The organism is Streptomyces aurantiogriseus (genome assembly GCF_014649375.1).
GTDB classification, from domain to species: Bacteria; Actinomycetota; Actinomycetes; order Streptomycetales; family Streptomycetaceae; genus Streptomyces; species Streptomyces aurantiogriseus.
Genome location: NZ_BMSX01000002.1, coordinates 1 through 55,910, shown reverse-complemented (window position 1 = coordinate 55,910; position 55,910 = coordinate 1). Strand labels below are relative to the sequence as shown.

Below are 55,910 nucleotides of genomic sequence, written 5' to 3'. Positions count from 1 at the left end.
CGGGCCGGGATGGTGCTGCACACCGGCGACTTCAAGATGGACCAGTTCCCCCTCGACGATCGCATCACCGATCTGCGCGCCTTCGCCCGCCTCGGCGAGGAGGGCGTGGACCTGTTCCTCACCGACTCCACGAACGCCGAAGTACCCGGCTTCACCACCTCCGAGCGTGAGCTGAACCCGGCGATCGAGCAGGTGATGCGCACCGCGCCGCGCCGGGTCATCGTCTCCAGCTTCGCCAGCCATGTGCACCGCATCCAGCAGGTCCTGGACGCCGCCCACCAGCACGGCCGCAAGGTCGCCTTCGTCGGCCGGTCGATGGTCCGCAACATGGGCATCGCGCGCGACCTGGGCTATCTGAAGGTCCCCTCCGGTCTGGTCGTGAGCACCAAGGAGCTGGAGAAGCTCCCGGACCACAAGATCACTCTGGTGTGCACCGGCTCCCAGGGCGAACCGATGGCCGCGCTGTCACGGATGGCCAACCGTGACCACGTGATCCGCATCGGCAAGGGCGACACCGTCCTGCTCGCCAGCTCCCTCATCCCCGGCAACGAGAACGCCATCTACCGGGTGATCAACGGACTCACCCGGTGGGGCGCCCACGTGGTCCACAAGGGCAACGCCAAGGTGCACGTTTCCGGGCACGCCAGCGCCGGCGAACTCGTCTACTGTTACAACATCGTCAAGCCCCGCAACGTCATGCCCGTGCACGGCGAATGGCGCCACCTGCGGGCCAACGGCGACCTCGCCATCCGTACCGGCGTCGACCCCGAGCGGGTCGTCATCGCCGAGGACGGCGTCGTCGTCGACCTCGTCGACGGGCGCGTGTCCATCACCGGCAAGGTCCCCGCCGGCAACGTCTACGTGGACGGCATGGAGGTCGGCGGCGCCACCGAAGCGTCCCTCAAGGACCGCCTCACCCTCGCCGCTGAAGGCGTGGTCACGGTGGTGGCGATCGTCGACGCGGACACCGGCGCCCTCGCCGAGGCCCCCGACTTCCTGGCCCGCGGCTTCGTCCACGACGACACCACCTTCGAGCCGGTCGTCCCCGTCATCGAGAAGACCCTGGCCACCGCGGCCGAGGAAGGCGTCGGGGACGCGCGCCAACTCGAACAACTCGTCGCCCGCGCCGTGGCGAACTGGGCGTTCCGCACCCACCGCCGAAAGCCCCTCATCATCCCCGTCATCATCGACGCCTGAGCCACAGCCCGGCAGCACGGCCCCCGGTTCCGCTCGCGGCCCGAAACGGGGTGCTCTGCGCCGGGTGACCCGCGTCACCAGGGCAGGCGCCCGCGACGGCGGCCCAGGTGCAGGCCGAGGAGGACGAAGTCGGCGACCAGAACCACCACACCGATGACCAACAGGTAGAACAGGCCCTTCGCCACCACTCCGATGATGCCGAGCACGATGGCCACACTGACCAGCAGGAGGAGAAGAGCTATCCGTGTCACCTCATGGTGAGGGAAGTTGGCGGGGCAACGTTCGCCGCCCGCACCCGTTCGGTAGGCCAGCTCGTAGTGCGCGAAGCCCCTCTCGTCCTCCGCGAGCAGTTCGCCGTCCGTGCCGCTCATGATCGACCACGTCGTGGCCTCGCCATCCCCCTGATGTCTTCCGCCTCGACTTTCACGCGCGGGGCGATGCCTCGGCGACCGCCCGGTCCGCCGCGGTCCAGCACGCGGCGACGTGGGCGATGAGCGGCGGAGCGGAACACTGTCGCGGGGTCAGTAGGTGGCGAGGGAGATGGCGGTGTAGTGCGCTGTGAAGGCCGCCACGGTCAGCGCGTGGAAGACCTCGTGGAAGCCGAACCAGCGGGGTGCGGGGTCGGGGCGCTGGAGGGCGTAGACCACCGCGCCCGCGCTGTAGAGGAGACCGCCGACAACGATCAGGACGACTACGGCCGCTCCGCCGGTGTGCAGGAAGTCGGGCAGGTAGCTCACCGGTGCCCACCCCAGCGCCAGGTAGCACGGGGTGTACAGCCAGCGCGGAGCTCCGACCCACAGGACCCGGAACGCGATGCCGGCGAACGCTCCCGTCCAGACGATCCACAGCAGCACGGACCGCTGGTCCGGCGGGAGGAGGAGCACGGCCAGGGGGGTGCAGGTGCCGGCGATGATCAGGAAGATGTTGGCGTGGTCGAGACGTCGTAGAAGAGCCTCGCCGAGCGGCCCCCAGGTGCCGCGGTGGTAGATGGCGCTCGTCGCGAACAGCAGCCAGGCGGTGACCGAGTACACGGTGCAGGCCAGGACCGCCTGCGGAGTACGGGCCAGGCAGATGAGCACGAAGCCTGCGATCAGTGCGGCAGGGACCATTCCGGCATGGAGCCAGCCACGCAACCTCGGCTTGATCGGTTCGGCCAGGTCGGCCACCCGCTCCACCAGAGCAGCAACCGAGTGAGCTCCCTCCCCCGCATGGTCGCCCGGTGATTGGTCGGGTAGCCCCGCTGTACGGCGCTCTCCACCCGCTGACACGACGTGACCACATTCGACTTCAGCGGCGTCGCGGGACACAGCTTCTCGTCCTCCCCTGGGCTCTTGGGCGTCACTGGCAACCATGCGGTCATGCTAGAAAAAACCTCACCCGGACACATGACGGGAGGTCGGTCCAGAACCCCAGAGCCACGTCGCCGGGCCCGGGACGGTTCGCCACCGTGTGAACTCCAGTCCGTTGCCGCTACGGCCAATTGGGCCTGCCGAAGCCGAGGAGAACGGCTGGTCATGGGAACGATCAGGGCTTCCGAAGGGGCATCTCCGCTCGCCTACGCGCAAGGATCGCCGATGTTTCCTGAGGTCCACCCCCACGTAGCGGAGCCAGGTCCAGTTGGTGTTCCAACTGGTCTGCGAGGGCGGTGGAGCTCGACGTGGAGGGCGTCGCCGGCATCGCAGTGGTCGCAGCCGCCCACTCCGATGGCTATGCGGCCACCGGCCATCTCCTCGGACTGCTGGCCGCGCTGCCTGCCCCCACCAAAGCAGGAGAACGCTTTTGGTCGGACCTGTGGAGGTCTTCGGGCACCGCGTACTTGCTGCCCGTCAACGTCAAGGCTCTGGTGCTGCGTTCGCTGGCAGGAGAGGGAACCGCCCTGGCCCGACAGGTCCTCTCGGCCGTCGATGAGATGACCCCGCCCCAGTGCTTCGCGGCCGGGGAGGTGATCGGTCAGGCCCTCGTCGAGTCCGACCATCTACCCGACCTCGAGACACAGCCGGGCCCTCCACAGATCAGGGGCCGCGCAGCCATTGCTGCGCGGCCCCTGATCCTTTGCCTGCCCGGCACGAGAGCAGGCGCCCTCGTCCAGGTGGGCGGCAGGGCCCGCACGGGCGGCGGCCACCGGACGCGGCGTGCGCGATCTCTCGGGCAAATCTGGGAGGTCAGGCCAGGTTGATGTTCTCGGCCTGCGGACCCTTCTGGCCCTGGGTGACGTCGAACGTCACGGCCTGGCCCTCCTGGAGCTCACGAAAGCCTGTGGAGTTGATCGCGGAGTAGTGCGCGAAGACATCCGGGCCGCCGCCGTCCTGGGCGATGAAGCCGAAGCCCTTCTCCGCGTTGAACCACTTCACAGTTCCCGTTGCCATGTCTCATGCCTTCCAGTCGATGAACGCCTCCCACTCCATGTGGCAGACGGAGGTGATCGCCCTGGTCCCTGCGGCACAGCACAGCAAAACGCCCACACCAGGGGCGTGGGCAAGAGGGAATTCCGAACCACGACAGCTGACGCAAACGCTACACGCCCACACACCGCGTCACCATAGGAAATGATCACACCGCACACCGAGCCCGTGCGTGCGGTGCCCGTCGATGCTGACGGGCACGCTCATCTCATGCTGCTGCCGTTGGGTTCGCTGATTCGGCGGCACGGCGATATTCGGCGTTGAGGCGCTGGGCTTCCTCGAGCTGGTCTTCGAGGATGACAATCCGGCAGGCGGCCTCGATGGGGGTCCCGTGGTCGACGAGTTCCCGAGCGCGGGCGGCGATGCGCAGCTGGTAGCGGGAGTAGCGGCGGTGGCCGCCTGCGGAGCGGAGTGGGGTGATGAGGCGGTGTTCGCCGATGGCGCGGAGGAAGCCCTGGGTGGTGCCGAGCAGTTCGGCGGCCCGGCCCATGGTGTAGGCGGGGTAGTCGTCGTCATCGAGACGGCCGAAGGTGTCGTCTGCTGTCATTGCACCTCTCTGTGGAACGCGTGGAGGGGCCCTGGCGCCGTACTGGCACCAGGGCCCCGAAGGAACTACTACACCATCTGCCGGCCCTGATACTGCACCGGCCCTCTGTTTCCGCAGACCCGACCGAGATGCTGTCGGGGGCGCGGGGATCGCGGTTGCTTGACCGGAGACCACCTCACTATCGATGTCCCGCGGTACCCGGGTCCAAGACTTCCGCCCGGGCGATCCTGATGGCGCTCGGCTCCTCCGTTCTTCCCTCTTGATCAACTACTCACTGACGGAAACGGCGAACTACTGGTGGCCTCGAACAGCGCCACTCTTCGGCAGCCAGCCCCGTCGCCCGTCCTGCCTCTGCTCTGGCTCAGAACCCCACTGCCGAACCTCCCGGTGCGCGCGCCCGCAGCCGACGCCTTCACCGAGGTACCGCTCACTGACTTCACTGCTGGGTACTGCGAACCTTCACTTACTGGTACTGCCACTGCGGTACTGCTCATGGCGGCCCCTGATCACTGCGGGCCACCCGGCCCGGTCGTCAGTCCCGTCACCGTCCTGCAACCGCTCCGGCTTCGGAACTCCACCACCGCACCGCCCTGCGAACTGCAACTGCGTACTGCTGCCCGGCAGTTCATCTCTGCCGGGCCTTGCTCGATCTCGGCTACGAGAGAAAACATAACCACACCGCCACCGAATGTCTACTCCGGCTGGCATAGATTTCCGCGTGCTCGAAGATGAGGTAATCCGCCCTCGACCAGTCTGCCTCGAGCGGTCCATGGATGGTTTCAAGGGCTCCGAGGCTCAGTCCGGCGCTCGCAGTGACCCACCGCCGCGCAGCACGTCGGGCGGAGCGTGACGTCGCCGACTGCGCCGCGGCTACCGTCGGCGCGCACCGGCCAACACTGCGTCTCGTGAAGAACACCACCGGTTGACGCTCCTGCTGCCGCCTCAGTGCCTTGACGAGGATCTGCTTCCTCGTCCCGCGGTCACTCTCGCCGTGGCCCCTGACGCAGCGGACACGGTGGTCTTGGTCGCGTCCGAGCTCGTCACCAATGCCCTGCGCCACGGCGGGGGCCGCTGCACACTGGAACTGACCGCGCACCCCCGGACGCCATCGAGGTCGTTGTTCACGACCGCAGCCGGCATGTGCCGCGCATGCGCACCCCTGACCTGAACGGCGGCACCGAGGGCTTCGGCTGGCCCATGGTCACCCGCCTCGCCCACGCCACGGCGGTCACCCGCCGGGCCTCCGGCGGCAAGACCGTGAGTGCCCTACTTACCCGGTAGCGCCACCGCTCGAGCAGCCGGATGGCCGGTCAATACAATCTGCCTCATGTCAAAGCCTGACGAGCTCCTGGTTCACGTCGCCGCCTTGGTGGAGTCCGAGCAGAGCAATCAGATGTCCCTGACCGTGGTCACCGGTGGCGCTGTCATCACCGGCCGCCTGGCTCCCGAAGCGGTGTGGAGGCAGAGGGTGTCGGAGGTACTGACGGATTCGGACCGCTTGAGCGAGTTCGCCACCGTCTTCGACGCCCCCGTGAAGGAGGACCGGCAGCCCACGCATCTGCACTTCCATGTCGCCCGGATCCTGCAGGGCACGGTGGGGATCCCGGAGACGGGCGGGATGTACCGGGTTGCGATCGAGGACGTCAACGCCTGGACCGTGGGCGACTTCAGCTATTCCGACCACTGAGCGACGGCGACGGGACCCGGCTGGACGCAGTGTGGGCCCGACCGGCGTACCGGTAGGGCCCACACTGCTGTTCAGGTGTCGGCTCGTGCCTGTTCCCCCAGTCAGACGGATACGGGGGTGCCGAGCATCGCGGAGGCGTGCTGCATCGGGCTGAGAATGCCCAGGGGCGCAGCCTTGGGGACGGCGCGGCAGGTGAAGCCGAGCTGAGTCATGGCCCGCAGGACCTCGGCGGCGCTGAAGTCACGGCGGTCCTGGCGGGTGATGATCTGGCCGACCTGCTTGACGGGGTAGTGACGGCGGCCGATGATCACCGATTCGCCGGTGACCGGTTCGGGCTTGATGCCCTTCATCGATTCCATCACGCCGCTCTTGCTGAGCTCGAAGGGGAAGCGGGCGATGACGCAGCGCATGTGGCCTCACAGAGAGAAAGGGGAGAACGGTCCGACCAGGGATGAGGCGGTTCAGCGGGAGAGGGCGAGGATGCCCGGGTCGCTGCCTTGCTCGTCGACGACCCGCAGGGCACCGAGCCGACGGGAGCGCATCACCTGGTCGGCTTCGGCCATCGTGGTCACGGGTGAGGTGAACGAGCCGTGGTCGCCGAGGATGTCGCGCAGGCGGACGCGGTCCGTGTAGTCGGAGCTGTCGCGGACGGCGGTGAGGTCGGTTCGGGTCACCAGTCCGATGCGCTGGTCGTCCTGGTCGCAGACGACCAGTCGGCCCGTGCGTGCGGCGGCCATGACCGCCAGCGCCACCTCGACGGTCATGTCGTCACAGACCTGCGGTCCGGCCGCGTCCATGACCTCAACCGCCGCCCTGTGCACGGGGTTGGCGTCCGCCGGGCGGGACGGCAACTGAATCCGCGTCAAAAGGTGCCTCCTGCAGAGATGGGTCAGCTTCCTGATCACGGAGGTTCTAGGCCGCCGGGTGGACGACGGGCTGGCGTACGGGGGTGCGCCGGGTCGCCGAGGAGGGGCGGCGTCGGCCTCGCGAGGTGCCGCTGCGCTTGGGGCGTTCGACCACCGGTGCGGTGATGACGACCGGGATTCCGGACGGGGCCTGGGCTCCGGTGATCCGGCTCAGGGCCTCGTCACCCGAGCGGACCTGGGTGGTCTGCGGCCGGATTCCGGCGTCCGACATGAGGCGGACCATGCCGCGGCGCTGGTTCGGTGTGACGAGCGTGACGACGCTGCCGGACTCGCCGGCGCGGGCGGTACGTCCGCCGCGGTGGAGGTAGTCCTTGTGGTCAGTCGGCGGATCGACGTTGACGACGAGGTCGAGGTTGTCGACGTGGATGCCGCGCGCCGCGACGTTGGTCGCCACCAGCACGGTGACGTGCCCCGTCTTGAACTGCGCCAGCGTGCGGGTGCGCTGCGGCTGCGACTTGCCGCCGTGCAGCGCGGCGGCCCGTACCCCGCTGTTGAGCAGGTCCTGGGTCAGCCGGTCGACGGCGTGCTTGGTGTCCAGGAACATGATCACGCGGCCGTCGCGGGCGGCGATCTCGGTCGTGGTGGCGTGCTTGTCGGCGCCGTGGACGTGCAGGACGTGGTGCTGCATCGTCGTGACCGCACCGGCCGAGGGGTCGACCGAATGCACGACGGGGTCGGTCAGATAGCGGCGCACCAGCAGGTCGACGTTACGGTCCAAGGTGGCGGAGAACAGCATCCGCTGCCCCTCCGGACGCACCTGGTCGAGCAGCGCGGTGACCTGCGGCATGAAACCCATGTCGGCCATCTGGTCGGCCTCGTCCAGCACCGTGATGCCCACGTGGTTGAGTCGGCAGTCACCACGGTCGATGAGGTCCTTGAGCCGGCCGGGCGTCGCGACGACGACCTCGGCCCCGCCGCGCAGCGCGCCGGCCTGCCTGCCGATCGACATCCCGCCCACCACCGTGACCAGCCGCAGCTTGACGGAACGGGCGTACGGCGTGAGCGCGTCGGTCACCTGCTGAGCCAGCTCACGCGTCGGTACGAGGATCAGTCCCAGCGGCTGGCGGGGTTCGGCACGCTGTCCAGCGGTGCGGGCGAGCAGAGCGAGGCCGAAGGCGAGGGTCTTGCCGGAACCGGTACGCCCGCGGCCCAAAACGTCACGGTCCGCCAGGGAGTTGGGCAGCGTCGCGCCCTGGATCGGGAACGGTGCGGTCACCCCCTGCTTGCCGAGTTCGGCCAGCAGCTGCTCGGGCATGTCGAGATCGGCGAACGCCTCAACGGCGGGCAACGCGGGAGTGATCGTCCTGGGCAGTGCGAACTCACCCTGCGCCGCAGCGGGCCGGCGGCCGTAACCACCGGACCGGGCAGGCCCGCCCGAACGGGGCTGTGCCTGCGAGCCGAAGTGGCTGCCGCCCCTTCCTGCGTCGGCACTGCCATTACGTGCGCGGGCGGAGCGATCGTTCGTACGTGTGCGGTTCATGCGGAACCTTCCTCGATGTGGCACATACCAAGGAATTCCCGAAGCAATGAGCGACATGGAGAATCACAAGTATGGACCGGCAGCAAAAGAAAACAGCTCTTTGCCGGCGGAAATATCCGGGGGCACAGGTGCTGCAATGAGTGACGCGATGGGGACGTAAGATCCGAGCGTCGGCTGTGGCGCAGCTCTTCAGGACGCTCGTGCATCACCGAAGGAGGAGCCGCGCGTGGTGGGACTACGGATTCCTCCGAGTCGTCCCGCAGGTGAAAGCGCTGCGGGAGATGCCTGCAGCTGGGGCCCGCACCCCGAAGGATGCGGGCCCCAGCTGCAGTCTGTGCGTGAGCGTCAGGCCGGAACGATGTTCTCGGCCGTCGGGCCCTTCTGGCCCTGCGCGATGTCGAAGGTTACCTTCTGGCCTTCGAGCAGCTCACGGAAGCCCTGCGCGGCAATGTTCGAGTAGTGGGCGAACACGTCAGCGCCGCCACCGTCCTGCTCGATGAAACCGAAGCCCTTTTCCGCGTTGAACCACTTCACGGTACCAGCAGCCATGTCATATCTCCTTCGGGGCAGTACATCGGAATCCGCACTGCGCGGACGCCGTGTCGCCGCAATGATTACCCCGCCCGGAAATGACCGGAAATACAGAAGTGCTCCCAACCGACAGAACCGGGTGAGGCACTTGAAGTTTCGGGAACCACAACTGCAACTGAGATCGACAGTAGCACACTGGAACGCCCCGTGCGCATTACGCAATTCCGCTCTGCTCATTGCGGCAAACACTCTCACTACGCGGTCCGTCAAAACCTCACTTCGCGAGCACAGATATTGCTCCACTCGGAGTGCTACGTTTGTGACCGCCAGGGGGCAACGACGTACGCGGCTGTCCGTAAGACGTCTTCGAAAGGCGTCCAGCAGCACTCTCGCCTCGCTCCTGATGCGGGCGTGACCTACGTGTTCACAGCGACCGACCTCGATCGTGTGTGGAGCCAGCTGAGGTGTGCGCGATGCAGATGTCTCTGGAGTGCCGGAGGTGAGGGAGTCCGCCGGGAATGGCCGCCGACGCAGGCGATCCCCCCGCCAGGGCAGAGACGACGGCACACACGGAGCGCGCGGCGTCCAGCGGCTCCTGCATGCCGGCCGCCATGCAGGCGAAGCCGGTGCCCTGCGGACCGGCACACCGCGTCATTCCGAAGGAATGCGAAACTCGAACTTGGGACGGTCCCACGGCACGGCGGGCGGGTTCGCGAGCGCGGTCCCGGTCCGCACTGCACCGACGCGGTGGTAGAAGTCCTCGGCGGGAAGATGCGACACGACGTTGACACGGTCGAGCCCGGCGGCACGGGCCTCGGACTGCATGTGCGCGACGAGCAGTCGTCCAATACCCCGTCCTTGCGCTTCGTCGGCGACGAACAGCAGGTCGAGCTCCGGTGGAGCGAGGACGAGCGAGTAGAACCCGAGGACCCGGCCTCCATGCTCGTCGGCGCCGACGGCCACGAAGGCGCGGTGGGCCTCGATGTAATCAGGACCGACCCGGTAGCCCGCCACTGCGGCTGCGTACTTACCCTCGTAGGCGCCTGAGCCACGCACGAGCCGCGTGAGCCGTTTGGCATCCCGCGCGACTGCCCTCCGTATCGTGATCGGCTGACTGATCGGGGAAGTGCGTGAACTCATCGGGAGAGTATTTCGCACCGGGGGGTGCCTTCGTGCGGCGGGTCGGCTGCTCGGGCAGGCGTTCCTGTACCGCTCCCGGGAACCACTCGGGTGGTCGACGGCTGCTTCCCCTTGCAGGACTACTTCGGGCTGGCCTCGCGAGGCCGATCATCCTCGACCTGTTCGCCGTCCCCGGCGGCTGGAGCCACGCCCTCACCGTCCTCGGAGCCCGGGAAATCGGCCTGGAGCCGCGCACGGGCTGGGTGCGGCCGGTTCCGTCGGCCGCAGCGCGTGCTCGTCCATGACCTTGTCGGTCCACAGGGAGCGGCGGCGTCGGCCTTTGCGCGGGCTGCAGTCCCTTGCGGTTCAGACGGTGGTCGCCGGGCTCCGGTCGTGGCGGGCTCGTATCGCCTCGCCACGGCGGCGCAGTACCTGCGGCCGGCCGGCCCAGAGAAGGTCCTCACCCGCTTCCTGAAGCGCACCGCGGCCCTGCTGTCCGGAGCACACGGCGCTGGTCGCGTCCGCGAAGTCCTGCTGCGCGCCGGCTCCGGAGGTCCTCGTCGGACAGATCCCGCAGGGGACGGCCCGGCACGGGGCCCGCCGTGCGGCGTTCCCACACGTCGTCACGTGGCAGGGCGCGAGCGTCGAGGACGCTGACGAGGCCACGTGCGGCCACATGGGGCCGTAGTCGGGGCCCGCCTCCACCAGGCAGGCCGTGCGGGCGGGGTCTTCGCTGAGGCCTCGGCCGGCACACAGCCGGCGACTTCTCCGCCCAGGACCACGACGTCGTCACCGGATGTTCGCGTGGCGGCGCTCATGCGCGCCGTGCCGCCTCTTCGACGCGGTGCTCGGCGGGTGCCGCACCACCAGGCAACTCCGAGAGACGGGAATGGAGTTCGTCGCGCGTGATGCTGTCGGTGCGCATCGACGGCACGGTGCAGGCGTGAGCTCCGGCCACCGCCCCGTACAGGCCGCAGCGCTCGGCGGGCTCGCCGTTCAGCCAGCCGTAGAGGAAGGCGGACGCGAATGCGTCGCCTGCGCCGTTGGAGTCCACGACCGGTGCCGGGGGTGTGACGGCGGGGATGTGTGACAGCTCGTCATCGACCAGGAGATACGCCCCGTCCGCCCCGGCCGTGGCGATGACTGCCCGGGCCCGGCCCCGCTCGGCGATCCGGCGCATGGTCCGCTCGGGGTCGGCCAGGGCGGTGGTGGACAGGAAGACGAGGTCTGCCTCGTAGGCGAACACCTCGTGATAGGGGTTCGTGCCGTCCCAGTTGTGCAGGTCGGTGGAGATGGTCACGCCGGCTTCGCGCAGCGTGGGCAGTGCGAACGCGCACGGGTGGGTGATGACGACGTGCGCGTGACGACTCGCGGCGGCCAGTTCCCGGACCGTTGCTTCGGGGAGCCGGTCCGTCTCCTGCGAGCGGGTGTCGTCGTACAGGGACAGCCTTCGGCCGTCGGGGCCGACGAGGTTGACCGCTCGTTTGGTGCCCTGGGGCTGGAGGCCCGCAGTGAAGGCGATGCCCTGGTCCTGGTGGAAAGCGCGGACGAGGTCGCCCTCGTGGTCGTCGCCGATCAGGTCGACGTGGTGCGTACGCAGTCCCAGGCTGCTCACCCCCAGGGCGACGAAGTCGCCGCTCTGTCCCGCGCGTGTCCGGATGCCCGGCTGGATCATGTAGCTGTCGGCGAAGGGAAGGGGCAGCTCGGGGACGTGCACGATCGTGTCCACGCCGGCGCCCCCCAGGACGAGGACGTCGATCTCGATGCTCATGGTGTTCCTCTCGGGCTTGAAAGGGTCGATCCAGGGCGGCTTCTGCCGGATCGCTGCGAGCTGCCCGGTTCCCCGGCCGTCCGTGCCTGTCGCCAGGCGAGTCAAGCAGTCGCTTTCCGCGCCCGGCAATCGTTTGCAGAAAGTTTCAGTACTTCCTTCTGGACGGTGGTATGAGATGCCACGGGCTCCGTGGCGCGCGTCGACAACAGCTCGGGGCGGTCGGGATGATCGGGCCTGGCGGCATCCGAGAGCCCGGCGCGCCCGCCGAGGCGCGGCTGCATGCTGCAGTTCCCGCTATCGGGCAACGACGAGACGCCCGGAGTGATCACGACGCGCCTGGGTGACCTGGTCGTCATCTTCAAAGCCACGCCCGAGCAGCAGCAGACCCAGATCCTCAAGGACGCCGCCCCGGCCCCTTGCGCGACTGCCGAAGCGGAGGTGCGTCCAGCCACTTTACGAACTTGTCATGGCCCAGTAACCTCCCGGATCGGCATGCAATGCGTTTCAGTAATTTTCTGAAACGCATTGGCTGAACGATTCGGCCGTTTCCCTTGTGGCGCGCGAGGGAGCGGATGACACGGTCGCAGCGCCGCGGCCCCTACCAAGGAGTCCCCTTGAGCCTCCCTCCGCGTCGCAGACGCCGCAGTCCGGTGAGCCTGGTGCTCGCTCTGACAGCGACCCTCCTGATGACTCTCCTGCCAGGTCTGCCGCTGAGCGGCACCACGGCCCGGGCAGCGGACGGCAACACCGCAACGGTGTACTACTCGACGACCAGTACCAACTGGTCGAGGTACCACCTGCATTGGGCGCCGACGGCCGGTGGGTGGACGACCGTGCCCGGTGTGGCCATGGAGTCGGCGTGCACGGGCTGGGTGAAGAAGACCGTCGACCTGGGCACGGCCACCACCTGGCAGGCCACCTTCAACAACGGCAACGGCACCTGGGACAACAACGGGGGCCGGAACTACCAGTTGGGCACCGGTCTGATCACCGTCAAGGACGGCGTCGTGGCTCACAGCGACCCCTGTGGCGACACGGATCCGGTCGAGGGCAACAGCGCGACGGTCTACTACTCGATCGCGAGCCTCGGCTGGACGACGACCAATCTGCACTGGGCGCCGACCGGTGGCTCGTGGACGACCGTGCCGGGCGTCGCGATGGAGGCGGCCTGCACCGGCTGGGTGAAGAAGACCGTCGACCTGGGCACGGCCACCACCTGGCAGGCCACCTTCAACAACGGCAACGGCACCTGGGACAACAACAACGGCGCCAACTACCAGCTGGCCGAGGGCGTGACGACGGTCAAGGACAAGGCCGTCACGAAGAACGCCAAGGATCCGTGCGCCGCCGAGGAACCCGACACCACCGCGCCCTCCGCACCGAGCGAGGTGAAGGCGACCGCCACCGGTACGTCCGTCGTGCTGACCTGGAAGGCAGCCACCGACGACACCGCCGTCACCGGCTACCAGATCACCCGAACCGGCGGCTCCAAGGGCACCTCGGTCATCGCCGCCACCTCCACCGTCTACTCCGACACGGGGCTCGATGCCAGGACCGAGTACAGCTATGCCGTCAAGGCGCTGGACGCCGCCGGGAACCTGTCGGAGTCCAGCGAGGCGGCGAAGGCGACGACCGGAGAGGCCGCCGCGGAGACCCCGGGCGAGCCGCTCGGTGGTGACCCGCGCAAGGACCCCATCTACTTCGTGCTCACCGCCCGTTTCCACGACGGCGACAGCTCCAACAACCGGGGCGGAAGCCAGCACGCCAAGTCCGGCAACGCCGCCCACAACGACCCGATGTTCCGCGGTGACTTCAAGGGGCTCGTCGAGAAACTCGACTACATCAAGGGCCTCGGATTCTCCGCCGTCTGGATCACCCCGGTCGTCCTCAACCGCTCCGACTACGACTACCACGGGTACCACGGGTACGACTTCTACAAGGTCGACCCGCGCCTGGAGTCGGCCGGCGCCTCCTACCAGGACCTGATCGACGCTGCCCACGCCAAGGGCATGAAGATCTACCAGGACGTCGTCTACAACCACTCCTCGCGGTGGGGCGCCAAGGAACTGTTCACACCCACCGTCCACGGCGTCCGCGACTCGCAGTGGAGCTGGTACTACGACCAGAAGAACGAGGGCTTCGAGTACGACGGACTGACCGTCGAGCCGCAGTCCGGGAAGTCGTACTACAACGGTGACATGTGGTCGACCGCCGAGCCCTCGGGCAACACCTGCCTCAACTGGGGTGTGCCGACCGGGGGCAAGAGCGCCGAGGGCTACACCATCTACAACTGCCAGTGGCCCAGCCCCACCTCCGGCATGTTCCCCAAGTCCCTCTACCACCAGTGCTGGATCGGCAACTGGGAGGGCGAGGACTCACGCAGCTGCTGGCTCCACGAGGACCTCGCCGACTTCAACACCGAGAACGCCCAGGTGCAGAACTACCTGATCGGCGCCTACAACAAGTACATCGACATGGGCGTGGACGGTTTCCGCGTCGACACCGCCGTGCACATTCCCCGGGTCACCTGGAACCGCCGCTTCCTGCCCGCCATCCAGGAGCGCGTCACCCAGCAGTTCGGAGCGGAGAAGGCCAAGGACTTCTTCGTCTTCGGTGAGGTCGCGGCCTTCGTGAACGACAAGTGGAACCGCGGATCGGTCAACCACTCCGCGCAGTTCTACACCTGGAAGGAGCGCAAGGAGTACAGCGCGGACGACCAGACCGCCGCACTCGAGCAGTTCACCTACGAGAACAACCTCGGCACCGGCAACCAGCCGACGTCCGACAACGCCTTCCTGAACGGGAACTCGTACCACACACCGGACCACAGCCAGTTCTCCGGCATGAACATCATCGACATGCGCATGCACATGAACTTCGGTGATGCGAGCAACGCCTACCACAACGGCAAGGACTCCGACGACTCCGTCAACGACGCCACGTACAACGTCGTCTATGTCGACAGCCACGACTACGGCCCGAACAAGTCGAGCAACCGCTATGCCGAAGGCACCGACGCCTGGGCCGAGAACATGTCGCTGATGTGGACCTTCCGCGGCATCCCGACGCTGTACTACGGATCGGAGATCGAGTTCCAGAAGGGCCAGAAGATCGACTGCGGGCCGACCTGCCCGCTGGCCTCCACGGGCCGCGCCTACTACGGCGACAAGCTGGAGGGCAGCGTGACCGCCTCCGGCTTCGGCACCGTCTCGAGCGCGTCCGGTGCGGTCGCCACCACGCTCGAATCCAAGCTGGTCAAGCACGTCCAGCGGCTCAACCAGATCCGCCGCACGGTGCCTGCCCTGCAGATGGGCCAGTACTCCACGGCGAACATCTCCGGAAACATGGCCTACAAGCGCCGCTACACCGACACCGCGACCGGCGTGGACAGCTTCGCCCTGGTGACGGTGACCGACGGCGCGACGTTCAGCAACATCCCCAACGGGACGTACAAGGACGCCGTCACCGGTGACGTGAAGACGGTCACCAACGGCACGCTGACCGCGGCCACGCCCGGCAAGGGCAACCTGCGGGTCTACGTCCTCGACCTGGGCGGGGCCAACGCCGCGCCCGGGAAGGTCGGGACGGACGGCCCGTACCTCAAGTAGGCGCGGAGCGAGCGCTGAGATCGCCGCCCCGAGGAAAGGCTCGTTCCTTCCTCGGGGCGGGGCGGCGCGACGGGGGCGCTCAGAGTTCTTCGGAGCCGCCCAGGCCCGTCAGGGCGCCCACCGGGTCGGGGTCGGGGGTGCCCCGCGGCCACCAGTCGTCGTGGCCGGGCTCGGACTCGTACGCGTACCACAACCCGTCGCGGCCGAAGCGGAGTTGGACATGGCCGCGGGGATGGGTGAGGTGGTTGTGCCAGGGGCGGAAGGCGGGGAGGTCGGCGGCGAGGAGGAGCGGGCGGGCCCGGTCGAAGCGGCCGGCCGGTGGGTCCCAGGGTTCCTCCAGGACGGCGAGTCCGTCCGGGCCGCCCTGCCGCCAGGCGGCGACCGCGCGCGCCAGCTCGGCCGGGGTGCGGCCGGCGGCGGAGGCGAGGGAGGAGTAGAGGGCGCGGGTGGTGGCGGTGAGGCCGGAGCCGGGCCGGGAGGCGGCGATGCGTACGGCGTCCTGCCACAGGGTCAGTTCGCCGAGCTCGTCGTGGCCGGTGGTGAGCAGGGCGTGGGCGCGGGCGGCCGCGTCGGTCGCGAGCTGGTCCAGCGCGAAGGAGTCGGGGCCGTTCGGCGCGGAGGGGTACGCCGGTGGCTGCTCGGGGTGCGGGGGTGCGGGCAACGGGGGTGGCAGCGGCGGGAGCCGGCGGGCGGAGGCGAGCGCCTCGGTGGCCCGGACGCCGGGCAGCGGCTCGGGCTCCCGCTCCTGAGCGGCACGGGCCGCTCGGGTGGCGTTGCGGCGGGACAGCGCGTCGAGCAGCTCGCGCTCGCCCCGGCCGCGCAGCAGGAGCAGCACGAAGGGGTCGGCGTCGAGCAGACGCGCGGTCTGGTAGCAGAGGGCGGCGGCATGCTTGCAGGGGTGGCCCCGGTCGGGGCAGCTGCAGTGCGGTTCGAGATCGCCAGGGCCGGGGAGCAACGGCACCCCGCACTCGGCGAGGGACTCGGGCATCTCCTTGTCGAGAAGCGCGGCGATGTGCCCGGGCCGCTCCACGGCCGCCTCCAGGAAACGCTCCCAGTCCTCGTCGTCGAGGGTGCGCAGCCGCACCTGCACGCGGTACGGCCGGGGACGGCTGCCCTGCACATACGCGAGGACGAGGCCCGGCGTGACCGTGATGGCGTCGACGTTGCCCCGCTCGGCGTAACCCCGGCCGCGCGCGAGGCGCTTGGCGTCCAGGGCGCCCTTCTCGAGCGCGGTGATCCAGGCGTTGCCCCACCAGGTCTCGGCGAAGCGGCCGTCTTCGCCGGTGGATCGGGGCGCGAAGGGCGGGAAGGTGCGGCGGTGGCCGTTGTCCCGGGACGGGGCGGCCATGGAGCGGGGGGTGCGGGTGGGGGTGACGGCGGGGATGGGTGCAGAGGCGGGCTCCGGGGTGGGTGCGGGTGCGGGGTCGGTCGCCCGGAAGGGTGAACCACCGGCGTCGGCACGTGAATTGCCCCGCTCGACCGGCTCGTCCCCGGCCGTCCCCTCCGACGGCATCCGGAAGGCGCCCGCGAGGAAGTTCCGTACGTCCCCGGCGCGGTCGTCGGCGACTCGGTCACGTGGGCGGGTGGGGCGCCGGGTGGCCGCGGTGGCGGGGCGTGTGCCCGGGCGGGGGGTTCGACGCGCGGTCCCGTCTCCCGGCGCCTCGGCATCCGCCGAGCCCTGTCGTGCCTCCGCGCGGGCCGCCCGCAGGGCCTCACGGGCCAGATCGGCGGGGCGCGAGCCGGTCGTGCCCTGCGGCGCGGGGGGCGCGTCTGCCGACCGAGAGGCATCCGGTCGAGAGGCCTTCGCCTGAGAGGCCTCCGTCGGAAGGGTCTGCGCCTGAAGGGCGTCCGTCTGAAGGGCGTCCGCCGGAGGGGTGTCCGTCGGAGGGACGTGTGCCGGAGGGGTGTCCGCCGGAGGGGCCGGCGTCTGTGGAGCGCGCGCCGTACGCCGCAGAGCCGCGCGGGCCGCGTCACCGGGCCGGGGCGTGCGGCTCCCGGGCGGCGCATGCGAGGGCCGTTCCGGCGTCTCCCCCGGCTGCTCCACCGTCTGCGCCTGCGGCTGTTCCTCCAGCCGTTCCTTCGGCTGCTCCTCCACCCGTTCCTTCGGCTGCTCCTGAAGCCGTTCCTCCAGCCGCTCCTCCGGCTGTTCCCGTGCTCGTCTCCGGGCCTCCCGCAGCGCACGCCGTGCCGCATCGGCGGGCCGGGTGCCGGGCTCACCCCTCTCGAACTCCCCCATCACGCCTCCCTCCGCAGTCGGACCAGGTCGGACAGCTCGCGGTCCGACAGTTCCGTGAGGGCCGACTCGCCGGAGCCGAGGATCGCGTCGGCGAGGGCGCGCTTGGACTCCAGCATCTCGGCGATGCGGTCCTCGACCGTGCCTTCGGTGATGAGGCGGTGCACCTGGACGGGCTGGGTCTGGCCGATGCGGTAGGCGCGGTCGGTGGCCTGTTCCTCCACGGCGGGGTTCCACCAGCGGTCGAAGTGGACGACGTGGCCCGCGCGGGTGAGGTTCAGGCCAGTGCCGGCGGCCTTCAGGGAGAGCACCAGGACGGGGGTGGCGCCGCTCTGGAAGCGGTCCACCATGCGTTCGCGCTCCGGCACCGGAGTGCCGCCGTGCAGGAGGTCGACCGGGACCGCGCGGCCGGCCAGGTGGGCGGTGATCAGGCGGGCCATGCCGACGTACTGGGTGAAGACGAGCGCCGAGCCGTCCTCGGCCAGCAGGGTGTCCAACAGCTCGTCGAGGAGGGCGAGTTTGCCGGAGCGGGTGGCGAGGGCGTCGCCGGTGGAGGGGGTTTCCTCCTTGAGGTACAGGGCCGGGTGGTCGCAGATCTGCTTGAGCGCGCCCAGCAGCTTGAGCACCAGGCCGCGGCGGGCGATGCCGTCCGCCGTCTCGATGGCGAGCATCGACTCACGCACCACCGCCTCGTACAGCGCGGCCTGTTCACGGGTGAGCGGGACGGGGTGGTCGGTCTCGGTCTTGGGCGGCAGCTCGGGGACGATACCGGGGTCGGACTTCTTGCGGCGCAGCAGGAAGGGGCGGACCAGGCGGGCGAGGCGCTCCACCGCCTCCTCGTCCTCGCCCGTCTCCACCGCGCGCGCATGCCGGGCACGGAAGGACTTCAGGGGGCCGAGGAGGCCTGGCGTGGTCCAGTCGAGGAGGGCCCACAGCTCGGAGAGGTTGTTCTCGACGGGGGTGCCGGTGAGGGCGACGCGAGCGGGGGACGGGATGGTGCGCAGCGCCTTCGCCGTCGCCGAGTAGGGGTTCTTGACGTGCTGGGCCTCGTCCGCGACGACCATGCCCCACGGCTGCCGGGCGAGCGTCGGGGCCGCCGAGCGCATGGTGCCGTACGTGGTGAGGACGAAGCCGCCGGTCAGGTCGTCCAGCGTGCGGTCGGGGCCGTGGAAGCGGCGGACGGGGACGCCGGGGGCGAAGCGGGTGATCTCTCGCTGCCAGTTGCCGAGGAGGGAGGCCGGGCAGACCACCAGGGTGGGTTCGGTGCGGGCCCGCCGCAGATGCAGGGCGATGACGGTGATCGTCTTGCCGAGGCCCATGTCGTCGGCGAGGCAGCCGCCGAGGCCGAGGGAGGTCATGAGGTCGAGCCAGGCCAGGCCCCGCAACTGGTAGTCGCGCAGGGTGGCGCGCAGGCCGGCGGGCGGGTCGGCAGGGTGCACGCCGGCGGTGAGGCGGTCGCGCAGGGCGGCCAGGGCGCCGACGGGGAGCGCCTCGACGGTCTCGCCGTCGACCTCCGCGGTGCCGGTGAGAGCGACGGACAGGGCGTCCACCGGGTCCAGCAGGCCCAGTTCGCGCTTGCGGGCCTTGCGGACGAGGGCGGGATCGACGAGGACCCACTGGTCGCGCAGACGGACGACCGGGCGGTGGGCCTCGGCGAGCGCGTCCATCTCGGCCTCGCTGAGCGGATCCCCGCCGAGCGCCAACTGCCAGCGGAACTGCAGCAGTTCCTCGCTCTCGAAGAAGCCGGTGCCATCGGTCGCCGAGCCCGGGGCGGGCCGTACGACCGCGGCCGCGGTCAGGTCCTGGGCGAGGTCCCTCGGCCAGTGCACGGCGACCCCGGCCGCGGCGAGGCGGGTCGCGGCCACCCCGAGCAGGTCGCTCAGCTCGTCCTCGGAGAGGGCCAGGATGTCGGGCGCGTCCTGGTCGGCGAGCCGGGCCAGCGGCGGCCAGACGCGGGCGGCGCGCCGCACGGCGAGGGCCGCGTCCACGCGCGCGCGGGGACCGAAGGCGGAGTCCGCCTCGCCCGCCCACAGGGCCGCCGCGTCGGTCACCAGGGTCGGGTCGGCGAGGCTGTGCACCTGGACGATCGCGGCGCCCGCGCGGCGCGCTCCCTCCGCCTCGTCGAACAGGTCGTACGCCGACAGGTCCAGCCGGAGCGAGATCCGTACCCCCGCGTCCATGCCGGCGGCGACCTCCGCCGCCCAGTCGTGGGCACCGGGCAGCCGCTGCGGCGCGCGGTCCGCGAAGGGCTTCCCGGACGCGTACGGCGCGGCGGGGGTGCGGGGCAGGGTGTCGGCGACGGCGTCCAGGAAGGACCGCATGAGGGCTTCCGGCTGGGGCAGCCGGAGCGGGCCGGGGCCGGGCAGCGGTACGGCGTGGCCCTCGTGGGGAAGGGCCGCGGCGATCGCGCGGAGGTGCGCGATGTCCTCCGGGGCCAGCGGGCCCGCCCGCCAGGCGTCGTGGCCGGTGGGTGTCAGGCCGGGCAGCAGGCGGCCGCGGGCGGCGAGCCGCAGCGCGTGCAGTGCGGCCGCGCCCCAGCAGGCGGTCGCGGGGTGCGCGGCGGGGTCGCGGCGGGCGCGTACCAGGAGCGGGAGCGCCGCGTCGAGGGGCAGCGACAGCGCGGGGGCCTGCCGCCGGCGGACGGAGGTGCCATGGCGGCGTACGACGGTCAGCTCGGTGCGGTCGGCGGCCGCCGGGGCGGGCAGCGGGCCGTCGTCCGGGTCCCAGAAGGCGATCCGGCCGTCGCGCGGGAGGGGGGCGGGCAGGAAGACGGCGGCGAGGCGCACACCGATCGGCTCCGCCGGGTGCCCGGCGACCGCGGTCGTGTCGCTCATACGCAGTGTCCACCTCCCGCCCGCGTGTCGGATCAGTCGTCTTCGACTCTACGGGCGGGGTCTGACAATCGGCCCCGGCGACCGGCAGGGGCCGCACCTGGCGGCCGTCGACCCGTCAGGGAACCGTGCGGGAGACGACGTACACCATGGGGTACACCGGGTTGCCGGTGTTCACCACCACGTCCAGCGTCGGCTTGGGGTTCTTCTGCTCGCGGACGAAGCCGAAGTAGTCGCCGGGGCGGGAACCGTGGCCGGAGAACCGCCAGCCGGTGACGTTCTGGTCGCGCTCGCCGATCGTGATCTCGTCCTTCTTCAGGGCGGTCCGGCTGAGGCCGAGCTCGGCGAGGAAGGCGTCCAGGCCGGCGTGGGTGGTCTGGAACTGCACGTAGAGACGGCTGGTCTTCCAGTTGTTCGTCTCGTAGTAGGCGACCTGGTTCGACGGGTGCGGGACCGGCACCTGGTACAGGCGGCGCTGGACCCTCGACGGCCAGCCCTCGGTCAGGCCGGTCGCCGAGTACTTCGCCTCCTTGTCCTTGCCGCTGTCGCGGCTCTGGTTGGCGGAGATCACCAGGTAGCCGGCCGGGACGCCGATGAGCAGCACGATGATCAGCAGGGTGAGCGCCCTGCGGCGGATCACATGGCCCCGGGTCTCCGGCGGAGGGGACGGCTCGTCCCCGGGTGGGCCCTGGTGCGGCAGGGACGCCGTCATGCGGTGTCCCGGGCCCGGCGGGCGGCCTCCGCGAACCGCTCGTAGCGTTCGTACCGCTCCACCCGGCGCCGCTTGGCGCGGCGGAAGCGGCGGGCGACCAGGCGGGCCAGGTCGGCGGCGCCGACCATGCCGGCCTCGGGGCCGAGCTGGGCGCGGACGATCCGGGCCTCGGGGCGGTAGCCGCGGCCGGTGAGGTGGCGCTTGAAGGCGTCCCGCGCGGGGCCGATCAGCAGGTCGTCGGCGGCCGAGACACCGCCGCCGATCACGAAGCAGGAGGGGTCGAGGGCGGCGGCCAGGTTGGCGATGCCGACGCCGAGCCACTGGCCGATGTCCTGGAGCAGCTCGATGCACATCGCGTCGCCCTCACGGGCCAGCTCCGTGATCATCGGGCCGGTGATGTCACCGATCTGCCCCTTGACGTGCTCGATGATGCCGTACGCCACCGGGGAGTCGGCGGCGGCCAGCTCCTTGGCCTCCCTGACCAGCGCGTTGCCGGAGCTGTACTGCTCCCAGCAGCCGCGGTTGCCGCACGGGCAGCGGTGGCCGCCGGGCACGACCTGCATGTGCCCGAACTCGCCGGCGACGCCGTACTTGCCGCGCTTGACCTGGCCGTCCTCCAGGATGGCGCCGCCGATGCCGGTCCCGAGGGTGATCATGACGAGGTGGTCCTCGCCGCGGCCGGCGCCGAACCGCCACTCCGCCCAGGCAGCGGTGTTGGCGTCGTTGTCGACGAGCACGGGCACCGCGAGGCGGCCGGCGATGCGGTCGCGCAGCGGCTCGTTGCGCCAGGACAGGTGGGGGGCGAACAGGACGCGGTTGCGGTCGGCGTCGACCCAGCCGGCCGCGCCGATACCGACGGCGTGCACGTCGTGCCGGTCGGACAGGTCCAGGACCAGCTCGACGATCGTGTCCTCGACGACCTTCGGGCTCTTGGACTTGTCCGGGGTCTCCGTGCGGACCTTCTCCAGGATGTTGCCGTCGGCGTCGACGACGCCCGCCATCACCTTGGTGCCGCCGATGTCGATGCCGACCGTGGGCACCCGGGGTGCGGTCAGGTGGGAGCGGCGCTCGCGGGTGCCCACGGTGCGCAGGGCGGGGGCGCGGCGGGAGCCGATGGGGGCGGTGAAGGTGCCGTAGGTGCTCATCGTCGCCGATTCTGCCTCACGCTCATGTGGGGTGCCGAGCGGGGGAGCAAAGGGGACTGCCCGTGCCGTGTCGTCCGGGGGTGCGCCATGGCTGGTCGGATTCGGCCGCATTGTCCGGACAATGCGACCAGTGCGGGCCCCGCGCACTCCCCCCACCCAGGACGCGCTCAGGCCGTGCTCCGACCACGCTCAGGACCGTACGAGCAGCTGGAACTCGAAGGAGTAGCGGGTCGGGCGGTAGATGTGGTCGCCGAACTCGACCGCGCGGCCGGTGTCGTCGAAGGTCGTGCGCTGCATGGTGAGCAGCGGGGCGCCCTCGGCCTCGGCGAGCCGCTCGGCCTCGTCGGCGGTGGCGGCGCGGGCGCCGATGGACTGGCGGGCGCTGTGCAGGGTGATCCCGGCGGCCCGCATCAGGCGGTACAGGCCCGTGGCCTCCAGCTGTGCGGTGTCCAGGTCGAGCAGGCCGGAGGGGAGGTGGTTGCACAGGTACGCCATCGGCTCCCCGTGCGCGAGTCGCAGCCGCTCCACCCGCTGTACGTCGCTGCCCTCGGCGACACCGAGCGCGGCCGCGACCTCGGCGGTCGCGGGGACGACGGTGTTGACCAGGACCGTGGTCGCGGGGCGCTGGCCGGCCGCCTCCAGGTCGTCGTAGAGGCTGCTGAGCTCCAGGGGGCGCTTGACCTGGCTGTGCACGACCTGGGTGCCGACGCCCCGGCGGCGCACCAGCAGGCCCTTGTCGACGAGGGACTGGATCGCCTGGCGCACGGTCGGACGGGACAGGCCGAGCCGGGCGGCGAGCTCGATCTCGTTGCCCAGCAGGCTGCCGGGCGTGAGCGATCCGTGCTCTATGGCGGCTTCGAGCTGCTGGGACAGCTGGAAGTACAACGGCACCGGGGAGCTTCGGTCCACACGGAGTTCGAGCTGCGCGGTCGGGTCCACTTCTGGTTTCGGCACGGCCCGAGCGTAGCCCCGCGGCCGGTTGACGGGAAGTTGTGTAGTTCGATTGTCCGGACAAACGCATTGACAGGGTGCGGACTCCGACGCCACCTTGAACACATGCGCATCGGGGTCATCGGGACGGGCCGCATCGGCACCATTCATGCGAACACACTCAGCCGTCACCGCGAGGTCGGATCCCTCATCCTGACGGACGCGGAGCCCGCGCGGGCGCAGGAGCTGGCGCTCCGGCTGGGCGAGACGGCCGCCCCCGGGGTGGAGGAGATCTTCCGGTGGGGCGTGGACGCCGTGGTGATCACGACGGCGACCTCGGCCCACGCCGAACTGATCGGTCGGGCAGCGCGCTCCGGGCTCCCGGTGTTCTGCGAGAAGCCCATCGCGCTGGATCTGGCGGGCACCTTGGCGGCGATCGCCGAGGTCGAGGCCGCCGGAACGATCCTTCAGATGGGGTTCCAGCGCCGCTTCGACGCGGGCTACACGGGGGCGCGGGAGGCGGTGCGGTCGGGGCGACTGGGACGCCTGCACACCGTGCGGGCGGTGACGTCCGACCAGTCGCCGCCACCGGCCGAGTGGTTGCCGGTGTCCGGGGGCCTGTTCCGGGACGCGCTGATCCACGACTTCGACGTGCTGCGCTGGGTGACCGGGCGCAAGGTGGTCGACGTGTACGCAGCCGGCTCGGACGCGGGGCCCGCCATGTTCCGCGCGGCCGGGGACGTGGACACGGCGGCCGCCGTCCTCACCCTCGACGACGGCACCCTCGCCACGGCCACGGCGACACGGCTGAACGGCGCGGGCTACGACGTCCGCATGGAGCTCGCCGGCGAGCTCGACCAGATCGTCGTCGGCCTCGACGACCGCACCCCGATCGCCTCCACCGAGCCCACCGGCCCACCGGCCGCGGACAAGCCCTGGACCGGCTTCCTGGAACGCTTCGGCCCCGCGTACGAGAGCGAACTGAACGCGTTCGTGGACGTCGTCAGGGGCGGGCGCCCCAACCCCTGTGACGGCCGCGAGGTCCTCCAGGCCTTCCGGATCGCGGAGGCCTGCGAGGTGTCCCGCCGGGAGCGCCGGGCGGTGGCGCTGGCGGAGATTCCCGGAGCGGAGCCCGGGGCACAGGGAGCACCGGGGCCACCGGGCGCGTAGGAGGTCCCCCGCTCCGGGTGAGCCGGCCCGGCCGCCTCACCAGCGCACCGGCAGACTGCGCATCCCGCGCATCAGCATGCCCGGCAACCACTCGCCGGGCGGGCCGTCCAGGGCGAGGCCGGGGGCGCGGTCCAGGAGCGAGCGGAGTGCCGTGCGGGCCTCCAGGCGGGCCAGGGGGGCGCCCAGGCAGAAGTGGATGCCGTGGCCGAAGGCGAGGTGACCACGCGGGTCGCGGCGGACGTCGTAGTGGTCGGGCTCCTCGTAGCGCAGCTCGTCGCGGTCGGCGGACGCGAGGCCGATCAGCACCGGATCACCCTTCTCGATCGCTACATCCGCGATCTCCAGGGGCTCGACGGCGAACCGGTACGTGGCGTTCTCCACCGGGCCCTCCCAGCGCAGGGTCTCCTCGACCACACCGTCGACGAGGGCCGGGTCGGCGCGCAGGGCCGCGAGCTGGTCCGGGTGGGTGAGCAGGGCGTGAACGGCGTTGGTGACCAGGTTGACCGTGGTCTCGTGGCCGGCGATGAGCAGGAGGAACGCCATGCCGCGCAGCTCCTCGGCGGAGAGCCGGTCGCCGTCCTCGGCGGTGGTGCGGATCAGGTCGCTGAGCAGATCGCCGCCCGGCTCGGCGCACCGCTTGTCCTCGATCAGCTCGGTGAGGTAGGCGCCGAGCCGCACGAAGGCGTCCTGGCCGTGGTCCGCGCCGGTGGGGGCGACCACCTCCGTCGACATCTCGCGGAACGCCGCACGGTCGATCTCGGGGACGCCGAGCAGCTCGCAGATGACGGTGAGGGGGAGCGGGTAGGCGAAGGACTCCACGAGGTCGGCGTGGCCGCGCGGCAGCATCGCGTCGAGCAGGTCGTCGGTGATCTGCTGCACGCGCGGGCGCAGCTCCTCCACCCGGCGCACGGTGAACGCGCGCGCCACAAGGGCACGCAGCCGCGTGTGCTGCGGCGGGTCGGTGATCAGCAGATGTTTGCCGATCACCTGCTCGTCCAGGAACGTCGCGCCGATCCGCTCACCGTCCTTGACCAGCCTCGGGTCGGTGAGCGCGGCGCGCGCCTCCTCATACCCCACCACGAGCCAGGTCGCGTAGGTCTCGTCGGAGCCGGGCGGGCGCACCCGGTGCACCGGGCCACGCTCCCGCAGCCGCGCGTACACCAGGTGCGGGTCCCGCCGGAACGCGTCGCCGAACGCCCCGAGGTCGATCACTTCGGTCATCTCGCTCCCCCTCCCGTCTCTTCGTCAACGCCCGAACCGTCCCGCTGGTGCCCGTCCCCCGTGTTCTCGTCGAGAAGCCCCGCGTCGTACGCCAACAACGCGATCTGCACCCGGTTGTTGAGGTCGAGCTTCGCCAGGGCGCGGGAGACGTGGGTCTTGACGGTGGCGACGCTCATGAACAGTTCGGCGGCGATCTCGGCGTTGGACAGGCCGCGGCCCACGGCGACGGCGACCTCGCGTTCGCGCTCGCCCAGGGCGGCGACGCGCTCACGCGCGCGTGCCCGCCGGGTGTCGGCGGCCGAACCGGCCGCGTGGTCCATCAACTGGCGGGTGACGGTGGGCGACAGGACGGGGTCGCCGGCCGCGACCCGTCGCACCGCCTCGAGGATCTGGGCCGGCGGCGTGTCCTTCAGGACGAACCCGGCGGCGCCCGCGCGCAGCGCCCGGAGCACCTGCTCGTCGGCGTGGAAGGTGGTCAGGACGACGACCTGCGGGGCGTCCTCGCGGGCGCGCAGCCGCTCGGTGGCGGTCAGACCGTCCACCGACGGCATCCGGATGTCCATCAGGACGACGTCCGGACGGGTGCGGTCGACGAGCGCCTCGGCCTCGCCGCCGTCGGCGGCCTCGCCGACGATCTCGATGTCGTCGGCGCCGCCCATCATGAAGGACAGACCGGCCCGCACCAGAGGATCGTCGTCGACGAGGAGGAGTCTGATCGCAGTCATGGGCCTTACGTAATCACGGTCGTGGCGGACGAGTGGTCCCCCTGGCGGCTGTCCCGCCGCCCCGCCGGGGCGGTGTGGCCGGTCTAGGCCGGCCACGGCAGCCATGCCCGTACCTCGAAGCCGCCGTCCTCACGCGGCCCGTGCTCCAGGCGGCCGCCCGTCAGGGTCGCGCGTTCGGTGAGGCCGATCAGGCCCTGCCCGGAGCCGGGGACGGGCGGCACGTCGCCCTCGGGGGCGGGGTTGCCGACGGTCACGCTGAGGCCGTCGCCGGGTCCGCCGGTGACGGTGACCGCGGCCTCGGTACCGGGGGCGTGCTTGCGGGCGTTGGTGAGGCACTCCTGGGCGATGCGGTACACCGTGCGGCCGATGGAGGCGGGGACCGCGGCGGCGTCGGTGACGTGGCGGTCGAGGGTGACCTTCATGCCGGCCTCGCGGGACTCGGCGACCAGCGCGTCCAGGGCGGCCAGCGTCGGCTGCGGGCGGGCCGGGTCCTCGGGCTCGCCCGCCCGCAGCACGCCGATGATCTCCCGCAGGTCCTGGAGGGCCTCGTGGGCGCTCTCCCGGATGACACCGGCCGCCCGTGCGATCTCCTCGCGGGGCGCGTCCGGCCGGAACTCCAGCGCGCCCGCGTGCACGCTGAGCAGGGTCAGCCGATGCGCGAGCACGTCGTGCATCTCCCGGGCGATGGCCTCGCGGGCCAGCCGCTGCGCCTGCTCGGCGCGCAGCCGCGCCTCCGTCTCGGCGCGCCGGGCCCGGTCCCGCAGGCTCAGCATCAGCTGCCGCTTGGAGCGCACGAACATGCCCCAGCCGATGATCGCGACGGTGAGCAGCACGGTCCACACCACCGCCGGGCCGTACTCCAGTTCGGGGTCCGGGCGCGCCCAGATCAGTACCGGGATCAGCACCAGCTGGGTGCCGCCGACCCAGGCGACGTACCGGAAGGGACGGTGTACGGCGAGGGTGAAGAGCGCGACGGTGCAGGCGCCGGCCGCGGTGGTCGAGAGGAAGCCGAGGGGGAGCGTCGCGATCGCCAGGCCGAGGGGCCAGCGGCGGCGCAGCCAGACCGCGGCGCAGGAGAGGGCGCCCAGCAGCTGGTCGGCCACGAGGAGGGCGTGCGGGAGGTCCTGGGCACCGGGGAGCGTGTCCGCCACCGCGAGGCCGATGCCGACGGCCAGGAGGAAGCAGCAGAAGTCGACGATCCAGTCGCGTACGGTGCGCCGGGGCCGGCGCCCGGACGGCCCGGCGTCCGGGTCAAGCTCGGCGGCCACGGCGGACGGCAGCAGCCATCGGCGCCCCGGAAAAGCCGGCGCGATCGGCGCCGTCTGGTCGTCACCCCTCATGGTCGACGAATCTACGCAGCCCGGACCGTCGTCACCTCTCCTCGGACAGGATCGGCGACCGAAGCGGGCCGACTGTCCACGGAAGTCGACGAAGGGATCCGCCGAAAGGCTGACCGGGGGACTGCTTTCGGTGCGGAGGGCCGGGCGGGGACGCGCCTTTCGCCGGACGTGCCTCGCCCCGCGGCCGATGTGGGTGGGGGGTCCGCGGGGCGAGAGTCCTTGCCATGAAGCAGTTGTTGGAGTTTCTCGGATTCATCGCCCTGTTGCAGGGCACCGGCGGTCTGGCGTACGAGCTCACCGGCAGGCTGCGCTGGGGTGTCACACAGCAGTGGGCGCTCCTGGACGGCTACGAGATCTACGTCAGCATCGCGCTGATCGTCCTGGCGTTGGCCCTGTTCGCCGCCGCCGAGAGCCGGAAGCACGGATGAGCGCGGGCCGGGCCTCCGGCCGGTCGCACCGTTCCTCCGAGACCGGAGCCCGGGCGGCTCAGCAGTCGTAGTCGATGAGGTCGAAGCTCGCGTAGTGGTCAGCGGTGTAGTAGTCCTCCTCGTACTGCTGACCGGTCACGATGCGACGCGCGCCGCGCGTGGAGGAGCCCGGCGTCTTGACCGTGTACTCGTGGTAGTAGCCCGTGGACTGCCTGGGGAGGAGGCCTTCCCGGTTCTGGAAGACCGAGCCGTCCTGCGAGTACGGGAACGGGCCGCCCTGCTCGATCAGCCGCAGCGTGGTGTACGCCTGGGAGGGCAGGTCGCTGTAGCAGATGCTGCCGACCGCCGTCGCCGCGGCGGTCGCCGGACCGGCGGAGACGGTACCGCCGACGAGGAGGGCGGACAGGAGGGCGGCCGCGCCGCCGATGCGAGTGATGCGTGGGGGGAATCTCATGCACTCATGATGACGCGCGTAGACGATGGCATGTCAATGACAACTCCGAGGATTTTCCCGTCAAGTCCGGTGAGTTTTCGGGAAGTTAACCTGCGGCTAGCCGTTGTCCGGAAGTTCGTACGAACCGTAGAGAGGGCGGCCGTCGAGGTCGTACGTCTGGATGGAGACCCCCGCGGCGGTGATCCGGCCGCCGGTGTGCCGGAACGCGGTGGGCAGGGTGCCCTCGGCGAACAGGCGCCGGCCCGCGCCGAGCACGACCGGGAACGTCAGCAGGTGAAGGGTGTCGACGAGGTCCAGCGCGAAGAGGCTGTGGGCCAGGGCGCCGCTGCCGTGGACCTGGAGCTCCCCGTCGGTGTTCTCCTTCAGGGCGGTGACCTCCTTGGCGAGGTCGCCCTGGATCGCCGTGGCGCCGGACCAGACGGGGTCGGCGAGGGCGCTCGTGGTGACCACGTACTTCGGCAGGGAGTTCAGCCGGGACGCGACCGGGTCGTCCGGGTCGGTCACCTTCGGCCAGTACGAGGCGAAGATGTCGTAGGTGCGGCGGCCGAGGAGGAAGGCGCCGACGTTGTCGAAGACCTCGGTGATGAACCGGCCGAAGTCGTCGTCGCCGTAGGGGACGCTCCAGCCGCCCTGCTCGAAGCCGTCCCTGGTGTCCTCGTGGGGGCCGCCGGGGGCCTGGTACACACCGTCGAGGGTGACGAAACTGGTGAGGACGAGCTTGCCCATGGCGGGTGCCCTCCTTACTGGTGCTCGGGTGGGATCCACTGTCATCAGGGCAGACCCCGCCCGGGCCCGCAACTCATCGGTTCGTCCCGCCCGAGCCCGCAACCCATCGGTTCGTCCCGCTCGGGCTCCCCCCGCTCGAGTTCCTCCCGCTCGGGTTCATCCCGCGTGCGTCGAGAACAGTCCGCCCGTGGGTCCCTGCTTGTCCCCGCCCTGGGCCTTCTTCAGGGCGTTGGCGAGGCTCTCGATGGTGAGGGACTGCAGGATGACCCGGCCGTTGCCCTCCAGGGTGGCCAGGGAGAGGCCCTCGCCACCGAAGACGGCGTTCATGATCCCCTGGCGGTTGAGGCCGCCGACGCGCTGGACGCCGTATTGGATGCCCTCCTCGAAAGCGACCACGCAGCCGGTGTCGACCTCGATGCGGCCGCCGAAGTCGGCCGGGTTGAGGTCGATGAAGTTGCCCGCGCCGGCGATGATGACCGTCCCGTACCCGGTGAACTTCTCCAGGATGAAGCCCTCGCCGCCCTTCATGCCGGTGCGGCCGCCCTGGAAGGCGATGCCGAAGTCGACGGTGGACTCGGCGGCGACGAAGGCGTCCTTCTCGGCGAGCCACGCGCGTGTGCCGTCCAGTTCCAGGGCGCGCATCTCGCCCGGGAGGACACCAGCGAAGCCGACGGTGCCCTCGCCGCCCTGCGCGGTGAAGTACTGGAACGCCAGCGACTCACCCGCGAGGGCGCGCTGGCCGACCTGCATGGCGGTGCCCATGGCCTGGCGCAGCATGCCGCCCATGCCGCCACCCGTACCGCCGCCCGAGCCGCTGCTCTGGTGCTGCTGCTGACCGCTGCCGTTCGACGGGCCGCTCAGCCGGGTCTCCATGGTCACGTTCGCCGTCTTGAACAGGAACTTCCCGGCCTCGCAGTACACGGTCTGGCCGGGGTTCAGGTTGACGACGGCCATCTGCATGGCGTTACCGACGATTTCTTGCTGAAGAGTCACGTGGGGTGAACGCGGGAGGTGGAGGGAAGAGTTCCGGCCCGCCGAGGCAGGCGTCCGTTCGCCGCCAGCACGCGGGGGCGCCGGCCGCTGGGATGGACCCATGACAACGACCTACGGAACCCTGAACGGCAAGGTGGCCCTCGTGACCGGCGGCAGCCGCGGCATCGGCGCGGCGACGGCGGTGCGGCTGGCCCGGGAGGGCGCGGACGTGGCCCTGACGTACGTGAACGGCAAGGAGGCGGCCGGGGACGTCGTACGGGCCGTGGAGGCCCTCGGGCGGCGGGCGGTGGCGCTGCGGGCGGACTCCGCGGACGCGGAGGAGGCGGCGGGAGCGGTGGACCTCGCGGCGGAGGCCCTGGGCGGGCTCGACGTGCTGGTGAACAACGTGGGCGTCGGACTGCTCGGGCCGGTGGAGAGCCTGTCCCTCGCCGATGTGGACCGGGTGCTCGCCGTGAACGTCCGGGGTGTCTTCCTGACCTCCCGGGCCGCGGCCGCCCGCATGACCGCCGGAGGCCGGATCATCACGATCGGCACCTGTATGACACAGCGTGTCCCCGGCCCCGGCGGCACGCTCTACGCGATGAGCAAGTCGGCGCTCGTCGGGCTGACGAAGGCGTTGGCCCGGGAGCTGGGGTCACGCGGGATCACGGCGAACGTCGTCCACCCCGGGCCGATCGACACGGACATGAACCCGGCGGACGGCCCGTACGCGGCCGGCCAGGCGGCGATGACCGCGCTGGGCCGCTTCGGGACGGCCGAGGAGGTGGCCGCGACGGTCGCGCATCTGGCGGGAGCCGCCTACGTCACGGGCGCCGAGTTCGCGGTGGACGGCGGGCACGCGGCGTGAAGCCGACGCGGTGTTCTCGCCCCCGCCGCCCCTACCCGTCCCATCCTCCAGGGGCTCCGCCCCTTCGACCCGTCCAGGGGGCTCCGCCCCCTGCACCCCCGCTCCTCGAACGCCGGAGGGGCTGTTTCACCGCCGGTCGGCATATCTCAGCCCGTCCGGCGTTCGAGGACGAGGCCGTTCAGGCCCCAGCGGGGTCTGGGGGCGCGGCCCCCAGCGGGGTCCAGGCCCCGGAGCCCCTGGCGGGGATTTGGGGGGCAGAGACCCTGGCGGGGGCCCGGGGGCAGAGACCCTGGCGGGGATCCGGGAACAGAGACCCTGGCGGGGGCCCGGGCGCAGCGCCCCTGGCAGGGGCCCGGGAACAGAGACCCTGGCGGGGGCCCGGGCGCAGCGCCCCTGGCAGGGATCCGGGAACAGAGACCCTGGCGGGGATCCGGGGGCAGAGCCCCTGGCGGGGATCCGGGGGCAGAGACCCTGGCGGGGATCCGGGGGCAGAGCCCCTGGCGGGGATCCGGGGGCAGAGCCCCTGGCAGGGGCCCGGGCGCAGAGCCCCTGGCGGGGATCCGGGGCAGCGCCCCGGGATGGGACGGGTAGGGGCGGCGGGGGCGAGGACAACCGTGGGTCAGCCGCCCAGCTCCTGGTGCCGCGCCGCCAGCCTCGACTCGCCCTCCTCCGTCAGGGAGCCGTACAGCCGCAGGCGGGAGATGCCGCCGTCGGGGAATATGTCCACGCGCGCGTGCGTGCCGACGGCCGGGGTCGGCAGGACGAAGCGGTGGTTGGTGTCGGGCTGGAGGCGGGTGCGCGGGAGGATCTCCTGCCAGTCGCCGTCGCCCCTGTCATCGGCGTCCTTCACCGACACCGACGCCCAGCCGGCGCTGTTCCCCTTCAGGTACGCCGTGTCGATCTCCAGGGCGCGGATCCGGGCCTGCGCGGCCAGGCGGTAGCGGATCCAGTCGTGGCCCTGGTCGCGGCGCCGGCGTGTCTCCCAGCCGTCGTCCATCTTGCGGGAGCGGCCCGGCTGGATGGTGTTGGTGGCCGGCGAGTAGAAGCGGTTGGAGGCGTCCTCGGCCTGGCCGCCGTTCTCCAGGGCGACGACGTCGAAGGTGCCGAGGGCCGAGAGCCAGGCGGGGTCGGGGACGACCTCGCCGTACACCCGGAGGCGGGCGATGCCGCCGTCGGGGTGCTGGTTGACGCGCAGGTGGGTGAAGCGCTGCTCCACCGCTGTGGAGAAGCCGTTCGCCGCGTGGCCGCCCACCGGTGTGCGTGGGACCAGCGTCGTCCACTTCACGTCGTCCCCCAGCAGTTCCTCCGGGGACGGGGAGCCGGCGACCGACGTGCCCTCGATCGACACCGCCTGGGGGTAGTTGCCGCGGAAATGGGCCGTGTCGACGACGATGCCGCGGATCACGCCGGGCGCGCCGAGGCGGACCAGCGCCCAGTCGTGGTCCTCGGCCGTCGGCCACGGGTGGTCGGCCGAGGCACCCCTGCGCCGCCTCGTCTCCCAGCCGTCCATGATCTTGCCCTTGTGTCCGAACTGCTCGGGGTCGAACTCGGCCCGCCCGGGCACCAGGAGATTCTCCCGCTGGGCGAAGAACTCGTCGTTGGCGGCGATGACTGCGGCGCCGAGCTGCCGGTCGGCGAGGTTGGCGTGGTGGGTGAAGGAGAAGTCGGCGGTGCGGTAGTCCGCGTAGGGGTCGCCGCCTCCGTAGGGGTTCGCGTCGCCGGTGAAACGAGGTGTCGCCGTCACAGTGATCAGGGCTTCCTTCCGGGAGTCGGCCGGTGCGGGTGCACGTGGGTGTCAGTGGGGCCGGGTGAGCAGTCGTCCCTTCGGTCGGGTGAACTCGCCGTCCGCGACGATGCGTTCGCCGCGCAGCCAGGTGGACTTCACGACGCCGTACAGGGTCCGGCCCGCGTAGGCCGTGACCCGGTTGCGGTGCTGGAGGGCCGCCGGGTCCACGGTGAAGGTCTCGTCGGGGGCGAGGACGGCGAAGTCGGCGTCGCGGCCCGCCTCGATGGCGCCCTTCTGCCCGAGGCCCACGAGAGCCGCCGTGCGCGTCGACATCCAGCGGACGACGTCCTCGAGGCCGTGGCCGCGCCTGCGGGCCTCGGTCCACACCGCCGACAGGCTCAGCTGGAGGCCGGAGATACCGCCCCAGGCCGTGGCGAAGTCGCCGGTCTTGAGGTCGGCCGTGGACGGGGAGTGGTCGGTGACCACGCAGTCGATGGTGCCGTCCGCCAGCGCCTGCCACAGCAGATCCTGGTTGGCGGCCTCGCGGATGGGCGGGCAGCACTTGAACTCGCTGGCGCCGTCCGGGACTTCCTCGGCGGTGAGGGTGAGGTAGTGCGGGCAGGTCTCGACCGTGATCCGCACCCCCTCCGCCTTGGCCCGCGCGATCAGCGGCAGCGCGTCGCTCGACGACAGGTGCAGGACGTGCACGCGCGCGTGGAGGCGTTTCGCCTGCGCGACGAGGTTCGCGACGGCGGTGTCCTCGGCGCCGCGCGGCCGGGAGGCGAGGAAGTCGGCGTACCTGGGGCCGCCCTGCTGCGGGGCGGCGTCGAGATGGTGCGGATCCTCCGCGTGCACGATCAGCAGGCCGTCGAAGCCGGCGATCTCGGCCAGGGACCGGGCGAGTCGGTCCTGGTCCAGGTGCGGGAACTCGTCCACGCCCGACGGTGAGAGGAAGGCCTTGAAGCCGAAGACGCCGGCGTCGTGCAGCGGGCGCAGGTCCTTGACGTTGTCGGGCAGGGCGCCGCCCCAGAAGCCGACGTCGATGTGCGCCTTGTCGGCGGCGACCTCCCTCTTCGTACGGAGGTTGTCGACCGTGGTGGTCGGCGGGAGGGAGTTGAGCGGCATGTCGACGAGGGTGGTGATGCCGCCGGCCGCCGCCGCGCGCGTGGCGGTCCAGAAGCCCTCCCACTCGGTGCGGCCGGGGTCGTTGACGTGCACATGGGTGTCGACCAGGCCCGGGAGCAGGACGTCGTCGCCGAGGTCCTCCAGGCGGGCGTCCGACGGTACGTCGGCGTCGTGGGGCAGTACGGCCGTGATCGTCCCGGCGGACACGACGACCGTGGCGGCGCGCGTCCCTTCCGGAGTGATGACGCGCGTCGAGCGCAACACCAGTTCAGCGTCGGACACCCGGACCCCTCTCTGCCGCCGTTTTACTTCCGGGAAACGGGATTTACTCCCGGGCAACTTCCACGTAACGGAATTCAACGTTCTGTTGAAGGAGTCTTCACTCCCGGTCGCGCGCCGTCAAGGGCACACTTCTTCATGGTGCAGGGAACGGCGCCATCCTGGACGTTTCCACAAAGCGGAATTATTGTTTCAGCAGGCAGAACGTAACTACGCACAAGCGGGGAGTCAACCGGCCCCCGGGTAGGCTTCAGCTCTTCCCGCCAGTTTCGAAAGGAACGCGCCGTGCCGACGTCCAGCGCCAGCACCACCGACTCCGCCAAGTCCGCCGGCGGAGGGGTCCAGTCCCTCGAGCGCGCCTTCGATCTGCTCGAGCGGATGGCGGACGCGGGCGGTGAGGTCGGCCTGAGCGAGCTGTCCGCGAGCAGCGGGCTGCCCCTTCCCACCATCCACCGCCTGATGCGCACGCTGGTGGTCTGCGGCTACGTCCGCCAGCAGCCCAACCGGCGGTACGCGCTCGGCCCCCGCCTGATCCGCCTCGGCGAGTCCGCCTCCCGGCTGCTGGGCACCTGGGCCCGCCCCTACCTGGCCCGCCTGGTGGAGGAGACCGGCGAGACCGCGAACATGGCGCTGCTCGACGGCGACGAGATCGTGTACGTGGCGCAGGTGCCGTCGAAGCACTCGATGCGTATGTTCACCGAGGTCGGCCGCCGCGTCCTGCCGCACTCCACCGGCGTCGGCAAGGCCCTCCTCGCCGGCTTCCCCGACGACGAGGTGCGCGCCCTGCTCGACCGCACCGGCATGCCCGCCGCGACCGAGAAGACGATCACCACCCCGGACGGCTTCCTGGCGGCCCTCCAGGAGGTCCGCAGCCAGGGCTACGCGGTCGACGACAACGAACAGGAAATCGGGGTCCGCTGCCTCGCGGTCTCCGTGCCGGACTCCCCCACCGCGGCGGCCGTCTCGATCTCCGGCCCGGCCGGCCGTGTCACGGAGGCGGCCACGGAGAAGATCGTGCCGGTGCTGCAGCAGGTGGCGGTGGAGCTGTCGGAGGCGTTGTCGAACTCGGGTCCGGCGGCCTAGGACGCCGGCATGCGGCCCGACCACCTCCGGGAGCGGAGCGGACCCGCGGCACCGTCCGCTCCCTGCACGAGGCCTGCCCAGGACGCCGGCATGCGGTCCGACCACCTCCGGGAGCGGGGCGGACACGCGGCACCGTCCGCTCCCTGCACGAGGACACGCGGAGCGGCGGCGCCGGCCGTCGGCGGATGGGCGCCCCCGCGAGGTCAGCGGCGCGGCGACTCCCCGAACAGCTCCACCGCGTTCCGCACCTCCGACAGCGCCCGCGCCAGCGCGCTCACCGATCCGATCGCACCTGCGATCAGCAGCAGGGAGCGGCGCAGGCGGGGAATCTCCGGGACGCCGTGAGTCGCCATGGCGGCGAGCGCGGCGAGTTCGTCCTCGGCCATGACCCGGTCCGGGAAATCGGCCGGGTGCGCGGCGAGTTCGCGGCGCAGCCGGGACACCGCCGTCCGCAGTTCCGCCACCCTCGGATCCTCGTCGCTGCCGGCCACTGACCTCTGCCCCAAGCTACGCAACACAGCTCTCCCCCCTCGCACGCTCTTGTGCGCAAGTTCGTGGTGCCCAGCGTGCGTCCCCGTGGCGCTGGTCAGGCCCACAGGAGACGCGGGTCAGTAAACGCCACCCCGCACCCGGTCCGCCACCGCGTGGACGGAAATTCAGCCTCACGAAACCGCGCGGCCGTCGCCGCGTCAGGTATGCAGAACGTATGACGCACAAGGAACACGAGGTCGCCGGGCTGCTCCTCGCGGCGGGCGGGGGACGGCGCCTCGGCGGGCGCCCCAAGGCGCTGTTGACGCACCGGGGGCGGCCGCTCGTGGAGTACGCGGTGGAAGTGCTGCGCGCGGCCGGCTGCGCGCGGGTGCACGTGGTCCTGGGAGCCGCCGCCGACGCCGTACGGGAGCGGGCGCGGCTCGACGGGTGCGTGCTGGTCGTGAACCCGCGGTGGGAGGAGGGCATGGGGTCCTCGCTGCGGGCCGGGCTCGGCTCGCTCGCCGGGACGGGGGCACGGGCCGCGCTGGTCTCGCTCGTCGACCAGCCGGGGATCGGGGCCGAGGCGGTCGGGCGCGTGCTCGGCGCGTACGAGGGTGAGTCGTCGCTGGTGTCGGCCGCCTACGACGGGATGCGCGGGCACCCCGTGCTGTTCGGCGCGGCGCACTGGGCCGGCATCGCGGCGACTGCGACCGGTGACCGGGGGGCACGTGCCTACCTGAAGGCGCACGAGGAGGCGATCAGGCTCGTGGAGTGCGGGGACGTGGCCGAGCCCTACGACATCGACACGACCGAGGACCTGGTCCACCTGGAGTGAACGAGGTGGCACGCTGAGCCACCCTGTCTCGCCCCGGAGAATCTCGACATCAACAAACCATTGAACTTCCACGATGAGGAAACTAGTATCCACTGATCAGAAGCACTCGGTCGGCCCTCGGGTGCTCCCCGCCCTACCCGGGTCTCCTGGCACCCGGTGCCTCGCTCGCTGAAGGAAGTGACAGCTCATGTCCGCACCAGCGCCGTCCCCGCTGGCCATCGTCGACGCCGAGCCCCTGCCCCGGCAGGAGGAAGTCCTCACCGACGCGGCGCTGGCCTTCGTGGCCGAGCTGCACCGGCGGTTCACGCCCCGCCGCGACGAGCTCCTCGCCCGCCGCGCGGAGCGCCGCGCCGAGATCGCCCGCACCTCCACCCTCGACTTCCTCCCGGAGACCGCCGCGATCCGCGCCGACGACTCCTGGAAGGTGGCCCCCTCCCCCGCGGCCCTGGACGACCGCCGCGTCGAGATCACCGGCCCCACCGACCGCAAGATGACCATCAACGCCCTCAACTCGGGCGCCAAGGTGTGGCTCGCCGACTTCGAGGACGCCTCCGCGCCGACCTGGGAGAACGTCGTCCTCGGCCAGATCAGCCTCGCCGACGCCTACACCCGGAACATCGACTTCACCGACCCGGGGTCCGGGAAGTCGTACGCCCTGCGCCCGAACGACGAGCTCGCCACCGTCGTCATGCGCCCGCGCGGCTGGCACCTGAACGAGCGTCACCTCGTCGACGCCGACGGCAGCCAGGTCCCCGGCGCCTTCGTCGACTTCGGCCTCTACTTCTTCCACAACGCCCAGCGCCTGCTCGACCTCGGCAAGGGCCCGTACTTCTACCTCCCGAAGACCGAGTCGCACCTCGAAGCCCGCCTGTGGAACGACGTGTTCGTCTTCGCGCAGGACTACGTCGGCATCCCTCAGGGCACCATCCGCGCCACCGTCCTCATCGAGACGATCACGGCCGCGTACGAGATGGAGGAGATCCTCTACGAACTCCGCGACCACGCCTCCGGGTTGAACGCCGGCCGCTGGGACTACCTGTTCTCCATCGTCAAGAACTTCCGTGACGGCGGCGCCAGGTTCGTGCTCCCGGACCGCAACGCGGTCACGATGACGGCCCCGTTCATGCGGGCGTACACCGAACTCCTCGTCCGTACCTGCCACAAGCGCGGCGCGCACGCGATCGGCGGCATGGCGGCCTTCATCCCCTCGCGCCGGGACGCCGAGGTCAACAAGGTCGCCTTCGAGAAGGTCCGCGCCGACAAGGACCGTGAGGCGAACGACGGCTTCGACGGCTCCTGGGTCGCCCACCCCGACCTGGTGCCGATCGCCATGGAGTCCTTCGACCGGGTCCTCGGCGACAAGCCGAACCAGAAGGACCGCCTCCGTGAGGACGTCCACGTCGAGGCGGCCGACCTGATCGCGATCGACTCGCTGGACGCCAGGCCGACGTATCCCGGGCTCGTCAACGCCGTGCAGGTCGGCATCCGTTACATCGAGGCCTGGCTGCGCGGTCTCGGCGCGGTCGCCATCTTCAACCTGATGGAGGACGCGGCCACCGCGGAGATCTCCCGCTCCCAGATCTGGCAGTGGATCAACGCCGGCGTCGAGTTCGAGAACGGCGAGAAGGCCACCCCCGAGCTGGCCCGCAAGGTCGCCGCGGAGGAACTCGCGAGCATCCGGGCGGAGATCGGCGAGGAGGCCTTCGCGGCCGGGCACTGGCAGCAGGCCCACGACCTGCTGCTCCAGGTCTCCCTCGACGAGGACTACGCGGACTTCCTCACCCTGCCGGCGTACGAGCAGCTCAAGGGCTGACGCTCACGCGGGTCTGTCCGAGTGGCCCAGGGACCTCCCCGGGGCCACTCGGTCGCGTACGAGCCGCTTGACGGCCGTCGGCTCCGGGAAGCCCTGCTCGCGACGGTCCCAGACGACCTCGTCGTTCACCCGGACCACGAAGACCCCGCCCTTACCGGGCTTGAGGGCCAGTTCGCCCAGCTCCTCCTCGAAGGTCGTCAGCAGCTCCTGGGCGAGCCAGGCGGCGCGCGGCAGCCAGCGGCACTGCGTGCAGTACTCGATCTGAACGCGGTGGGTCACGTCCACGGCGGGGTCCGTCATCCCAGGTGCACCGACCAATCCTGTTCCGCGGCCGGCTTGCCGTGCAGGTCGGGGACCCGCTTGAGCCAGCTCGGCCGTCCTTGCTGGGTCTTCGCCGCGCGCAGGGCCTCCTCGGCGGCGAGCTCCTCCCGGGTGGGGAAGTCGGTGGGCAGCCAGGCCGCGGAGGCCCGCACGCGCGCGTGCAGGTAGTCCACGTACGCCGTCCGGGCGTCGTCGGGCGTCGCGAAGCCGGGTTCGTCCGCGAGCCAGGCGTCCGGGACCTCGGCGACGATCTCCCGCAGCAGCTCCTCGGTGACCTTCGGCGCCAGCTCGGCGTCGGCGGCGCGCACGTCGGGCGTGTAGTGGCCGAGGGCGTGGTGGCGGAAGTCGTAGGCCTTCGCGGGGTCCGAACCGTCCCAGCGGTGGTGGAAGACGAGGGCGGCGCCGTGGTCGATCAGCCACAGGCGCGGGGGCACGGTGCCGAACGTCGGCCAGAGCATCAGGTTGGAGCTGTGGACCGTACGGTCCACGTTGACGGTGAGGGCGTCGAGCCAGACGATCCGGCCCGCCTCCAGGGGGTCGACGCGGAAGGTCCTGGCGACCTCGGGGGTGAAGTCCTTCGCGCCCGGCAGGTAGTCCATGCCGAGGTTGACTCCCGCGCTCGCGCGGTGCAGGTCCCGCACCTCCTGGTGGGGCTCGCTCTCGGCGATCGCCGGGTCGAAGTGGACCATGACCAGCTCCGGGAAGCGCAGCCCCAGGGCCCGCGCCAGCTCTCCGACGACGATCTCCGCGACCAGCGCCTTGCGGCCCTGCGCGGAGCCGGTGAACTTCACGACGTACGTGCCCAGGTCGTCGGCCTCGACGACGCCGGGGACGGAGCCGCCGGAGCGCAAGGGCTGGATGTAGCGGGTGGCGGCCACCTCTCTCAACATCTTCCAAGGCCTCACAGCCTGATTACCTTATATCCCACGGTCAGCTCCCACGCGGTGCAATCCGGCGAAACGTCCACGATCAGTCCTGGGGAGAATCTGGGGGTAGCGACCGGCATGCTCGTCTCCCTGTCTCCCCAGCAGCCCGTCAACGGCGGCGCGCCCCTTGGTTCCGGCCTCCGGCATGAAGTGAGCATAGTAGCCACGGCCTCCCCTGCTTCCAGCATGACCGCGTCGACCAGGGCCTGGGCCTGCTGGGCTCCGCCTTGCGGCCTCTTCGCGACCTGCTGGGCGACGGCGAGGCCGCCGCCCAGCGAGTCCTTGGCGGTGTCCATCGCGGCGACCGGGAGGTGGCCGCCGACCAGGTCGGTCAGCGCGCCCGCCACCTCGCTCGAGACGGATTCGTGGCTCTGACGCGGTTCACGCCGGCGGTGTTCCGTCCCCCAGGTGCCGCCCGCTGCGGACAGCGGCTGCTCACGCGCTGTCCGACGGAGGGGGTACCCATCGTCACAGGGCGATGCGCGCCTCGGCGGCAGTGATGACCGCAGTGCGCCGACGATGGTCGCGCTCGTACTCCAGCACCTGCCCGGCCACGACGGGGTCGGCGCTGTGGAGGCGGGCTTTGATCTGCTCGGTCGTCATGTCGTCGTAGACGGGCCAGGGCTGGCTACCGCGCAGCCGCTCGATGGTGTTGAGGATCTCGGGCCGGTGGGCATGCGCTCGCTCGTAGCCCTCGATGACGGTGAGATCCGCCTGGGACAGCATGCGCAGTTGACCGGTGATGTCGCTGACCCCGAGCTGCTCATAGCCGGATACCGGCAGATCCTCGGCCCGGGTGACCGCGCCCGGTGTCTCGTCGGCCGCGCGCGCGGCCTCCTCGTCCGGCCCGCCTTCGGCGGCTGGACGACGACCGCCGTCGGCTTCTGCCGCAACGGCCGCGGCGTGTTCGGCAAGGCTGTCCTGAAGCCGTCGCAGCAGTTCCTCGTCCTGGCGCAGCAGCGCCTCGAACAGGTCGGCGGCAGCCCGGTCGCGGGCCCCTTCGGCAATGCTCTGACCGGCCCGGCAGGCTGCCACCGCCCGCGCGGTGATCGCGTACTCGTCCTCGGCGTTCCTCAGCAAGCGGCGCTCGCCGGCCGACTGCCGACCGCGCATGGCCTCGGCGGCGATCAGTGCGCCGATCTCCCAGGGCAGCCGGGTCAGCCGGACGGCGTCGCGGGCAAGGAGCCCGACCGACTGGATCGTGTCCTGCAGGGGGCGACGGGGGCGCAGGACGCGGAGACGGTCGTCAATGCGGGCGATGTGCTCCTGCGTGGCCGCCATGTGGTCTTCCAGTGCCGACCGGTGCGGGCCGACAGGAGTGACGTTCACATCGGACCGGAAACGGTCGAGGACCGCTGCGTGGGCCTGACGGACGTCTTCCAACGCCGGAATGAGCGCGTTCGTCGTCACTGCCATCAAAGACTCCCTCGCTGTCGGCGGGCCGTCGCAACCGGACTCTTCCTGCGATCGGGCCCCGAGCCATCCTCAACGAGCAGCCCGAAGATCGCCCCGTGAGCAAGGCAACGGCTGCCCGGCCGACACCCGCAACGGCTGCCCCGCCGACATCCGCAGCGTCGCCCGGCCGGCTGGCGCTGCGAGCGCCGGCATCCCGCTCGGTCGATCGGGTGAATCGCTCCGGGCCACGATGCCGTCCGTGCCGGGCGGAGTGAGCCAGGGCGGTTAATGTGCCACCGCCGCACGGCGAGGGCCTGCAACAGCAGCTGGGTCCGCCGTCCGGAACGCCGCCGACGCCGACTGTGATCAAAGGAGAAGCATGCGGTGAGGGAGTCCCCGGTCCCCTGCCTGGCTGCCGGTCTGCCGCAGGGCGCCGCGCCCGCAGCCCCACCCGCCCGGCCGGTGGAACCAGCGCCGAACAACATGGACCAAGGAGCCGGTGAGGCGACCGCCCAGCAGATGGTCGGCATGATCTGGACCTCGGCCATCCTGGCTTGGCATCGCTCACGTGGATGACAGCGTCCGTCGACCGTCGCGGGACCGTCTCACCCGGTGGCAGCCAGGTGCCACGCCGTTGTCGTTCACGGCTTCCACACCTCCGGCCCTCCCCCGTGCCACTCGACAAGACCCGACTCGGCAACGTCCACCTCGTCCCAGTGCGGCAGGCCGGCGTTCCGCAGGAAGACGGTCAGGTCGTGCAGGCTGTACGCGGTGCCGAGAACGTCTCCGTCGAGGCGCACCTGGCGGCCTCCGGTCTCGGACGGCGGGAAGACGATCACACGGCGCTCAGACATGGCACCAGCCTCCCCCGCGGCCGGCAGCATCTGCATCCCGGCCGCGGCCACCCGCAGGCAGACGTCCACGCACGCGGGTCGTGGCCCTGCTCGGCCGATCGCGATCGCTGGGCAGGCGGAGGTGGCGTCTTGGACCTACGGTGATCCAAGAGGGGTCGGCAGGCCGAACCGGCGTGGCAGAGGAGGCTGCGGTGGAGGAGCAGTTCGTCTGGGTGACCACGCGCCGCCTTCGGCCGGGCACCCTGGAGGATTTCGAGAGGGCATGGCGACCGGATCCGTACCCGAAGGGTCTGCGCCGCGCGTTCGCGTACTGGTCAGAGGACGGACAGGAGATCACAGGGGTGTCCTTCTGGGACTCCAGAGAAGCATGCGACTCCTGGCGGACCTCGGAGCCCGAGGCGCAGCGGCGCGCGGCGATGGCCCCCTACGTCGCCGAAGAGCGGGAAGGCTTCTACCGCGGCCGTGAACTCGCCGTCCCGCAGCGGTAGCCGCGGCGCGGCGGGCGGGGTGGGGTGCCCGCAAAGAACCGGCGGGCGGGCGTTGTGAGGAAGCCCGCCCGCCACGTAGGTGACCTGGAATCCGACACGGCTGATCGGCGGCAGGTGCCTCTCTGGTTCGGATCGGCGGCGCTGATGTCGCCGAGCGCCGAGTGCGGGTCACGTTCGACGGCGAGGTCGCCCAGCGAGATGACGCCCACCGGCCGGTCCTCCTCCACGACCGGCAGCCGGCGTATCGCCCGCTCCCGCATCAGCTGGATCGCGCGGTCCACGTCGTCGTCCGGAGAGACCGTGACCGTCTCCGTGCTGCAGACCTCCTGCACCGGTTTGCTGCTGATGTCGGCGCCCTCGGCAAGACCCCGCACCACCAGGTCCCTGTCGGTGACCACACCGCGCAGGTGGTCGTCCTCGATGACCAGGACGTCGCCGATGTTCTCATCCCGCATACGGCGCGCCACCTCGACCAACGGCGTCTGCGGCGCTACCCCGACCGGGTCTCTCGTCATGACTTCCCGAACCTGCTGAGCCATCGAATCCTCCTCGCCCGGACAGTGGGGGATCCCCCCGGCGGTTTCGGACGTCGACCGGATACCCGGTCGGCCAGGACGCTCACGTGCGACAGGTCTCGGCTGCGGTCAAGGATTTATCGTGTCTAGTGCACAGCTTTCGTACCGTGCTGCTCCTGCCGTCCGCGGGGGGCGACATGAAAGTCGAACTGGTCCAGCGGGCCGCCAACGCACTGTTCGACGTCCCGGACACCGTGCACGAGGAGATCATCACACTCATCGCGTCTGTGGCCGAGGAACCGAAGATCCAGGTCACGGAACTGGCCGCAGCGTTCGGTGAGTGGTGCTGGCTCGTGTACACCCTCCACGGAGACGTGATCGAAGTGCTGGACGTCGGCTGTGCTCGGTGACATCACCTCCGCAGCCACAGTCGTGGCCGTCTGCCCGGGAGGACATCATGCGTATGCAGTGGGACGCGTTTTTGTCCGCGGTCCAGGAACGTGGCGAATATCCCTCACGGGAGGAGGCGGAACGGGCTTCCCGCGTCGTCCTCGCCCTGCTGGGCGCGCATCTCGTGGGCGAGGCGCGGGCCGAGCTGGCCGCCCGGCTCCCCGAGACGATGGCGCTGGTACTGCTCAACCCGCTCCAGGCACACGAGCCTCTTCCGCCCGAGCGGTTCATCCGGGCAACCGCGGCCTGGATCGAAGGCGCGACGGAGAAGACCGCCACGTGGGATGTCAGCGCCGTGCTCAGCGTCGTGGCCGACACCGCAGGCGAAGACCTGATGAACCGGATCCTGATCCAGCTCCCCGATGGCTACGACCTGCTCTTCGGCCACCCCCAGCCGAAGTGACCACCGGGCCACGAGCCCGCAACGGCACCGCACTCACATCGCGAGCGCGTCGGCACAATGCCGGAGCCGCGCGGGCAGCACGATCCTGAACGATCGGTCGCCCGACGAGCGTTCACGTCCGTTCGACAGCAGAGCTCGCCGCCCGCGCGGACACCGCAGACGGCAGCCATCGACAAGCAACGGCAGAAAGGGCCGGGGCCCGGAAGTAGCGCGCAGGACGCCCGACCCGCGGAAAGGGCCGCGCTCCCGAGCGCGCGATATCGGGCGTGCACACGTGAGCAATCCACCGGCCGCGGTGACGTCCGTGAGCGCGCACCGCCACTGCGCCCGAGCGCCGAGGTCCACGGGCGTGCAGCGCGAGCGCAGATCATGTACAGGCCAGGGGGTTCGGGAGGGGCAGATAGCGGGCGTCGGCGCCGTCCGCGCCGGTCCAGCGCAGCAGGAGGTTGGTCTTGCCGGGCAGGGTGGGCGCGGTGAGCAGGGCACGAGCCTCGGGGAGGTCATGCCGGTCCAGCTCGTGGCGGGCGGCGGGCCAGGGGTCCAGGCCGGGGTGGTACTCGGCCAGGGTTGCGGCGACCTCGGTGAGGTGGTTGACGACCAGGCAGTACACCAGTCGCTCCCAGCCGGCGGCGCGGGACACGTCCGGCAGCAGCTTGACGCCCTCCGCGTCCCGGAACAGGGCCTGCACGGGGAGGCCGTCGGCGTCGACGGCGACCAGCGTGTTCTGCAGGTGGGCCTCGAGGACGACGCCGTGGCCGGCGAAGGCCGCGAGCGCCGGGGGCACGACGGCGGCGAGGTACGCCTCCCACCAGGCCGCCGGGTCCGCCGCGCCGGCCAGGGGGCTGTCCCGGGAGCCCTCCACGAGGCCCGCGGCGAGCAGGGGGGTCGCGCCGGGCAGGACATGGTCGCCGAGCCCGTCGCGGACGAGAACGGCCAGCTCCTCGAAGGCGAAGGCGGCGGTGCGGTAGCCGCGGTCGCTCAGCCAGGCCGCCCGGCCGTCGACCGCTGCGAAGGCCTTCGTGACGGCCGCGTCGGTCCGGCGGAGTTTCAGCAGGTCGTGGCGCCACAGCCGGCGGATGTCGTTGGTGATGCGCACGTCGAGACTGAACTTCAGGAACAGGTCCCGCTCGGGCGCGTACACCGTGCGCACGGCGGCGGTCGGCCAGGTCTCGTACGCGGTTGTGCCGAGCCGGATCAGACGGCCGTCGGCGAAGGCCGGCGCGAGGGCGCGGCGTGCCAGGTCGAGCTGCCAGGGATGGGCGGGCAGCAGCCGGTAGCCGGGCGGTGCCTCGCCGAGCGCGTCGAGGGCGGAGGTGTCGCCCTCCTCGACGACCAGGTCCTCGCGCAGGCCGAGAAGGACGAGCGGGAAGCGGGCGTGTGCCTCGGGGGCGTACGGCAGCCAGGCGGTGGCCGGGCCGCCGCCGCGTGCCTTGGGGGCGGGGTGGTGGGGGTGGCCGGTGACGAGGGACTGCTCGGAGCGCAGGTAGGGGTCGGCCGGCGGGGTGGCACGCGCGCGTGCGGTGAGCAGGGCGGCCACCGCGTCCCTGCTGTCGAGCATCTCGGCGGGCAGCTCGCGGTTGACGAGGCCGGTGTGGCGGCGCAGTTCCTCCGCGACGAGGGTGACGAGGCCGGCGTGGTCGAGGCGGTGCCAGGCGCCGGCCGCGTGGACCTCGGGCTCGGCGGGGCGCCGGTTGCCGCGGACGCGCAGCGGGCGGCCGGAGGGCAGCCGGTACACGAGCCGTCCGCCGCGCTCGGGCAGCGGCTCGGCCACCTCCCGCAGCAGGCAGTTCAGCAGCGGCGTGGCCGCGTAGGCGTCGGCGAGGCCGTCGACGCCGGTGCGTGCGGTGGGGTCGGCGGGCGCCACGGCCTCGGCGGGCGGGGGGATGAGGTCCACGCGTTGTACTCGTTCCCTACGGTTCTTTCGGGCGGGGATGATCAGTATCGCTGGCGTCACGGCCCCGCCCCGACGTCCTACTCGTACCCGAGGAGCCCGCCCGTGCACCGTCCCCCCACCGCCGAGGCCGAGCTGGCCGCCGAGCTCGCCACCGTGCGCCCCGCGCTCGGACCGCGGTTCGCGGCCGAGCTGCCCGGCGCCCGCGCGGCCGTGCTGACGCGGCTGTGGCGGGCGCTCGCCCATGAGCCGCTGCCGTGGATCGAGCGCCGCGAGCCGGGCCGGGAGGGCCTCGCGCTGCGCCTCACCGACGGCCGCCGCCTGCACGGCCCGCTCGCCGACCCGTACGCGACCGCCGCGTACGTGACCGCCGTACGCCTGGACGGGGCGGCGGGCGGCGGGGTGGTGTACGACGATCCCGCGCGGCTGATGACGGACCTGGCCGTGCCGCACGGCGGGGGCCTCGCGGCCGAACTCGCCCACAGTGTGGCGTCGTTGGCCCTGTCCCGGGCCGGCCAGGGCCCTCACTCGAAGGAGTGGCCCGCGCACGACTGGGAGTGGGAGCAGCGGGTCGTCGACGGGCATCCGTACCACCCCAACTGCCGTTCGCGGCCCGGCTTCTCGGTCGCCGAGCAGCTCGCGTACGGACCGGAGCACCGGCCGCCCTCGGTGCGGCTGGGGCTGCTGCCGGTGCCGCGTGAGGAGTGTCTCGTCGCGGGTGAGTGGCCCGGGGAGCTGCGGGACGGGGAGCGGCTGTTGATCCCCGTGCATCCGTGGCAGGCGGCGCACGTGCTCAAGCGGACGTGCGAGGAGGGTCTCGCGGCGCATCCGCTGATGTCGCTGCGCACGCTCGCCGTGCCGGACGGACCGCAGGTGAAGACGGCGTTGAGCGCCCGGCTGACGTCCTCCGTGCGGGACATCTCCGTCGGCTCGGTGGTCTCCTCGGCGGCCCTCTCGGCGTTCGCGGAGACCTTGGCGGCGCGCACGGACGGACTGCTCCACATGACGCGGACGTGGGGCGCGGCCACCGCCGACTCACCCGACCTGGCGGCCGTGTTGCGTGAGTCGCCGGCCGTGTACGCGGGCCCGGGTGAGCATGTCGTACCGGTGGCGGCCCTCGCCACCACCGAACTGCCCGCCTCCCCCGCGTGGCTGGCGGAGTTCGCGCGGCTCGCGCTCTCCGTCGGGCTGCGGCTGCTGGAGCTGGGCGTCGCGTTGGAGGCGCACGGGCAGAACCTGCTGGTCGTGCTGTCGGCGTCGGGCGCCCCGCTGCGGCTGGTCTACCGCGACCTCGCCGACATCCGCGTCAGCCCGGCCCGGCTGGCCCACCACGGTCTGCCGCTGCGGACGTTGCCCGAGCTGCCGGAGCGGATCCTCACGGACGACGTGAGCGCACTGCGGCGCAAGCTGTTCGGCTCGCTGGTGGCGGGCGCGCTGGCGTCGACCGCGGGAAGCGGGGAGGCCCTGGGGGCGGCGCTGGAGGCGGCCGTACGGGAGGTGCCGCGTACCGCGGACCTCACCGCGCTGTGCGAGGAGCCGCTGCCGGTGAAGGCGTTGACGCTGATGCGGTTGTCGCCCGGGGTGGCCGGTGACCAATGGGCGGAGCTGCCCGGTCCGCTGCGTGCACCGTAGCCCGGAGGCCGTTTTGTGGCCGGACACCTCTGATCAATAAGATCCGCCGATGATCAGAACACAACGGCTGGCGGCGGGCGTGTGCGCCCTGCTCGCCGCGCTCGCGGCCGGGATCGCGTTCCCGGCCGGGGCGGTCGCCGACGAGACCACAGCCAGCGCCCCGAAGGTCGACCTGGTCCTCGACGTCAGCGGTTCGATGCGGGCGAAGGACATCGACGGCGGGACGCGGATGGCCGCGGCCAAGCAGGCGTTCAACGAGGTGCTGGACGCGACCCCGGAGAACGTTCTTCTCGGCATCCGCACCCTCGGCGCCAACTACCCGGGGGACGACCGGAAGGCGGGCTGCAAGGACACCGCGCAGCTGTACCCGGTCGGCCCGCTGGACCGGACCGAGGCCAAGACGGCGGTGGCGACCCTCTCCCCCACCGGCTGGACGCCGATCGGTCCCGCCCTGCTGAAGGCGGCCGACGACCTCGACGGCGGCACCGGCTCCAAGCGCATCGTGCTGATCAGCGACGGCGAGGACACCTGCGCGCCGCTCGACCCGTGCGAGGTGGCCCGCGAGATCGCGGCCAAGGGCATCGGCCTGACCATCGACACCCTCGGTCTGGTGCCCAACGTCAAGATGCGGCAGCAGCTCAGCTGCATCGCCGAGGCCACCGGCGGTACGTACACCTCGGTGGAGCACACCGACGAACTCACCGACCGCGTCAACCAGTTGGTGGACCGGGCGGCGGACCCCGTGGTGACGCCGGTCGCCACGCAGGGCGCGGACTCCTGCGCGAAGGCGCCGACGCTGAAGTCGGGTCTGTACACCGACCGTGAGGAGTTCGGCCAGGAGCGCTGGTACCGCGTGGACGTCGACCCGGGCCAGGAGCTGCGGGCCTCGGTGAGCGTGTCGGCGGACCGGGACATGAACCCCGACTACGGGGTGCTGTTGCGGGCGGTCACGGTGCACGGCCGGGAGATCGTGCGCGGAGAGGCGGCGGGCATCGGCCGTACGGACGTGATCTCGACCGGTCTGCGCTACCCGAAGGCGGAGAGCGACGAGGACGAGGCGCCGGCCGAGACCGTGTGCCTCCAGGTGACGAACTCCTTCTCTGCGGCCTCCGGGGTGAAGACCACGCCCGGCATGCCGCTGGAACTGACCGTGGACGTCGTCGACGGCCCCTCGCAGGCGAGCGACGTGGCCTCCTTCGGTCTCGGCCGCGGCTGGTGGCTGCTCGGCGCCCTGGTGCTGACCGGCTTCCTCGCGGGTCTGCTCTGGGGCTGGCTGTCCCGCTGGCGTGTCTCGATCTGGAGGACCAACTGATGCGGATCACACGCGTGGTGAGCGCGACCCTGCTGGCCCTCGGCCTGGCGGCCGGCCCCGCCGCGGCCGACTCCACCCCCTCCGCGAGCCCCTCGGAGGACAGCTCGGCACCGACCGAGGCGGGCACGTCGTTCCGTACGGCGGCGGAGATCGACCAGGGCCGGACGGTCACCGCGAGCGGCTCCGCCGGCGACTACCTGTACTGGTCGTTCCCGGCCGACGCGGGACAGCGGCCCACGGTCAAGGCGAAGGTGAAGCTCCCGCAGGAGCACGCCGGCCAGACCTGGCAGATCGACGTGTACGACGGCCTGCGCCGCCGCCAGGCCTGCCAGTACGGCGCCCAGGCGCGGACCGCCGCCCCGGGCACCGCCTCCGTCGATCTGGCCTGTGTCCTGCGCACGGTCCGCGCCTGGTCCGAGCCGTGGGCCGACGACCCGCTGCCGGGGACGTACTACGTCCGCCTGACGGTCGTCGGCCTGAAGACGGCCGACCTCGGTCTCCCGATGGACGCCGAACTGCGGGTGGACTCGGAGGACATCGGCGGGTCGGCGGCGGTGGACGGCTCGCTGGCCGAGCCGCTGGTGCCGGGTGTCGCGGTCACGTCCGAGGCCGATGAGGAGGATGCGTCGGCCTCGGCCGTCCTGTCGAGCATCGAGCCGGAGGACGGCTGGTCGTCCGGATGGTGGTCGGACCGGTGGGTGTGGACGGCGGTGGGCGGCATACTGGCCGCGCTCGCCGGGATCGGCGGGTACGCGCTGACGCGCGGCTCGGGACGCCCCACACGGGTCCCACCAGCCGCCTGACACTTCCTCAGAGGGCCCACCGCAGCACTGCGGTGGGCCCTCTCTCATGCCTCCCGCAACGCCTTGGCGAGCGTGCCGTCCCCGCTCACGCCGATCCGCCCGGCCCGCACCGCGTCGCGCAGGCTCACCTCCCCCTGCGCCACGGCCGTACAGGTGCCGACGTCCAGGACGAGCCGCGCGTCGGGCTCCCCGGGCGCGGGCCCCTCGCCGTACACGGGACCCTCCACCGCACCCACGAACAGATGGAAGTCCCCTTCCTCCACCCGGACTTCGACGAGCCCGCTCTCCTGCCCCTCCAGCGCGCGCAGCAGGGGCAGGGCGAACCAGTGGGCGCGGACGGCGTCGGTGGGCCGCCGCTCGCCCAGCTCCGTCTGCCCCCACGCCCCGAGCGCCTGGAGGACGGGCAGCAACTGCCGTCCGCGCTCGGTGAGTTCGTACACGTAGGCCGCGCCGGGAGGAGGCAGTCGGCGGCGGGTGGAGAGCCCGTCCCGCTCCATGTCCTTCAGCCGCGAGGCGAGTACGTCCGTGCTGACGCCCGGCAGATCGGCGTGCAGGTCCGTGTAGCGGCGCGGGCCGGCGAGCAGTTCCCGGACGATCAGCAGGGTCCAGCGGTCGCCGACGACGTCGAGCGCGCGGGCGGCGGAACAGTACTGGTCGTAGCTTCGGCGACGAGACATGCGACGCAGTCTAGACATGTCGTTGGACTTTCCAAGCCGGAACTTGGTAAAACCAAGCAACACCAATACCGGAGGGGCGAGCGCGCATGGAGTTCCGGCAGTCGAACAAGCTCAGCGAGGTCTGTTACGAGATCCGCGGCCCGGTGATCGAGCACGCCAACGCACTGGAGGAGGCGGGCCACAGCGTGCTGCGCCTGAACACCGGCAACCCGGCGCTCTTCGGCTTCGAGGCGCCGGAGGAGATCCTCCAGGACATGATCCGGATGCTCCCGCAGGCGCACGGCTACACGGACTCGCGCGGCATCCTCTCCGCCCGCCGGGCGGTCGCCCAGCGGTACCAGAACCGGGGCCTGGAGGTCGACGTCGACGACGTCTTCCTCGGCAACGGCGTCTCCGAGCTGGTCTCCATGGCCGTACAGGCGCTGGTGGAGGACGGTGACGAGATCCTGATCCCGGCCCCCGACTTCCCCCTCTGGACGGCGGTGACGACCCTCGCCGGCGGCAAGGCGGTCCACTACCTCTGCGACGAACAGTCCGACTGGTACCCGGACCTGGACGACATGGCGTCGAAGATCACGGACCGCACGAAGGCCGTGGTCATCATCAACCCGAACAACCCCACCGGGGCCGTCTACCCGAAGGAGATCGTCGAGGGCATCCTCGACCTGGCCCGCCGCAACGGCCTGATGGTCTTCGCCGACGAGATCTACGACCAGATCCTCTACGACGACGCCGTCCACCACTCCGCCGCCGCGCTCGCGCCTGACCTCGTGGTCCTGACCTTCTGCGGCCTGTCGAAGACCTACCGGGTGGCGGGCTTCCGCTCGGGCTGGCTGGTCGTCACCGGACCCAAGCAGCACGCGAAGGACTACCTGGAGGGCCTCACCATGCTGGCCTCCATGCGCCTGTGCGCCAACGCGCCCGCCCAGTACGCCATCCAGGCCGCGCTCGGCGGCCGCCAGTCCATCCACGAACTGACCGCACCGGGTGGACGACTGCGCGAGCAGCGGGACGTCGTCTGGGAGAAGCTCAACGAGATCCCGGGCGTGTCGTGCGTCAAGCCCAAGGGCGCGCTGTACGCGTTCCCGCGCCTCGACCCCGAGGTGCACAAGATCCACGACGACGAGAAGTTCGTCCTGGACCTCCTGCTCCGCGAGAAGATCCAGGTGGTCCAGGGCACCGGCTTCAACTGGCCCACCCCCGACCACTTCCGCATCCTCACCCTGCCGTACGCGGAGGATCTGGAGGCGGCGATCGGGCGGATCGGGCGGTTCCTCAGCGGGTACCGGCAGTAGGACCTCCCGGCCCCTTCAGCCGGGAACCGGGACCTGTCAGAGGTCAGGACGGATCTTGCTGCCTCCGTGGGCGATACGGATCTTGCCTTCCGCCCCGATCAGGCGGAAGTGGATGCGCCCGGCTCCCGGGGTGAAACGAGCGTGGAGGTGGAATGTCCGCTCCTCGCCGTCCAAGTCCTGGAACTTGCACACCCGCTTGCGTGTTTCGCCCTCGGGGGTCACCTTGGACTGCCACTCCGGCTCGTTCGACGCGGACGGGTCCCACGCGGCGGTCGAGGCCTCCAGCCGTTCGAGACAGCGTCGTACGGGCACGACCCAGCGCGGGTCCAGGTCGCTGAGCTGGTACTCGGTCCGGGGCAGAAACTGCAGGTGCGGGTAGAGCTCGGCGCGGAGTTCCCAGATCTGGCGGCCGGTTGCGGCGCGGGCCAGACTCGATGCCGGATCCAGGCGCGGTGTTCGTCCACGTGCGGTTCGGTCGAAAGCTCCGGGCGTCTCCAAGCTCAAGAAATCCTCATATCCGTGCGGATGATCTAGATCTTTAGCTCTCAAAACCGACACATCCTGGTTACAAGGTGGTGGCCGCGATGAGAATGCCCGTGGTTTGATTCCGCCAAGCGATCACCTCGAGGGAGGGATCGCATGGATTCCAGGGGGGAATCAATGAGCAGTCGCTCATCCAGATCTGTGGCCCAGATGACGGGCGGTATCTGTGTAACTGCACTGCTGGCTGGCGCACTTACGGGGTCACCCGCCATCGGTGCGTCGACGCAGACGGCGGCTGCAGCTGCCGCCTCGTGCCCGTCAGCGATACCTACCTATGTGGTAACGCCCAACGGGTCGCCGTCGCTCACTTCAACTCTGAGGCGATACGTAGACTGGGACCCGCAGAGCGCTGGCCACCTCTTCAGTGCTGAGAAGAGTGCCGGTCTGGCGTACGGGCACCGTGTCTTTTCTGGCGGCGGTACACGCCTTTTCAAGATCGGCCAGATAGGCGGGGGCTGGGACGCCCGCACTTTGGGCTCGTTCAGGGATCAGTCAGAGACGGGTGGCTCGCTACTGAGCCTCGAGTACACGTACGAGGCGCGGGCGGGGCAGAATTGGAATGCGTACACGCGTATCTGGTCCGACGCGGACGGCAGGGTTGTCAACTTCGACGAGGCCGGCAACCTCAATGTTTACGTCGAGCAGTTCCCGGACGGGACCACGGCATCGGCAAGGATGTCCCGGCTGGCGCAACTCCCTGCCACCAACCCGGCCCTGGTGGAGCTGAGCAAGTCGACGTCCATCTGGTCCACTGGAAACAAGATCTACGGCTTGCTGAATGAAACCATCCGGTCTTGGGATTACAGCGCTGCTCTCAACAGCATCACGCTCGGCCCCAGTGCGGCCGGGACCGTCGTCGCCACTGGGCTAACTGGCGCGGCGACCGCTTGGAGCCCCGCGCCTGGCGTGTTCTACACCAAAACCACCGACGGCGCGGTCAAGAAGTACGCTGGATCGCCCCTGGCGCTCATCAACGATGATTTCGCTGTTGGACTGAAGGGCAGTGTCTTCGCTGCTGCCGCTTCCTGTCTCTCGAGCGCAGGTGACGAGAAGCCCTACTTCGGCCAGATACCGGTTGATGATCCCAGCGTCCCGTCGGTGCCTCCAGCGTCGACCACCAGCCCTCCTCCATCGGGCCCCGAGGTAGTCTCCGGTCGATTCCTTCTACCTGACGGAAGCCCGGCTGCTGGGATGAACGTTGTTGTAGAGGCTTCCGACCTTCTGCCAGCGGACAACGAGAGCGTCGTCAATCTTCCCGACCTTGGCTCGACGACAACCGACGCAGACGGCAACTGGTCTCTGACCATCCCGGAATCGTTGCCACCTGAGGTGCAGACCGCGGTAAGCAACAATGGTGGTGCGCTCAATGTCACTGCCACGACCACGGGTAGGTCGGAATCCGGAGTCACGCTCGTAGGTACGGATAACTTGACGGCCGCTCCTGAGGATCCCGGCACGGGTACTCGCACACGTTTCGCCACGACCGTCACTGAGGAAGAGGGCGGAAACAGCGTCAAACTGCTCCCAGCGCTGGCCGACCCTGAGACGGTCGTCCCGGACCCCACCACTGAGGAGCAGCAGACCACGTATGCGGCACAGCTGGATACGCAGCCTACAGACGACCCCAATCAGGTGGCGCCAAGGTGGCAGAGTGACCGTGGGACGTCACCGGAGGATCACAACCCGTACCTGATCAACGGTACCGACATCACCTCCGAGCAGGTAACTCCACGTGCTGACACCTGCTATTGGGATTCGCAGGTTGTTTCTCGCCAGATCTCGTACACCGTCGTGGGCGAGTCGCACGCCTACTGGGATGCAGCCGGCAATGTCGAATATAAGTCGACTCTCTCGAATACCATCGACGTCGGTTACAGTGCCAAGGGTAGTCTCTGGTCCGTGAGCGGGTCGGCCTCCATTGGAAGCTCGGCAGCAGGTGTTTCTGGATTCAGTTGGCGGGGCCCGTACGTGGCCAAGCAGTGGAAGGTCCCGATCGAATACAATAAGATCAAAAAGACCTGGCGCTGCGGTGGAGTCCCCGTGGATTCCTATTATGAAATTCGACCCAGTAAGTTTAAGGTTCCTGCCGGACAGCCCGTCGGCGCCTACGGCAAGGATGCAAGGCAGCTTGACGGGCCTGTCCGCTACGCGAATTCGAACCCTAAGTACCGGAGCTGGCTGGCGCCCTACGGTACCTGGGCGGTTGAGGTAGGCAAGAGCGTCAAATGGTCGGGGGCGGCTGTGGTGCTCGGCGTGTCCCTCGGCGCTTCCACGAGCTACGACTCGAGCCACAAGCAGAACATCAGGGCGGGCGGTAAGACCGCACGCAAGCACTACATTTGGGGTTACAGTGCGCCTCCCGGGGCCCATATGGGCGTCATTTACTCGAACTAGTCTCGCTATCGCGATAGCAGCGGCATGTTTCGCGGCCTCGGGATGTTCGAGTGCGAATCCTTCGGGGCAAGCGAGGGCTGGTGCTGCCCTCAGCGGAGGCAACCATTCGGCCGGAACTGCTGGTTATCCGCAGGCGTCGGTGGGCGAAGAATTCTGGTTCGCTATGCCACTGCCAACAAACATGTCAGATCGCGACGTTAAGATCACGAATGCCGAGGTGCTGGATGTACCTCAGGGAATTGAAGTGATCGGATACGGGGCCTACAACCTCGAGGATACCCAGGGGTTGCCTCTCATTGTTCCGGAGGGGTATCCCTACACCCCCAAGTACAGAGAGTTCAAGGATTACTCTAAAGAGGGTTTTACGGTGAAATCGAAGAAGGTAAGTGACGTCTTTTATGTCGCGCACCTTCGAGTCACCGGAAAGATCCAGAGGAATGTAAGTGAGTGCAGGTTCGAGTACCGGCAGGGCGAGGTAGTTTACACTCAAACGCTCAGGTGTGGACTCGAACTGCGACTCAAGAAGTGATTCTGCGGGCGCGAACCCTAAATTCGGGGTTCGCGCCCGCACCCTCGCCACATTAAGTAAACAGATCAATCCGTGTCCACGCGTCGAATCGCGTCCCAGAAAGCGCCTGACGTGACGCATCTGGGCCTCAACCAAATGGTTGGGACCGTTCAATCTTGATCGTCGTCCTCTAGTACTCCAGCCGGACTTCTGTATTTTTGCTGGTCAACGGCCTGGCGGTGGGGAGTGTAGCGAGGGTTTGGCGTGGGTGGGGTGGCCTTGGGCCGGCCGTCCCGCGAACGTGTGCCCGCGCCGCATAATGTCAACGCTCCGAGCAATCCGTTGCCGTGATGCACGACGTATCGACGAACAGCTCGCCGAGCACGCCGGCCACACCAGCCCACACGGCCCGCAGCACCTGCTCTCCCACAGCCGCTGGGACGCCGATGGCCGCCGCGACGACCTCCAGGCATACATGGCCGAACAACTCGGCCAAGCAGACGGTGTGTTGATCCTTGACGACACCGGCTTCATGAAGAAAGGCACCACCTCCGCCGAAGTGCAGCGCCAGTACTCCGGCACTGCCGGGACCTGTAGCTGAGTTGGCGTGCAGGATGAGTAACCATGCTCAGGTGCGTCTACGGATGGGGCGGCATGCTGGCGGACATGCAGCGTCCTTCGGTGTGGATGGATCTTGGGCTGGCGATCGCGCTTCTTCCGGTGTCGGCCATGCTGATCTTCTGGCTCGGGATGCATGTGATGTTCTCGGGTGACGCCCTTGGATCCTCCGGCATTCGCACTGCCCAAGCCGGGCGGCGCGGGGCGTGGATCTGCGGTTGCTCAGCGGTCGTGGCGGGTGGCGGGTTGATGGGCCTGCGGTTGTGGATCGCCGGGTCCGTTCACTTGCTTGTTCTCGGTGCGGCGACTGTTCTGTTTGCCGGCGTTGCTGCTCAGAATGGTTGATCACAGCAGTCGCCGGTAGCAGATCAGAGCGCTGGCGAGGCCGACGAAGGCGAGGAAGTGCTCGGCGTAGCGGCGGTGCAGGCGGCGGCAGCCGCCCAGCCACGACAGCGTGCGTTCGATGACCTAACGAGTTGGTGCGTGATAGCGGGTGGGGTGTCGTGCCCGGCCGGTGGCATGATCCGTCT

Annotated in this window: 53 protein-coding genes and 4 pseudogenes (1 of these 57 running past the window's edge); 23 read left to right on the top strand and 34 right to left on the bottom strand. The window is 70.5% G+C overall.

The features are described from left to right. A protein-coding gene (locus tag IE263_RS03755; RefSeq protein ID WP_189932165.1) for a ribonuclease J crosses the window boundary here: on the top strand, positions 1-1,197 show its 3' portion. It extends 489 nt beyond the left edge of the window; 1,197 of the gene's 1,686 nt are visible here — the last part of the coding sequence; the start codon falls outside the window, past its left edge; it ends in the stop codon at positions 1,195-1,197. A 74-nt stretch (positions 1,198-1,271) separates the two neighbouring features. Here the strand turns inward: IE263_RS03755 and IE263_RS48215 are convergent, their stop codons facing one another. Together IE263_RS48215 and trhA are read right to left on the bottom strand one after the other, a co-directional pair. Further along, positions 1,272-1,568, bottom strand: coding sequence for a hypothetical protein (locus IE263_RS48215; RefSeq protein ID WP_229910825.1), 297 nt, complete (start codon positions 1,566-1,568; stop codon positions 1,272-1,274). 150 nt (positions 1,569-1,718) lie between these two features. Beyond that, complete coding sequence (trhA, locus tag IE263_RS03745) at positions 1,719-2,549, bottom strand: PAQR family membrane homeostasis protein TrhA (protein WP_189932164.1); 831 nt, start codon at positions 2,547-2,549, stop codon at positions 1,719-1,721. Between the two features lie 305 nt (positions 2,550-2,854). Here trhA and IE263_RS03740 point away from each other — a divergent pair, with 305 nt between their 5' ends. Further along, complete coding sequence (locus IE263_RS03740; RefSeq protein WP_229910787.1) at positions 2,855-3,373, top strand: hypothetical protein; 519 nt, start codon at positions 2,855-2,857, stop codon at positions 3,371-3,373. On the opposite strand, the gene IE263_RS03735 is transcribed toward IE263_RS03740, so the two are convergent. Further along, positions 3,360-3,563, bottom strand: a complete 204-nt coding sequence (locus IE263_RS03735; RefSeq protein WP_030052720.1) for a cold-shock protein — start codon at positions 3,561-3,563, stop codon at positions 3,360-3,362. The genes IE263_RS03740 and IE263_RS03735 overlap by 14 nt on opposite strands. A gap of 244 nt (positions 3,564-3,807) precedes the next feature. After that, complete coding sequence (locus IE263_RS03730; protein WP_189932162.1) at positions 3,808-4,146, bottom strand: MerR family transcriptional regulator; 339 nt, start codon at positions 4,144-4,146, stop codon at positions 3,808-3,810. 988 nt (positions 4,147-5,134) lie between these two features. On the opposite strand from IE263_RS03730, the pseudogene IE263_RS03725 reads away from it, so the two are divergent. Both IE263_RS03725 and IE263_RS03720 read left to right on the top strand, forming a co-directional pair. Continuing rightward, positions 5,135-5,427 (top strand): annotated as a pseudogene (locus IE263_RS03725) (ATP-binding protein); the annotation flags it as partial. Between the two features lie 46 nt (positions 5,428-5,473). Beyond that, positions 5,474-5,833 (top strand): GvpU-like protein, encoded by a 360-nt coding sequence (locus IE263_RS03720; protein WP_189932160.1) that lies wholly within the window; start codon positions 5,474-5,476, stop codon positions 5,831-5,833. Between the two features lie 101 nt (positions 5,834-5,934). Here IE263_RS03720 and IE263_RS03715 read toward each other — a convergent pair whose 3' ends face one another. The 6 genes from IE263_RS03715 to IE263_RS03690 all read right to left on the bottom strand — a co-directional run bounded on the left by IE263_RS03715 (position 5,935) and on the right by IE263_RS03690 (position 11,660). Then, complete coding sequence (locus IE263_RS03715; protein ID WP_189932158.1) at positions 5,935-6,243, bottom strand: SCO5918 family protein; 309 nt, start codon at positions 6,241-6,243, stop codon at positions 5,935-5,937. 51 nt (positions 6,244-6,294) lie between these two features. Beyond that, entirely contained in the window at positions 6,295-6,699 is a 405-nt protein-coding gene (locus IE263_RS03710) for a CBS domain-containing protein (protein WP_229910786.1), read from the bottom strand. 46 nt (positions 6,700-6,745) lie between these two features. Continuing rightward, positions 6,746-8,239, bottom strand: a complete 1,494-nt coding sequence (locus IE263_RS03705) for a DEAD/DEAH box helicase (protein WP_189932156.1) — start codon at positions 8,237-8,239, stop codon at positions 6,746-6,748. Between the two features lie 345 nt (positions 8,240-8,584). Then, complete coding sequence (locus tag IE263_RS03700) at positions 8,585-8,788, bottom strand: cold-shock protein (RefSeq protein ID WP_023586116.1); 204 nt, start codon at positions 8,786-8,788, stop codon at positions 8,585-8,587. A 633-nt stretch (positions 8,789-9,421) separates the two neighbouring features. Then, a complete protein-coding gene (locus IE263_RS03695) occupies positions 9,422-9,910 on the bottom strand; it encodes a GNAT family N-acetyltransferase (RefSeq protein ID WP_189932154.1) in 489 nt (162 codons plus the stop codon). A gap of 793 nt (positions 9,911-10,703) precedes the next feature. Continuing rightward, positions 10,704-11,660 (bottom strand): adenosine kinase, encoded by a 957-nt coding sequence (locus IE263_RS03690; RefSeq protein ID WP_189932152.1) that lies wholly within the window; start codon positions 11,658-11,660, stop codon positions 10,704-10,706. 279 nt (positions 11,661-11,939) lie between these two features. Between IE263_RS03690 and IE263_RS03685 the strand changes: the two genes are divergently transcribed. Beyond that, the gene (locus IE263_RS03685) at positions 11,940-12,179 is read left to right on the top strand and encodes a hypothetical protein (RefSeq protein WP_189932150.1); all 240 of its coding nucleotides are present in this window, start codon (positions 11,940-11,942) and stop codon (positions 12,177-12,179) included. A gap of 167 nt (positions 12,180-12,346) precedes the next feature. Continuing rightward, positions 12,347-15,268, top strand: a complete 2,922-nt coding sequence (locus tag IE263_RS03680; protein ID WP_189933126.1) for a carbohydrate binding domain-containing protein — start codon at positions 12,347-12,349, stop codon at positions 15,266-15,268. 79 nt (positions 15,269-15,347) lie between these two features. On the opposite strand, the gene IE263_RS03675 is transcribed toward IE263_RS03680, so the two are convergent. The 5 genes from IE263_RS03675 to IE263_RS03655 all read right to left on the bottom strand — a co-directional run bounded on the left by IE263_RS03675 (position 15,348) and on the right by IE263_RS03655 (position 23,128). Beyond that, complete coding sequence (locus IE263_RS03675) at positions 15,348-17,504, bottom strand: SWIM zinc finger family protein (RefSeq protein ID WP_189932148.1); 2,157 nt, start codon at positions 17,502-17,504, stop codon at positions 15,348-15,350. Beyond that, positions 17,504-20,335, bottom strand: coding sequence for an SCO1167/SCO6262 family helicase (locus IE263_RS03670; protein ID WP_189932146.1), 2,832 nt, complete (start codon positions 20,333-20,335; stop codon positions 17,504-17,506). The genes IE263_RS03675 and IE263_RS03670 overlap by 1 nt, the downstream gene beginning before the upstream one ends. 115 nt (positions 20,336-20,450) lie before the next feature. Then, positions 20,451-21,044 (bottom strand): sugar kinase, encoded by a 594-nt coding sequence (locus tag IE263_RS03665; protein WP_189932144.1) that lies wholly within the window; start codon positions 21,042-21,044, stop codon positions 20,451-20,453. Continuing rightward, complete coding sequence (locus IE263_RS03660; RefSeq protein WP_189932141.1) at positions 21,041-22,189, bottom strand: ROK family glucokinase; 1,149 nt, start codon at positions 22,187-22,189, stop codon at positions 21,041-21,043. The genes IE263_RS03665 and IE263_RS03660 overlap by 4 nt, the downstream gene beginning before the upstream one ends. Before the next feature lie 189 nt (positions 22,190-22,378). Next, positions 22,379-23,128 carry a GntR family transcriptional regulator gene (locus IE263_RS03655; RefSeq protein ID WP_189933125.1) on the bottom strand — a complete coding sequence of 250 codons (750 nt, stop codon included), beginning with the start codon at positions 23,126-23,128 and terminating at the stop codon, positions 22,379-22,381. 117 nt (positions 23,129-23,245) lie between these two features. On the opposite strand from IE263_RS03655, the gene IE263_RS03650 reads away from it, so the two are divergent. Next, the gene (locus IE263_RS03650; RefSeq protein ID WP_189932139.1) at positions 23,246-24,289 is read left to right on the top strand and encodes a Gfo/Idh/MocA family protein; all 1,044 of its coding nucleotides are present in this window, start codon (positions 23,246-23,248) and stop codon (positions 24,287-24,289) included. Positions 24,290-24,325: 36 nt separating this feature from the next. Here IE263_RS03650 and IE263_RS03645 read toward each other — a convergent pair whose 3' ends face one another. The 3 genes from IE263_RS03645 to IE263_RS03635 form a co-directional block, all read right to left on the bottom strand. After that, on the bottom strand, positions 24,326-25,510 hold the full coding sequence (locus tag IE263_RS03645) for a cytochrome P450 family protein (protein WP_189932137.1): 1,185 nt from the start codon (positions 25,508-25,510) through the stop codon (positions 24,326-24,328). Beyond that, a complete protein-coding gene (locus tag IE263_RS03640) occupies positions 25,507-26,235 on the bottom strand; it encodes a response regulator transcription factor (RefSeq protein ID WP_189932135.1) in 729 nt (242 codons plus the stop codon). The genes IE263_RS03645 and IE263_RS03640 overlap by 4 nt, the downstream gene beginning before the upstream one ends. An 83-nt stretch (positions 26,236-26,318) precedes the next feature. Next, positions 26,319-27,575 carry a sensor histidine kinase gene (locus IE263_RS03635; RefSeq protein ID WP_189932133.1) on the bottom strand — a complete coding sequence of 419 codons (1,257 nt, stop codon included), beginning with the start codon at positions 27,573-27,575 and terminating at the stop codon, positions 26,319-26,321. Between the two features lie 224 nt (positions 27,576-27,799). On the opposite strand from IE263_RS03635, the gene IE263_RS03630 reads away from it, so the two are divergent. Then, a complete protein-coding gene (locus IE263_RS03630) occupies positions 27,800-28,003 on the top strand; it encodes a hypothetical protein (RefSeq protein WP_189932131.1) in 204 nt (67 codons plus the stop codon). A gap of 58 nt (positions 28,004-28,061) precedes the next feature. Here IE263_RS03630 and IE263_RS03625 read toward each other — a convergent pair whose 3' ends face one another. From IE263_RS03625 to IE263_RS03615, 3 genes are all read right to left on the bottom strand, one after another. After that, positions 28,062-28,457 carry a guanyl-specific ribonuclease gene (locus tag IE263_RS03625; protein WP_189932129.1) on the bottom strand — a complete coding sequence of 132 codons (396 nt, stop codon included), beginning with the start codon at positions 28,455-28,457 and terminating at the stop codon, positions 28,062-28,064. A gap of 96 nt (positions 28,458-28,553) precedes the next feature. Beyond that, positions 28,554-29,183 carry a dihydrofolate reductase family protein gene (locus tag IE263_RS03620; protein WP_189932127.1) on the bottom strand — a complete coding sequence of 210 codons (630 nt, stop codon included), beginning with the start codon at positions 29,181-29,183 and terminating at the stop codon, positions 28,554-28,556. A 156-nt stretch (positions 29,184-29,339) separates the two neighbouring features. Next, a complete protein-coding gene (locus IE263_RS03615) occupies positions 29,340-30,176 on the bottom strand; it encodes an AIM24 family protein (protein ID WP_189932125.1) in 837 nt (278 codons plus the stop codon). Positions 30,177-30,276: 100 nt separating this feature from the next. Between IE263_RS03615 and IE263_RS03610 the strand changes: the two genes are divergently transcribed. Next, entirely contained in the window at positions 30,277-31,023 is a 747-nt protein-coding gene (locus IE263_RS03610; RefSeq protein WP_189932123.1) for an SDR family oxidoreductase, read from the top strand. Between the two features lie 619 nt (positions 31,024-31,642). Here the strand turns inward: IE263_RS03610 and alc are convergent. Continuing rightward, complete coding sequence (gene alc / locus IE263_RS03605; protein WP_189932121.1) at positions 31,643-32,767, bottom strand: allantoicase; 1,125 nt, start codon at positions 32,765-32,767, stop codon at positions 31,643-31,645. Between the two features lie 51 nt (positions 32,768-32,818). Beyond that, positions 32,819-34,156 (bottom strand): allantoinase AllB, encoded by a 1,338-nt coding sequence (allB, locus tag IE263_RS03600; RefSeq protein ID WP_189932118.1) that lies wholly within the window; start codon positions 34,154-34,156, stop codon positions 32,819-32,821. Positions 34,157-34,438: 282 nt separating this feature from the next. On the opposite strand from allB, the gene IE263_RS03595 reads away from it, so the two are divergent. Continuing rightward, positions 34,439-35,236, top strand: coding sequence for an IclR family transcriptional regulator (locus IE263_RS03595; protein ID WP_189932116.1), 798 nt, complete (start codon positions 34,439-34,441; stop codon positions 35,234-35,236). A gap of 203 nt (positions 35,237-35,439) precedes the next feature. On the opposite strand, the gene IE263_RS03590 is transcribed toward IE263_RS03595, so the two are convergent. Continuing rightward, complete coding sequence (locus tag IE263_RS03590; protein WP_189932114.1) at positions 35,440-35,754, bottom strand: DUF5955 family protein; 315 nt, start codon at positions 35,752-35,754, stop codon at positions 35,440-35,442. Positions 35,755-35,942: 188 nt separating this feature from the next. Here IE263_RS03590 and IE263_RS03585 point away from each other — a divergent pair, with 188 nt between their 5' ends. Both IE263_RS03585 and aceB read left to right on the top strand, forming a co-directional pair. Continuing rightward, positions 35,943-36,542: a nucleotidyltransferase family protein gene (locus tag IE263_RS03585; RefSeq protein ID WP_189932112.1), complete on the top strand. Its 600-nt coding sequence runs from the start codon at positions 35,943-35,945 to the stop codon at positions 36,540-36,542. 187 nt (positions 36,543-36,729) lie between these two features. Beyond that, positions 36,730-38,355 carry a malate synthase A gene (aceB, locus tag IE263_RS03580; protein WP_189932110.1) on the top strand — a complete coding sequence of 542 codons (1,626 nt, stop codon included), beginning with the start codon at positions 36,730-36,732 and terminating at the stop codon, positions 38,353-38,355. 3 nt (positions 38,356-38,358) lie between these two features. Here aceB and IE263_RS03575 read toward each other — a convergent pair whose 3' ends face one another. The 5 genes and pseudogenes from IE263_RS03575 to IE263_RS03560 all read right to left on the bottom strand — a co-directional run bounded on the left by IE263_RS03575 (position 38,359) and on the right by IE263_RS03560 (position 41,851). After that, positions 38,359-38,634, bottom strand: coding sequence for an Rdx family protein (locus IE263_RS03575; protein ID WP_189933120.1), 276 nt, complete (start codon positions 38,632-38,634; stop codon positions 38,359-38,361). Positions 38,635-38,651: 17 nt separating this feature from the next. Then, the gene (locus IE263_RS03570) at positions 38,652-39,566 is read right to left on the bottom strand and encodes a HipA family kinase (RefSeq protein WP_189933123.1); all 915 of its coding nucleotides are present in this window, start codon (positions 39,564-39,566) and stop codon (positions 38,652-38,654) included. Positions 39,567-39,763: 197 nt separating this feature from the next. Beyond that, positions 39,764-39,937, bottom strand: a pseudogene (locus IE263_RS49900) (MFS transporter); the annotation flags it as partial. A gap of 133 nt (positions 39,938-40,070) precedes the next feature. After that, the gene (locus IE263_RS03565) at positions 40,071-41,018 is read right to left on the bottom strand and encodes a hypothetical protein (RefSeq protein WP_189932108.1); all 948 of its coding nucleotides are present in this window, start codon (positions 41,016-41,018) and stop codon (positions 40,071-40,073) included. A gap of 620 nt (positions 41,019-41,638) precedes the next feature. Continuing rightward, positions 41,639-41,851: a hypothetical protein gene (locus IE263_RS03560; protein WP_189932106.1), complete on the bottom strand. Its 213-nt coding sequence runs from the start codon at positions 41,849-41,851 to the stop codon at positions 41,639-41,641. Positions 41,852-42,042: 191 nt separating this feature from the next. Here IE263_RS03560 and IE263_RS03555 point away from each other — a divergent pair, with 191 nt between their 5' ends. Next, positions 42,043-42,339, top strand: a complete 297-nt coding sequence (locus IE263_RS03555; RefSeq protein ID WP_189932104.1) for a hypothetical protein — start codon at positions 42,043-42,045, stop codon at positions 42,337-42,339. On the opposite strand, the gene IE263_RS03550 is transcribed toward IE263_RS03555, so the two are convergent. Then, the gene (locus IE263_RS03550) at positions 42,303-42,878 is read right to left on the bottom strand and encodes a CBS domain-containing protein (protein ID WP_189932102.1); all 576 of its coding nucleotides are present in this window, start codon (positions 42,876-42,878) and stop codon (positions 42,303-42,305) included. The two genes, IE263_RS03555 and IE263_RS03550, sit on opposite strands and share 37 nt — an antisense overlap. Before the next feature lie 173 nt (positions 42,879-43,051). Here IE263_RS03550 and IE263_RS03545 point away from each other — a divergent pair, with 173 nt between their 5' ends. After that, positions 43,052-43,264: a hypothetical protein gene (locus tag IE263_RS03545; protein WP_189932100.1), complete on the top strand. Its 213-nt coding sequence runs from the start codon at positions 43,052-43,054 to the stop codon at positions 43,262-43,264. A 47-nt stretch (positions 43,265-43,311) separates the two neighbouring features. Then, positions 43,312-43,707 (top strand): DUF2267 domain-containing protein, encoded by a 396-nt coding sequence (locus IE263_RS03540; RefSeq protein WP_189932098.1) that lies wholly within the window; start codon positions 43,312-43,314, stop codon positions 43,705-43,707. Positions 43,708-44,074: 367 nt separating this feature from the next. On the opposite strand, the gene IE263_RS03535 is transcribed toward IE263_RS03540, so the two are convergent. Next, entirely contained in the window at positions 44,075-45,601 is a 1,527-nt protein-coding gene (locus tag IE263_RS03535) for an IucA/IucC family protein (RefSeq protein WP_189932096.1), read from the bottom strand. A 102-nt stretch (positions 45,602-45,703) separates the two neighbouring features. On the opposite strand from IE263_RS03535, the gene IE263_RS03530 reads away from it, so the two are divergent. The 3 genes from IE263_RS03530 to IE263_RS03520 are packed head-to-tail and all read left to right on the top strand — an operon-like array spanning position 45,704 to position 49,345. Beyond that, positions 45,704-47,230: an IucA/IucC family protein gene (locus tag IE263_RS03530; protein WP_189932094.1), complete on the top strand. Its 1,527-nt coding sequence runs from the start codon at positions 45,704-45,706 to the stop codon at positions 47,228-47,230. Positions 47,231-47,279: 49 nt separating this feature from the next. Beyond that, positions 47,280-48,542 (top strand): VWA domain-containing protein, encoded by a 1,263-nt coding sequence (locus IE263_RS03525; protein WP_189932092.1) that lies wholly within the window; start codon positions 47,280-47,282, stop codon positions 48,540-48,542. Then, positions 48,542-49,345: a hypothetical protein gene (locus tag IE263_RS03520; RefSeq protein ID WP_189932090.1), complete on the top strand. Its 804-nt coding sequence runs from the start codon at positions 48,542-48,544 to the stop codon at positions 49,343-49,345. Before IE263_RS03525 ends, IE263_RS03520 begins: the two co-directional genes overlap by 1 nt. Before the next feature lie 44 nt (positions 49,346-49,389). Here IE263_RS03520 and IE263_RS03515 read toward each other — a convergent pair whose 3' ends face one another. After that, positions 49,390-50,022 (bottom strand): winged helix-turn-helix transcriptional regulator, encoded by a 633-nt coding sequence (locus tag IE263_RS03515; RefSeq protein ID WP_189932088.1) that lies wholly within the window; start codon positions 50,020-50,022, stop codon positions 49,390-49,392. A gap of 86 nt (positions 50,023-50,108) precedes the next feature. Between IE263_RS03515 and IE263_RS03510 the strand changes: the two genes are divergently transcribed. Continuing rightward, a complete protein-coding gene (locus IE263_RS03510; protein ID WP_189932086.1) occupies positions 50,109-51,317 on the top strand; it encodes a pyridoxal phosphate-dependent aminotransferase in 1,209 nt (402 codons plus the stop codon). Between the two features lie 36 nt (positions 51,318-51,353). Here IE263_RS03510 and IE263_RS03505 read toward each other — a convergent pair whose 3' ends face one another. Beyond that, on the bottom strand, positions 51,354-51,815 hold the full coding sequence (locus IE263_RS03505; protein ID WP_189932084.1) for a hypothetical protein: 462 nt from the start codon (positions 51,813-51,815) through the stop codon (positions 51,354-51,356). Between the two features lie 141 nt (positions 51,816-51,956). Between IE263_RS03505 and IE263_RS03500 the strand changes: the two genes are divergently transcribed. The 4 genes and pseudogenes from IE263_RS03500 (at position 51,957) to IE263_RS03485 (ending at position 55,725) form a co-directional block, all read left to right on the top strand. After that, positions 51,957-54,254, top strand: coding sequence for a hypothetical protein (locus tag IE263_RS03500; RefSeq protein ID WP_189932082.1), 2,298 nt, complete (start codon positions 51,957-51,959; stop codon positions 54,252-54,254). Positions 54,255-54,393: 139 nt separating this feature from the next. Further along, entirely contained in the window at positions 54,394-54,783 is a 390-nt protein-coding gene (locus IE263_RS03495; protein ID WP_189932080.1) for a hypothetical protein, read from the top strand. Positions 54,784-55,063: 280 nt separating this feature from the next. Beyond that, positions 55,064-55,351, top strand: a pseudogene (locus tag IE263_RS03490) (transposase); the annotation flags it as partial. A 65-nt stretch (positions 55,352-55,416) separates the two neighbouring features. Further along, the gene (locus IE263_RS03485) at positions 55,417-55,725 is read left to right on the top strand and encodes a hypothetical protein (protein WP_189932075.1); all 309 of its coding nucleotides are present in this window, start codon (positions 55,417-55,419) and stop codon (positions 55,723-55,725) included. On the opposite strand, the pseudogene IE263_RS48210 reads toward IE263_RS03485, so the two are convergent. Further along, positions 55,726-55,848 (bottom strand): annotated as a pseudogene (locus IE263_RS48210) (IS5/IS1182 family transposase); the annotation flags it as partial. Positions 55,849-55,910: the final 62 nt, after the last annotated feature.

Bases quoted from the DNA above. Each gene is read 5' to 3' on its own strand.
- IE263_RS03500 (WP_189932082.1), top strand. From the start codon at position 51,957: ATGGATTCCAGGGGGGAATCAATGAGCAGTCGCTCATCCAGATCTGTG.
- IE263_RS03550 (WP_189932102.1), bottom strand. From the start codon at position 42,878: ATGGCTCAGCAGGTTCGGGAAGTCATGACGAGAGACCCGGTCGGGGTA.
- IE263_RS03660 (WP_189932141.1), bottom strand. From the start codon at position 22,189: ATGAGCACCTACGGCACCTTCACCGCCCCCATCGGCTCCCGCCGCGCC.
- IE263_RS03510 (WP_189932086.1), top strand. From the start codon at position 50,109: ATGGAGTTCCGGCAGTCGAACAAGCTCAGCGAGGTCTGTTACGAGATC.
- IE263_RS03680 (WP_189933126.1), top strand. From the start codon at position 12,347: ATGACTCTCCTGCCAGGTCTGCCGCTGAGCGGCACCACGGCCCGGGCA.
- IE263_RS03585 (WP_189932112.1), top strand. From the start codon at position 35,943: ATGACGCACAAGGAACACGAGGTCGCCGGGCTGCTCCTCGCGGCGGGC.
- IE263_RS03735 (WP_030052720.1), bottom strand. From the start codon at position 3,563: ATGGCAACGGGAACTGTGAAGTGGTTCAACGCGGAGAAGGGCTTCGGC.
- IE263_RS03610 (WP_189932123.1), top strand. From the start codon at position 30,277: ATGACAACGACCTACGGAACCCTGAACGGCAAGGTGGCCCTCGTGACC.
- IE263_RS03570 (WP_189933123.1), bottom strand. From the start codon at position 39,566: ATGTTGAGAGAGGTGGCCGCCACCCGCTACATCCAGCCCTTGCGCTCC.
- IE263_RS03545 (WP_189932100.1), top strand. From the start codon at position 43,052: ATGAAAGTCGAACTGGTCCAGCGGGCCGCCAACGCACTGTTCGACGTC.
- IE263_RS03620 (WP_189932127.1), bottom strand. From the start codon at position 29,183: ATGGGCAAGCTCGTCCTCACCAGTTTCGTCACCCTCGACGGTGTGTAC.
- IE263_RS03695 (WP_189932154.1), bottom strand. From the start codon at position 9,910: ATGAGTTCACGCACTTCCCCGATCAGTCAGCCGATCACGATACGGAGG.
- IE263_RS03665 (WP_189932144.1), bottom strand. From the start codon at position 21,044: ATGACGGCGTCCCTGCCGCACCAGGGCCCACCCGGGGACGAGCCGTCC.
- IE263_RS03685 (WP_189932150.1), top strand. From the start codon at position 11,940: ATGCTGCAGTTCCCGCTATCGGGCAACGACGAGACGCCCGGAGTGATC.
- IE263_RS03565 (WP_189932108.1), bottom strand. From the start codon at position 41,018: ATGGCAGTGACGACGAACGCGCTCATTCCGGCGTTGGAAGACGTCCGT.
- IE263_RS03625 (WP_189932129.1), bottom strand. From the start codon at position 28,457: ATGAGATTCCCCCCACGCATCACTCGCATCGGCGGCGCGGCCGCCCTC.
- IE263_RS03630 (WP_189932131.1), top strand. From the start codon at position 27,800: ATGAAGCAGTTGTTGGAGTTTCTCGGATTCATCGCCCTGTTGCAGGGC.
- IE263_RS03560 (WP_189932106.1), bottom strand. From the start codon at position 41,851: ATGTCTGAGCGCCGTGTGATCGTCTTCCCGCCGTCCGAGACCGGAGGC.
- IE263_RS03670 (WP_189932146.1), bottom strand. From the start codon at position 20,335: ATGAGCGACACGACCGCGGTCGCCGGGCACCCGGCGGAGCCGATCGGT.
- IE263_RS03700 (WP_023586116.1), bottom strand. From the start codon at position 8,788: ATGGCTGCTGGTACCGTGAAGTGGTTCAACGCGGAAAAGGGCTTCGGT.
- IE263_RS03715 (WP_189932158.1), bottom strand. From the start codon at position 6,243: ATGCGCTGCGTCATCGCCCGCTTCCCCTTCGAGCTCAGCAAGAGCGGC.
- IE263_RS03675 (WP_189932148.1), bottom strand. From the start codon at position 17,504: ATGGGGGAGTTCGAGAGGGGTGAGCCCGGCACCCGGCCCGCCGATGCG.
- IE263_RS03515 (WP_189932088.1), bottom strand. From the start codon at position 50,022: ATGTCTCGTCGCCGAAGCTACGACCAGTACTGTTCCGCCGCCCGCGCG.
- IE263_RS03640 (WP_189932135.1), bottom strand. From the start codon at position 26,235: ATGACTGCGATCAGACTCCTCCTCGTCGACGACGATCCTCTGGTGCGG.
- IE263_RS03485 (WP_189932075.1), top strand. From the start codon at position 55,417: ATGCTGGCGGACATGCAGCGTCCTTCGGTGTGGATGGATCTTGGGCTG.
- IE263_RS03525 (WP_189932092.1), top strand. From the start codon at position 47,280: ATGATCAGAACACAACGGCTGGCGGCGGGCGTGTGCGCCCTGCTCGCC.
- IE263_RS03520 (WP_189932090.1), top strand. From the start codon at position 48,542: ATGCGGATCACACGCGTGGTGAGCGCGACCCTGCTGGCCCTCGGCCTG.
- IE263_RS03645 (WP_189932137.1), bottom strand. From the start codon at position 25,510: ATGACCGAAGTGATCGACCTCGGGGCGTTCGGCGACGCGTTCCGGCGG.
- trhA (WP_189932164.1), bottom strand. From the start codon at position 2,549: ATGGTTGCCAGTGACGCCCAAGAGCCCAGGGGAGGACGAGAAGCTGTG.
- IE263_RS03690 (WP_189932152.1), bottom strand. From the start codon at position 11,660: ATGAGCATCGAGATCGACGTCCTCGTCCTGGGGGGCGCCGGCGTGGAC.
- IE263_RS03720 (WP_189932160.1), top strand. From the start codon at position 5,474: ATGTCAAAGCCTGACGAGCTCCTGGTTCACGTCGCCGCCTTGGTGGAG.
- IE263_RS03635 (WP_189932133.1), bottom strand. From the start codon at position 27,575: ATGAGGGGTGACGACCAGACGGCGCCGATCGCGCCGGCTTTTCCGGGG.
- IE263_RS03730 (WP_189932162.1), bottom strand. From the start codon at position 4,146: ATGACAGCAGACGACACCTTCGGCCGTCTCGATGACGACGACTACCCC.
- IE263_RS03705 (WP_189932156.1), bottom strand. From the start codon at position 8,239: ATGAACCGCACACGTACGAACGATCGCTCCGCCCGCGCACGTAATGGC.
- aceB (WP_189932110.1), top strand. From the start codon at position 36,730: ATGTCCGCACCAGCGCCGTCCCCGCTGGCCATCGTCGACGCCGAGCCC.
- IE263_RS03650 (WP_189932139.1), top strand. From the start codon at position 23,246: ATGCGCATCGGGGTCATCGGGACGGGCCGCATCGGCACCATTCATGCG.
- IE263_RS48215 (WP_229910825.1), bottom strand. From the start codon at position 1,568: ATGAGCGGCACGGACGGCGAACTGCTCGCGGAGGACGAGAGGGGCTTC.
- IE263_RS03540 (WP_189932098.1), top strand. From the start codon at position 43,312: ATGCGTATGCAGTGGGACGCGTTTTTGTCCGCGGTCCAGGAACGTGGC.